General features: G+C 68.0%; 53 protein-coding genes and 2 tRNA genes (2 of these 55 cut by a window edge). 31 read left to right on the forward strand and 24 right to left on the reverse strand.

Features of this window, described 5'->3' with window-relative positions; genetic code table 11:
* A protein-coding gene (gene scpB, locus AC5P8R_RS04255) for an SMC-Scp complex subunit ScpB (protein WP_014647755.1) crosses the window boundary here: on the forward strand, positions 1-376 show its 3' end. 500 nt of this gene lie to the left of the window's left edge; the window shows 376 of its 876 coding nt (coding positions 501-876); the start codon falls outside the window, past its left edge; its stop codon occupies positions 374-376.
* Entirely contained in the window at positions 369-2,006 is a 1,638-nt protein-coding gene (locus AC5P8R_RS04260; RefSeq protein WP_053495348.1) for a pseudouridine synthase, read from the forward strand. Before scpB ends, AC5P8R_RS04260 begins: the two co-directional genes overlap by 8 nt.
* A 115-nt stretch (positions 2,007-2,121) precedes the next feature.
* Here AC5P8R_RS04260 and AC5P8R_RS04265 read toward each other — a convergent pair whose 3' ends face one another.
* Positions 2,122-2,910, reverse strand: coding sequence for an AraC family transcriptional regulator (locus AC5P8R_RS04265; RefSeq protein WP_495223025.1), 789 nt, complete (start codon positions 2,908-2,910; stop codon positions 2,122-2,124).
* A 90-nt stretch (positions 2,911-3,000) separates the two neighbouring features.
* Here AC5P8R_RS04265 and AC5P8R_RS04270 point away from each other — a divergent pair, with 90 nt between their 5' ends.
* Complete coding sequence (locus AC5P8R_RS04270; protein ID WP_495223026.1) at positions 3,001-4,131, forward strand: MFS transporter; 1,131 nt, start codon at positions 3,001-3,003, stop codon at positions 4,129-4,131.
* Here the strand turns inward: AC5P8R_RS04270 and AC5P8R_RS04275 are convergent.
* From AC5P8R_RS04275 to AC5P8R_RS04285, 3 genes are all read right to left on the reverse strand, one after another.
* Positions 4,118-4,552 (reverse strand): hypothetical protein, encoded by a 435-nt coding sequence (locus AC5P8R_RS04275; RefSeq protein WP_014037831.1) that lies wholly within the window; start codon positions 4,550-4,552, stop codon positions 4,118-4,120. The two genes, AC5P8R_RS04270 and AC5P8R_RS04275, sit on opposite strands and share 14 nt — an antisense overlap.
* Positions 4,553-4,663: 111 nt before the next feature.
* A complete protein-coding gene (locus tag AC5P8R_RS04280; RefSeq protein WP_495223027.1) occupies positions 4,664-5,470 on the reverse strand; it encodes an amidohydrolase in 807 nt (268 codons plus the stop codon).
* A gap of 14 nt (positions 5,471-5,484) precedes the next feature.
* Positions 5,485-6,633, reverse strand: coding sequence for a pyridoxal phosphate-dependent aminotransferase (locus AC5P8R_RS04285; protein ID WP_032960092.1), 1,149 nt, complete (start codon positions 6,631-6,633; stop codon positions 5,485-5,487).
* A 179-nt stretch (positions 6,634-6,812) separates the two neighbouring features.
* On the opposite strand from AC5P8R_RS04285, the gene ccmA reads away from it, so the two are divergent.
* The 11 genes from ccmA to AC5P8R_RS04340 all read left to right on the forward strand — a co-directional run bounded on the left by ccmA (position 6,813) and on the right by AC5P8R_RS04340 (position 15,212).
* Positions 6,813-7,442, forward strand: a complete 630-nt coding sequence (gene ccmA / locus AC5P8R_RS04290; RefSeq protein ID WP_014037834.1) for a heme ABC exporter ATP-binding protein CcmA — start codon at positions 6,813-6,815, stop codon at positions 7,440-7,442.
* Positions 7,439-8,134, forward strand: a complete 696-nt coding sequence (gene ccmB / locus AC5P8R_RS04295) for a heme exporter protein CcmB (protein WP_014647762.1) — start codon at positions 7,439-7,441, stop codon at positions 8,132-8,134. Before ccmA ends, ccmB begins: the two co-directional genes overlap by 4 nt.
* Positions 8,135-8,177: 43 nt before the next feature.
* Entirely contained in the window at positions 8,178-8,948 is a 771-nt protein-coding gene (ccmC, locus tag AC5P8R_RS04300; protein ID WP_032960090.1) for a heme ABC transporter permease CcmC, read from the forward strand.
* Complete coding sequence (gene ccmD / locus AC5P8R_RS04305) at positions 8,945-9,133, forward strand: heme exporter protein CcmD (RefSeq protein ID WP_005410342.1); 189 nt, start codon at positions 8,945-8,947, stop codon at positions 9,131-9,133. Before ccmC ends, ccmD begins: the two co-directional genes overlap by 4 nt.
* Positions 9,130-9,591 carry a cytochrome c maturation protein CcmE gene (gene ccmE / locus AC5P8R_RS04310; RefSeq protein ID WP_262087995.1) on the forward strand — a complete coding sequence of 154 codons (462 nt, stop codon included), beginning with the start codon at positions 9,130-9,132 and terminating at the stop codon, positions 9,589-9,591. Before ccmD ends, ccmE begins: the two co-directional genes overlap by 4 nt.
* Complete coding sequence (locus AC5P8R_RS04315) at positions 9,592-11,511, forward strand: heme lyase CcmF/NrfE family subunit (RefSeq protein WP_180834975.1); 1,920 nt, start codon at positions 9,592-9,594, stop codon at positions 11,509-11,511.
* Positions 11,512-11,519: 8 nt separating this feature from the next.
* The gene (locus tag AC5P8R_RS04320) at positions 11,520-12,137 is read left to right on the forward strand and encodes a DsbE family thiol:disulfide interchange protein (protein WP_014647766.1); all 618 of its coding nucleotides are present in this window, start codon (positions 11,520-11,522) and stop codon (positions 12,135-12,137) included.
* Between the two features lie 4 nt (positions 12,138-12,141).
* Positions 12,142-12,591, forward strand: coding sequence for a cytochrome c-type biogenesis protein (locus AC5P8R_RS04325; protein WP_495223028.1), 450 nt, complete (start codon positions 12,142-12,144; stop codon positions 12,589-12,591).
* The gene (locus tag AC5P8R_RS04330; protein WP_014647768.1) at positions 12,585-13,574 is read left to right on the forward strand and encodes a tetratricopeptide repeat protein; all 990 of its coding nucleotides are present in this window, start codon (positions 12,585-12,587) and stop codon (positions 13,572-13,574) included. Before AC5P8R_RS04325 ends, AC5P8R_RS04330 begins: the two co-directional genes overlap by 7 nt.
* A gap of 180 nt (positions 13,575-13,754) precedes the next feature.
* Positions 13,755-14,867 (forward strand): homoserine O-acetyltransferase MetX, encoded by a 1,113-nt coding sequence (metX, locus tag AC5P8R_RS04335; RefSeq protein WP_014647769.1) that lies wholly within the window; start codon positions 13,755-13,757, stop codon positions 14,865-14,867.
* The gene (locus AC5P8R_RS04340; protein WP_180834973.1) at positions 14,868-15,212 is read left to right on the forward strand and encodes a DUF1294 domain-containing protein; all 345 of its coding nucleotides are present in this window, start codon (positions 14,868-14,870) and stop codon (positions 15,210-15,212) included.
* 112 nt (positions 15,213-15,324) lie between these two features.
* Here the strand turns inward: AC5P8R_RS04340 and cydC are convergent, their stop codons facing one another.
* Together cydC and cydD are read right to left on the reverse strand one after the other, a co-directional pair.
* Positions 15,325-17,004 (reverse strand): thiol reductant ABC exporter subunit CydC, encoded by a 1,680-nt coding sequence (gene cydC / locus AC5P8R_RS04345; protein ID WP_014647771.1) that lies wholly within the window; start codon positions 17,002-17,004, stop codon positions 15,325-15,327.
* Entirely contained in the window at positions 17,001-18,746 is a 1,746-nt protein-coding gene (cydD, locus tag AC5P8R_RS04350) for a thiol reductant ABC exporter subunit CydD (RefSeq protein WP_014647772.1), read from the reverse strand. The genes cydC and cydD overlap by 4 nt, the downstream gene beginning before the upstream one ends.
* Before the next feature lie 228 nt (positions 18,747-18,974).
* Between cydD and AC5P8R_RS04355 the strand changes: the two genes are divergently transcribed.
* The 10 genes from AC5P8R_RS04355 to pgaD all read left to right on the forward strand — a co-directional run bounded on the left by AC5P8R_RS04355 (position 18,975) and on the right by pgaD (position 29,664).
* The gene (locus AC5P8R_RS04355) at positions 18,975-20,564 is read left to right on the forward strand and encodes a cytochrome ubiquinol oxidase subunit I (RefSeq protein WP_005410352.1); all 1,590 of its coding nucleotides are present in this window, start codon (positions 18,975-18,977) and stop codon (positions 20,562-20,564) included.
* A gap of 15 nt (positions 20,565-20,579) precedes the next feature.
* A complete protein-coding gene (gene cydB / locus AC5P8R_RS04360) occupies positions 20,580-21,731 on the forward strand; it encodes a cytochrome d ubiquinol oxidase subunit II (protein ID WP_014647773.1) in 1,152 nt (383 codons plus the stop codon).
* Between the two features lie 58 nt (positions 21,732-21,789).
* Positions 21,790-21,906: a cytochrome bd-I oxidase subunit CydX gene (gene cydX, locus AC5P8R_RS04365; RefSeq protein ID WP_005410354.1), complete on the forward strand. Its 117-nt coding sequence runs from the start codon at positions 21,790-21,792 to the stop codon at positions 21,904-21,906.
* 55 nt (positions 21,907-21,961) lie between these two features.
* Positions 21,962-22,038: transfer RNA gene (locus AC5P8R_RS04370), tRNA-Pro, on the forward strand.
* Between the two features lie 140 nt (positions 22,039-22,178).
* Positions 22,179-22,255: transfer RNA gene (locus AC5P8R_RS04375), tRNA-Pro, on the forward strand.
* 221 nt (positions 22,256-22,476) lie between these two features.
* On the forward strand, positions 22,477-23,682 hold the full coding sequence (locus AC5P8R_RS04380; protein WP_032956113.1) for a CynX/NimT family MFS transporter: 1,206 nt from the start codon (positions 22,477-22,479) through the stop codon (positions 23,680-23,682).
* Between the two features lie 341 nt (positions 23,683-24,023).
* On the forward strand, positions 24,024-26,051 hold the full coding sequence (pgaA, locus tag AC5P8R_RS04385) for a poly-beta-1,6 N-acetyl-D-glucosamine export porin PgaA (protein WP_032956114.1): 2,028 nt from the start codon (positions 24,024-24,026) through the stop codon (positions 26,049-26,051).
* A gap of 1 nt (position 26,052) precedes the next feature.
* Positions 26,053-27,939, forward strand: a complete 1,887-nt coding sequence (gene pgaB / locus AC5P8R_RS04390; RefSeq protein ID WP_014647776.1) for a poly-beta-1,6-N-acetyl-D-glucosamine N-deacetylase PgaB — start codon at positions 26,053-26,055, stop codon at positions 27,937-27,939.
* Between the two features lie 7 nt (positions 27,940-27,946).
* Positions 27,947-29,197 (forward strand): poly-beta-1,6-N-acetyl-D-glucosamine synthase, encoded by a 1,251-nt coding sequence (gene pgaC / locus AC5P8R_RS04395; protein ID WP_153643664.1) that lies wholly within the window; start codon positions 27,947-27,949, stop codon positions 29,195-29,197.
* Positions 29,194-29,664, forward strand: coding sequence for a poly-beta-1,6-N-acetyl-D-glucosamine biosynthesis protein PgaD (gene pgaD, locus AC5P8R_RS04400; RefSeq protein ID WP_495223029.1), 471 nt, complete (start codon positions 29,194-29,196; stop codon positions 29,662-29,664). Before pgaC ends, pgaD begins: the two co-directional genes overlap by 4 nt.
* A gap of 96 nt (positions 29,665-29,760) precedes the next feature.
* On the opposite strand, the gene AC5P8R_RS04405 is transcribed toward pgaD, so the two are convergent.
* From AC5P8R_RS04405 to AC5P8R_RS04455, 11 genes are all read right to left on the reverse strand, one after another.
* Positions 29,761-31,032, reverse strand: coding sequence for a glutamate-5-semialdehyde dehydrogenase (locus AC5P8R_RS04405; RefSeq protein WP_014647779.1), 1,272 nt, complete (start codon positions 31,030-31,032; stop codon positions 29,761-29,763).
* A complete protein-coding gene (gene proB, locus AC5P8R_RS04410) occupies positions 31,029-32,186 on the reverse strand; it encodes a glutamate 5-kinase (RefSeq protein WP_495223030.1) in 1,158 nt (385 codons plus the stop codon). The genes AC5P8R_RS04405 and proB overlap by 4 nt, the downstream gene beginning before the upstream one ends.
* 11 nt (positions 32,187-32,197) lie before the next feature.
* A complete protein-coding gene (locus AC5P8R_RS04415) occupies positions 32,198-32,461 on the reverse strand; it encodes a YciI family protein (RefSeq protein WP_014647781.1) in 264 nt (87 codons plus the stop codon).
* Entirely contained in the window at positions 32,461-33,756 is a 1,296-nt protein-coding gene (gene argH / locus AC5P8R_RS04420) for an argininosuccinate lyase (protein ID WP_014647782.1), read from the reverse strand. Before argH ends, AC5P8R_RS04415 begins: the two co-directional genes overlap by 1 nt.
* Before the next feature lie 20 nt (positions 33,757-33,776).
* Positions 33,777-34,730 carry an N-acetyl-gamma-glutamyl-phosphate reductase gene (gene argC / locus AC5P8R_RS04425; RefSeq protein WP_014647783.1) on the reverse strand — a complete coding sequence of 318 codons (954 nt, stop codon included), beginning with the start codon at positions 34,728-34,730 and terminating at the stop codon, positions 33,777-33,779.
* Positions 34,727-35,326 (reverse strand): GNAT family N-acetyltransferase, encoded by a 600-nt coding sequence (locus AC5P8R_RS04430; protein WP_014647784.1) that lies wholly within the window; start codon positions 35,324-35,326, stop codon positions 34,727-34,729. Before AC5P8R_RS04430 ends, argC begins: the two co-directional genes overlap by 4 nt.
* A 4-nt stretch (positions 35,327-35,330) precedes the next feature.
* Entirely contained in the window at positions 35,331-36,659 is a 1,329-nt protein-coding gene (locus AC5P8R_RS04435) for an acetylglutamate kinase (protein ID WP_049406136.1), read from the reverse strand.
* Between the two features lie 75 nt (positions 36,660-36,734).
* On the reverse strand, positions 36,735-37,823 hold the full coding sequence (locus AC5P8R_RS04440; protein ID WP_014647786.1) for an acetylornithine deacetylase: 1,089 nt from the start codon (positions 37,821-37,823) through the stop codon (positions 36,735-36,737).
* A gap of 151 nt (positions 37,824-37,974) precedes the next feature.
* Positions 37,975-39,171 (reverse strand): argininosuccinate synthase, encoded by a 1,197-nt coding sequence (locus AC5P8R_RS04445; RefSeq protein WP_014647787.1) that lies wholly within the window; start codon positions 39,169-39,171, stop codon positions 37,975-37,977.
* Positions 39,172-39,290: 119 nt separating this feature from the next.
* On the reverse strand, positions 39,291-40,301 hold the full coding sequence (locus AC5P8R_RS04450) for an N-acetylornithine carbamoyltransferase (RefSeq protein WP_014647788.1): 1,011 nt from the start codon (positions 40,299-40,301) through the stop codon (positions 39,291-39,293).
* Between the two features lie 331 nt (positions 40,302-40,632).
* Entirely contained in the window at positions 40,633-41,196 is a 564-nt protein-coding gene (locus AC5P8R_RS04455) for a glycine zipper 2TM domain-containing protein (RefSeq protein ID WP_014647790.1), read from the reverse strand.
* A 188-nt stretch (positions 41,197-41,384) separates the two neighbouring features.
* On the opposite strand from AC5P8R_RS04455, the gene cysS reads away from it, so the two are divergent.
* Genes cysS through AC5P8R_RS04470 form a run of 3 tightly spaced genes read left to right on the forward strand, consistent with a single transcriptional unit; the run spans position 41,385 to position 44,512 of the window.
* Positions 41,385-42,761 (forward strand): cysteine--tRNA ligase, encoded by a 1,377-nt coding sequence (cysS, locus tag AC5P8R_RS04460; RefSeq protein WP_014647791.1) that lies wholly within the window; start codon positions 41,385-41,387, stop codon positions 42,759-42,761.
* Positions 42,762-42,815: 54 nt separating this feature from the next.
* A complete protein-coding gene (locus AC5P8R_RS04465; RefSeq protein WP_014647792.1) occupies positions 42,816-43,268 on the forward strand; it encodes a SufE family protein in 453 nt (150 codons plus the stop codon).
* Positions 43,265-44,512, forward strand: a complete 1,248-nt coding sequence (locus tag AC5P8R_RS04470; protein ID WP_032956128.1) for an MFS transporter — start codon at positions 43,265-43,267, stop codon at positions 44,510-44,512. The genes AC5P8R_RS04465 and AC5P8R_RS04470 overlap by 4 nt, the downstream gene beginning before the upstream one ends.
* A gap of 551 nt (positions 44,513-45,063) precedes the next feature.
* Here AC5P8R_RS04470 and dksA read toward each other — a convergent pair.
* Complete coding sequence (dksA, locus tag AC5P8R_RS04475; RefSeq protein ID WP_075076325.1) at positions 45,064-46,290, reverse strand: RNA polymerase-binding protein DksA; 1,227 nt, start codon at positions 46,288-46,290, stop codon at positions 45,064-45,066.
* Between the two features lie 271 nt (positions 46,291-46,561).
* On the opposite strand from dksA, the gene yidD reads away from it, so the two are divergent.
* The 3 genes from yidD to AC5P8R_RS04490 are packed head-to-tail and all read left to right on the forward strand — an operon-like array spanning position 46,562 to position 49,015.
* Positions 46,562-46,816 carry a membrane protein insertion efficiency factor YidD gene (gene yidD, locus AC5P8R_RS04480; RefSeq protein WP_495223031.1) on the forward strand — a complete coding sequence of 85 codons (255 nt, stop codon included), beginning with the start codon at positions 46,562-46,564 and terminating at the stop codon, positions 46,814-46,816.
* Position 46,817: 1 nt separating this feature from the next.
* Complete coding sequence (locus AC5P8R_RS04485) at positions 46,818-48,164, forward strand: dihydroorotase (RefSeq protein WP_014647796.1); 1,347 nt, start codon at positions 46,818-46,820, stop codon at positions 48,162-48,164.
* Positions 48,164-49,015: a M23 family metallopeptidase gene (locus AC5P8R_RS04490; RefSeq protein WP_495223032.1), complete on the forward strand. Its 852-nt coding sequence runs from the start codon at positions 48,164-48,166 to the stop codon at positions 49,013-49,015. The genes AC5P8R_RS04485 and AC5P8R_RS04490 overlap by 1 nt, the downstream gene beginning before the upstream one ends.
* A gap of 89 nt (positions 49,016-49,104) precedes the next feature.
* Here AC5P8R_RS04490 and AC5P8R_RS04495 read toward each other — a convergent pair whose 3' ends face one another.
* From AC5P8R_RS04495 to efp, 5 genes are all read right to left on the reverse strand, one after another.
* Positions 49,105-49,809 (reverse strand): squalene/phytoene synthase family protein, encoded by a 705-nt coding sequence (locus AC5P8R_RS04495; protein ID WP_014647798.1) that lies wholly within the window; start codon positions 49,807-49,809, stop codon positions 49,105-49,107.
* 11 nt (positions 49,810-49,820) lie between these two features.
* Positions 49,821-50,516 (reverse strand): phosphoglycolate phosphatase, encoded by a 696-nt coding sequence (locus tag AC5P8R_RS04500; RefSeq protein ID WP_134966574.1) that lies wholly within the window; start codon positions 50,514-50,516, stop codon positions 49,821-49,823.
* Positions 50,513-51,229 carry a bifunctional 2-polyprenyl-6-hydroxyphenol methylase/3-demethylubiquinol 3-O-methyltransferase UbiG gene (ubiG, locus tag AC5P8R_RS04505; RefSeq protein ID WP_014647800.1) on the reverse strand — a complete coding sequence of 239 codons (717 nt, stop codon included), beginning with the start codon at positions 51,227-51,229 and terminating at the stop codon, positions 50,513-50,515. The genes AC5P8R_RS04500 and ubiG overlap by 4 nt, the downstream gene beginning before the upstream one ends.
* Positions 51,230-51,255: 26 nt before the next feature.
* Positions 51,256-52,599: a TRZ/ATZ family hydrolase gene (locus tag AC5P8R_RS04510; protein ID WP_495223033.1), complete on the reverse strand. Its 1,344-nt coding sequence runs from the start codon at positions 52,597-52,599 to the stop codon at positions 51,256-51,258.
* A 206-nt stretch (positions 52,600-52,805) separates the two neighbouring features.
* Positions 52,806-53,372, reverse strand: coding sequence for an elongation factor P (efp, locus tag AC5P8R_RS04515; RefSeq protein ID WP_005410381.1), 567 nt, complete (start codon positions 53,370-53,372; stop codon positions 52,806-52,808).
* Positions 53,373-53,468: 96 nt separating this feature from the next.
* On the opposite strand from efp, the gene epmB reads away from it, so the two are divergent.
* Complete coding sequence (epmB, locus tag AC5P8R_RS04520) at positions 53,469-54,509, forward strand: EF-P beta-lysylation protein EpmB (protein ID WP_495223034.1); 1,041 nt, start codon at positions 53,469-53,471, stop codon at positions 54,507-54,509.
* A gap of 67 nt (positions 54,510-54,576) precedes the next feature.
* On the opposite strand, the gene AC5P8R_RS04525 is transcribed toward epmB, so the two are convergent.
* Positions 54,577-56,073: the 3' portion of a putative bifunctional diguanylate cyclase/phosphodiesterase gene (locus AC5P8R_RS04525; protein WP_014647803.1), read on the reverse strand. It continues 630 nt past the right edge of the window; 1,497 of the gene's 2,127 nt are visible here — the last part of the coding sequence; the start codon falls outside the window, past its right edge — the gene reads right to left on this strand; the stop codon is at positions 54,577-54,579.

The raw sequence follows: 56,073 nt of genomic DNA on the forward strand, positions 1-56,073 counted from the left end.
GCCGCTGTCGGAGCTGAAGGACCTGGGCGAGCTGGAACCGCAGCTTGCCCTGGACCGCGATGCGCCGGCCGTCGCCGGTGCCGAGGGTCCGGACATCTCGGCCGGCGCCGATGGCGCTGCCGCGAACGATGATGCCAGCCTGGCCGGCAGTGACACCCCCGATTCCGCCGATGCAGCCCCTGCGTCGGCCACCGATGAGCAAGCACCTTCGCCCCTCGATGATGGGCACCCCGATTCCGCGCCGGGCGAGCGCGCGGTGCCCCTGAACGAACGCGAAGACAACGCCGTCGCGATGACGACCGTGGCTGTTGACCAAGCCGATTCCGAACCAGAGGCCGACCTCGAAACCGTCGGCCGGAGCAAAACTGATGAGTGACACCCCCCGTAACAAGCTCTCGCTGAAGCGCGAAGCCACCTCCGAACAGTTCAAGCTGGAAGAACGCCTGCACAAGGTGCTCGCACAGGCCGGCCTCGGCTCGCGCCGCGCGCTGGAACAGCGCATCGCCGAAGGCCTGGTCAAGGTCAACGGTGAAGTCGCGCAGACCGGCATGTCGGTCAAGAGCGGCGACAAGATCGAACTGGATGGCCGCGGCTTCGTCGCCACCGCCCTGGCCGAGCCGTCGCGCGTGCTGGTCTACAACAAGCCGGAAGGCGAAGTGACCACCCGCGATGATCCGGAAGGCCGCCCGACCGTGTTCGAGTCGCTGCCGCCGCTGAAGGGCGCGCGCTGGATCGCCATCGGCCGCCTGGACATCAACACCACCGGCCTGCTGCTGGCCACCACCGACGGTGAGCTGGCCAACGCCATGATGCACCCGTCGTTCGAGGTCGAGCGCGAGTACGTGGTGCGCGTGCGTGCGCCGGAAGGCGAGGAAAAGGTCTCTGACGCCATCGTCGACCGCCTCACCCGTGGCGTCGCGCTGGAAGACGGCCCGGCCAAGTTCGATGAGATCGAACGCATCGGCGGCACCGATTCGCACGACTGGTTCCGCGTCGTGGTAAAGGAAGGCCGCAACCGCGAAGTGCGCCGGCTGTGGGAGTCGCAGGGCTGCCAGGTCAGCCGCCTGAAGCGCACCCGCTATGGCAAGGTGAGCCTGCCGCGCGAACTGGCCCGTGGCCATTCGGTGGAACTGGGCACCACGCAGGTTGAAGCCCTGCGCGCCCAGCTGAAGCTGGAAGAAGGCGCACCGTCGGCACTGACGCTGCAGCCGGTGATCGGCCAGCGCCGCGCGGCCAAGACCACCGTGCGCGTGCGCGAAGGTGGCCGTGGCAACGCCTACGTCAACGGCCACAACACCGCCGACGAAGGCCGCGAGCTGCGTCGTTTCGACAACGTCCGCGAAGACCGCGGCCGTGGTCGCGGCGGCAAGGGTGGCGGCTTCAAGGGCGGCCTGACGGTCAGCGGTGAAGCGGCAGCCAAGCAGTCGCAGAAGCCGTTCAAGCAGCGCGCCCAGAAGAATGATCGTTCGCTGCCGGAAGGCAATCCGGCCGCGTTCCGCACCTGGTACGTGCCGGATGGCGTGAGCACCGGCCCGAGCGGCCATCGCAACGCCGGCCCGGGCGCACGCGGCCCCGGTGCCCGTGGTCCGGGTGCAGGCGGCCAGGGCCGTCCGTACGGCAAGCCGAAGGGCCCGGGCGCAGGCGCCGGTGGCGGCCAGGGCCGTGGCGGTTTCGGTGGTGAAGGCCGTGGCGGCGCAGGTGGCCAGGGTCGTCCGGCCGGTGCGGGCAACCGCTCGCAGGGCCAGGGCAACAAGCACCCGTACGGTCACCCGGGCAACGCGCCGAGCTTCCCATCCGACCACGCCACGCCGGGCTTCAACCCGTATGGCAGCCCGAAGCCGGCACACGGCGCCCGTCCGGGCGGTCGCGGTCCGGGCGGTGGCAACCACCGTGGCCCGGGTGGTAACCGTGGTCCCGGTGGTCCGGGTGGCAACCGAGGCCCGGGCGGCCCCGGTGGCAACCGCGGTCCCGGCGGCCCGCGCCGCAGCGGCCCGCGCGGCGGCTGATCGGCAGCCACGTTGAAATGCAGAACCCCGGCTCCGGCCGGGGTTTTTCTTTGAAAAGGGGACGGAGGGGATTAAGTCGCTTTCGCCACGCTGTGCGTCGAAGGGCGAAAGCGACTTAATCCCCTCCGCCCCCTTTTGCGTGGCGCTGGAAAGCGGCGGGCGTGGTACCGGTCATGCTGCGGAAAAAGGCGATGAACGGACTCTCGGCGGAAAAACCAGTGTCCTGCGCAACGTGCCCGATGCGATGGCCAAGCAGCAGCAGCTCCATGGCGCGCATCAGGCGCCATTGCTGGCGCCAGGCCTGGTAGCCCATGCCGGTGTCGCGTTGCATCAACCGGCCGACCATGCGCACGCTCAGGCCCGCACGCGCAGCGAGCTCACCCAGTTCAGGCGGCAACTGCTCGGCCAGCGGCAGGCAGCGCGCGATGCGTGGATCGCGTGGCAGCGGCAGGTCCATCGGCGCCACCGGTGCGGCGGCGATCTCCAGCACGCACAACGCCAATTGATGGTGCGCGCGCGGCGCCCGCCAGTCATGGTCGAACGGCGCCTGCGCGATCGGTTCCAGCAATGCCTGCAGCAGGGGGCCGACGCCGATGATCGCCGGCTGCTGCGGCAGCCGTGCCGACAACGTGGCATCGAAATACAGCGAGCGGTAGTCCACGGCCTGGCGCATCTGTGCGCGATGGCGCAGGCCGCCGGGAATCCATGCCGCGCGCGAGGGCGGCAGCAGGCTGATGCGGTCGCCGAAGGTCAGCCGCGTGCAGCCCCGCCGGGTGTACAGCAACTGCGCGCGCGCGTGCTGGTGCCAACCCGAATCATGATCGGCCAGCGACGACGCGATGCCCAGCACCGGTGCGCTCCAGGCATCCGCATCGAAGTGCGCATCCGGTTGCAGCCACGCCATGTCCGATTTCATCCATTTCCTGGCCGGACCGACAGAGTGCGCCACTCCGCCGGCCACCACAATACGCGGCCCTGTTTGCGGAGCACCCGCATGTCGCGTCGCCTGTTGTTGCTCACCATCGCGCTGCTGATGTTCCCCCAGTTGGCGCAGACTCTGTACAGCCCGGCCCTGGCCGACCTCGCCGGGCGCTTCGCACTGCCCCCCGGCGCCGCCAGCCAGGCCATGAGCCTGTACCTGTTCGGTTTTGCCGCCGGTGTCCTGCTATGGGGACGGCTGGCCGACCATGTCGGTCGTCGCCCTGCCCTGCTCTGCGGCCTGGCCGTGTTCGTACTGGCCGCCTGCGGCGGCCTGCTGGCCAGCACGTTCGGCCAGGTCCTGCTGGCGCAGGCACTGGCCGCACTGGGTGCGGCGGCGGCCTCGGTGGTAACCCAGACCGTACTGCGCGACCACCTGAAGGGTCCGGCGTTGGCGCAGGCGTTCTCGTGGATCGGCATGGCGCTGGCCTTGAGCCCGGCGATCGGGCTGGCACTGGGTGTGCTGCTGGTGGACAGCCATGGCTATGCCGGCGTGCAGGCCGGCCTGCTGCTGATGGTCAGCCTGCTGCTGCTCGGATGCGCAACGGGCCTGCGCGAGAGCCGCCCTGCGGAAGTCGCGCACACGCCCCTGCTGCCACTGTTGTGGCAACTGCTGCGTGATCGCTGGATGTGGTCACAGGCGCTGCTGGTGATGGCGTTCAACGTGGCGATGTACAGCTGGTACGCGCTGGGCCCGTTCGTGTTTGAACGCCTGCACTGGCCGCTGGGCTGGTTCGGTGCCAGCGGCGCGCTGCTGGCGCTCGGCTCGGCGCTGGGTGCATGGGGCAATGCTCGCCTGCTGCGCGCAGGCGTTGCCTCCGCCACGCGCATCCGGCTCGCCGCAGGGCTGGTGCTGGCCGGTGGGCTGTTGGCTGCCTTGCTGCACAATCAGCCGGCACTGGTCGCGGCGATGGTGCCGGTGGTGGCCGGGTTCGGCCTGGCCATTCCCAATGTGCTGGGCCAGGCCCTGCGCGGATACCCGCACTGCCTGGGCAGCGCCGGCGCCCTGTTCGGCCTGCTCTACTACCTGTTGATCGGCGTGGCGATGGCCGTGGTCGGTGCACTGCAACTGCTGGCACCGACACTCATCGTGTGCGGCCTGCTTGCATTGTGGCTGCAGCGGCCGGCACGGCTCAGCGCCGGCTGATGGTGAAGGCGGCGCCGTCCACGCCCAGATCCCAGCCCTTGCCGGTGCCGGACAGGGCCAGCGAGATGTCGCCCTTGGTCATCACCTGCGCGTTGCTGGACTTCACGGCACCCGCATGCGCGCCAACCGAGGCGTAGGTGCCCAGCAGCTCGTTGACGCTGACCGCGCCGGTGAAGCTGCCACGGCCATTGGTGATCTTCGACTTGCCCACGGTCAGGCCGCCGCCCTTCACTTCGATACGCACCGGCAGGCTGGTGCCGTTGCTGCAGCTGACCGTGCCGTTGCCGGAAGCGGTCTTGTAGATCAGTGACCAGCCGGACAGGTTGTAGCGCAGCTGGCAATCGAGGTTGCCGGCGGCGTGCGCGGCCGGGGCCAGCGTAGCAGCGGACAGGGCCAGCAGCAGGGCGAAGGGCTTGTTCATGGCAGGACTTCCAGTTCGGTCGGACTGCCGGCGAATCTAGCAGCGCGCGCGTGCACGCTGGATGCAGGCGCGCGCGCTGCGTGGCAGGCATTCAGCCGCCGTCGTGCTGTTTCAGGCCTGCTCGTCCAGGTGGAAGGCATCAGCATCGAGCATCGCCGGGAAACGCGCGCGATGTGCAGCCAGTGCTTCGGCCGAAATGGTGGTGGTCACCACCTGTTCGCGTTCGCGGATCTCCACCTGCGGCTGGCCGAGGAAGTCGATCACCGCGCTGTCGCCGGCGTAGTGCAGCTGGTTGCCGTCCACGCCGACGCGGTTCACCGCCGCCACGAAGCACAGGTTCTCGATCGCACGCGCACGCAGCAGGGTCTTCCATGCATAGGCGCGCGCCGACGGCCAGTTGGCGACGAAGATCTGCAGGTCGAAATCCAGCTGCTGCGGGCGTTCGACGTTGTAGCGGTTGCGGCAGAACACCGGGAAACGCAGGTCGTAGCAGACCTGCGGATTGATCCGCCAGCCCTTCCATTCCACGCTCAGGCGCTCACGGCCGGCGGCATAGCGCTCGTGCTCACCGCCGTAACGGAACAGGTGGCGCTTGTCGTAGTACTGCAGGCCGCCCTCTGGCGTTGCGAACAGCAGGCGGTTGTAGACGCCGTCGCCCGCGCGCAGCTGCACGCTGCCGATCACTGCCGCGTTCAAGACCCTGGCCTGTTCGCGCACCCAGGCCACGGTCGGCCCGTCCATGCCTTCGGCCTGGGCGATGGCGTCGTTGGAGAAGCCACTGGTGAAGGTCTCCGGCAGGATCACCAGGTCGGTACTGCCGGCCAGCGGTGCCAGCAACGCACCGTAGTAGGCGCGGTTGCCGGCCGGGTCATGCCAGCGGGTGTCGCCCTGGACGAGGGAAATGCGCAGGTCCTGCATGTCCGTGTCTCCGCTCACAGCAGGCGCAGGCGTTCGATCGCCGCGTCCATGGTCGCTTCGTTCTTGGCAAAGCACAGGCGCACCAGGCGCTGGCCGGCCGGCGGAGTCTCATAGAACGGCGACAGCGGAATGGCGGTGACGCCCTTCTCGATGGTCAGCCACTTCACGAACTCATGGTCCGGCAGGTCGCTGATCGCCGAATAGTCGACCAGCTGGAAGTAGCCGCCCGGCACCGGCAGCGCCTTCAGGCGGGTACCGGCCAGCTGCTCGCGGAAGCGGTCGCGCTTGGCCTGGTAGAACGCGCCCAGTTCCAGGTGGTGTTCGGGTTCGTCGCGGATCATCGCGGCGAAGCCATGCTGCGCCGGGCCGAAGCTGGTGAAGGTGTTGTACTGGTGCACCTTGCGGAACTCGGCGGTCAGCGCCGGCGGGGCGATCGCATAGCCGATCTTCCAGCCGGTGCAGTGGTAGGTCTTGCCGAAGCTGGAGATGACGAACGCGCGCTCGCGCAGTTCCGGGTAGCGCAGCGCCGATTCATGGCGACGGCCGTCGTAGATGATGTGTTCGTACACCTCATCGGAGATCAGGTAGATCTGCGTGCCGCGCAGCAGTTCGGCCAGCGCCTGCATGTCCTGCGCCGACAGCATCGCGCCGGACGGATTGTGCGGGGTGTTGACGATCAGCATGCGGGTGCGCGGGGTGATCGCTGCGCGCACGCGGTCCCAATCGACCGCGAACGTCTGCGGATCCAGCGACACATGTACGGCCCTGGCACCGGCCAGGTCGATCGCCGGTTCGTAGCAGTCATACGCCGGGTCCAGCACGATCACTTCCTCGCCGGCACGCACCACGGCGTGGATGGCGTTGAAGATGGCCTCGGTGCCACCGCTGGTGACGGTGATCTCGCTGTCCGCATCGACCTGCGCGCCGTAGCAGTCCAGCACCTTCTGTGCGATGGCCTGGCGCAGCGGCGCCACGCCGGTCATCGGCGGGTACTGGTTCAGCCCGGCGGCCATCGCCCTGGCGGTCTCGTCGATCAGGCGCTGCGGCGCCGAAAAGTCCGGGAAACCCTGGCCCAGGTTGACCGCGCCGTGTTCGGCGGCGAGCTGGGACATCACGGTGAAGATCGTGGTACCGACCTTGGGCAGCTTGGTGGTGGGTTGCATCGGCCTGGGCTGTGGGGGAACAAGGGATCCGAGTTTACGCAATCCGCGCGTCGGTAGCGCCGGCCGCCGGCCGGCAACCTCGGCTGGCAGGTGGCGAAATTGCCGGCCAGCGGCCGGCACTACCCTGTGAATTCACCGCTACAATTGCCGCCGCACTCCGGCATGAAGACCTTTGCCCCTTGAACACCCCTGCATTGCTGGCTGCCAGCGGCCTGAGCTTCTCCCGCAATGACGAGCCGGTGTTCGGCCCGCTGGACTTCCATGTGGACGCCGGCGAAGCCCTGCTGGTGCAGGGCGGCAATGGCGCCGGCAAGACCACCCTGCTGCGCGTGCTGGCCGGCCTGGCCCGGCCCGGTGCCGGCCAGGTGCGGATCGACGGCAAGCCGGCCAGCAATGCCGAGCGCGCGCGCTATGTCGCCTACCTCAGCCACCTGCCAGCGCTGAAACCGGACCTCGGCACGCTGGAAAACCTGCATTTCCTGTGCGGCCTGCACGGACGGCGTGCGCGGCAGATGCCCGGCAACGCGCTGGCCATCGTCGGCCTGGCCGGTTATGAGGACACCCTAGTACGGCATCTGTCGGCCGGACAGAAGCGGCGGCTGGCACTGGCGCGCATCTGGCTGTCGCCGGCGCCGTTGTGGCTGCTGGACGAACCCTATGCCAACCTCGACCTGGAGGGCATCACCCTGGTCAACCGGATGATCTCGGCGCACCTGCGCGCCGGTGGCGCTGCGCTGGTCACCACCCACGGTGCCTATGCCGCACCGCCGGTGCGCACCCGCCAGCTCGACCTCGGCGGTGCCGCGTGATCGCGCCGGGCACCGAACCGGGCCTGTGGCAGACCGCAGGCGCCCTGCTCAGGCGCGACCTGCGCCTGCTCTGGCGCCGCCGCGGCGATGCGCTGCAACCGCTGCTGTTCGCGGTGCTGGTGGTGGTGCTGTTCGCCCTGGCCCAGGGCCGCGAACCACAGCTGTTGGCCGCCACCGCCGGTGCAGTGCTGTGGCTGGCCGTGCTGCTGGCCGGACAGCTGTCGCTGGATTCGCTGTTCCGCTCCGACGCCGAGGATGGCTCGCTGGAACAATGGCTGCTGGCGCCGGTGCCGCTGGCCTGGCTGGTGCTGGTGCGCGTGCTGCTGCATTGGGCCACCACTGCGCTGCCGCTGATCGTGGTCAGCCCGCTGCTGGCCGAAATGCTGCATCTGCCGCATGACCAGCTGCCGATGTTGCTGGCATCGTTGCTGCTGGGCACGCCGTTGCTGAGCCTGATCGGTGGCGTGGTCGCCGCGCTGACCGTAGGCATCCGACGCTCTGGTATTCTCGTGGCGCTGCTGTCGTTGCCGCTGTACGTGCCGGTGCTGGTGTTCGGCGCAGGCAGCCTGGCGGCAGCCGGACGCGGACAGGATCCGGTCGGTGCGCTGCTGATGCTGGGCGCCGGCCTGCTGGTCGCGCTGGTGCTGGCGCCGCTGGCCACTGCCGCTGCAATACGTATTTCTCTGAGTTGACCGAGCTGAGAGCCAATCCACCCCTGCTGGATAGCCGCCACGCATGAATCCGATTGTCCGCTGGTTCCACCAACTCGGTTCGCCCCCCACGTTCGACCGTTTCGCTGCCCGCTGGTCGCGGGTGTTCTACCTCGCGGCGGTGCCGGTGCTGCTGGTCGGCATGTGGCAGGCGCTGCTGGTGGTGCCACCGGAAGCCAAGCAGCTGGATAGCTTCCGCATCCTCTACATCCACGTACCCAGTGCCTGGATGAGCCTGTTCGTCTTCGCGCTGATGGCGTTGTATGCGGCCATCGCACTGGTCTGGCGGATCAAGGTCTGCGAGATCCTGGCCATGGCCTGCGCGCCGATGGGTGCCGGCTTCACCCTGATCACCCTGTTGACCGGCAGCATCTGGGGCAAGGGCACCTGGGGCACCTGGTGGGACTGGGACCCGCGCATGACCAGCGAGCTGGTGCTGCTGTTCCTGTACCTGGGCGTGATCGGCCTGTACCACGCCATCGAGGACCGCCGCAGCGCCGCACGTGCGGCCGGCCTGCTGGCCATCGTCGGTGTCAGCCTGCTGCCGGTGATCCGCTACTCGGTGGACTGGTGGGGCGGCCTGCACCAGCGCCAGTCGATCAACGTATTCGGTGAATCGGCGATCAGCAGCGCGATGATCGCGCCGCTGTGGTGGATGGTGATCGGCACCAAGTTCTGGTTCGCCGGTTCGGTGCTGGCCAAGGCCCGCGCCGACAATCTCGACCGCGAGGCCGGCAAGGCCTGGGTCGGCGGCCGCGTCGATGCCGGACGCCCGGCCCGGGAGGCCCAGCCATGACCCACCTGCCCTATGTGATCGGTGCCTACGCGGTGTTCGTGCTGGTGCTCGGCGCCGATGCCATCGGTTCGTGGCTGCGCCTGCGCGTGGCGCGCCGGCTGGCACTGGCCCGCCAGCAGCGCCAGCAGACCCGCGCCGGCAGGCAGGACGCAGCGGCGCCGTTGTCGACGGAGCTGGAACGATGACCCCGGTACAGCGCCGCCGCCTGGTGTGGGTGCTGCTGGCCCTGCTCGCCTCCGGCCTGGCCACCGCACTGGTGGCGATGGCACTGGAGCGCAACATCGCCTACCTGTACACGCCGTCGGAAGTGCTGCGCGGCGATGTCGATGCACAGTCGCGCTTCCGCCTCGGTGGCATGGTGGTGAAAGGTTCCTTCAACCGACCGGTCGGCTCGCTGGAGGCGCGCTTCGAGGTGACCGACGGCGACGCGCAGCTGGCGGTGACCACGTCGCGGATCCTGCCGGACATGTTCGCCGAAGGCACGGCGGTGGTCGCCAGCGGCCGCCTGCAGGACGGCACCTTCGTCGCCGACGAGGTGCTGGCCAAGCACGATGAGAAGTACGTGCCGAAGGAAGTGGCCGACAAGATGGGCGACGCCCATCGCAAGCACGACGTGCCGGTGTCGGCACCCGAGGTGCGCTGAGTGCTGCCCGAACTGGGTCAGATCCTGCTGCTGTGCGCGTTGCTGGCCTCGCTGCTGCAGGCTGGCCTGCCGCTGGTGGGTGCGCAGCGCAACAATACGGCGTGGATGGCGGTGGCACGACCTGCCGCGTTCGCGCAGCTGCTGCTGGTCGCCGGCGCGTTCGCGGTACTGACCGCCGCGTTCGTGCAGCAGGACTTCTCGGTGCGCTACGTGGCCGAGAACTCCAATTCGCTGCTGCCGATGGTCTACCGCTACTCGGCGGTCTGGGGCGCGCACGAGGGCTCGCTGCTGATGTGGGCGCTGGTGCTGGCGCTGTGGACCGGCGCGGTGGCGCTGTTCTCGCGGCACTTGCCCGCACCGGTGCAGGCGCGCGTGCTGGCGGTGATGGGCGTGGTCAGCGTCGGCTTCCTCGCCTTCCTGATCTTCACCTCCAACCCGTTCCTGCGCCTGAACCCGGCACCGCTGGAAGGCCGCGACCTCAATCCGCTGCTGCAGGACCCGGGGCTGATCATCCATCCGCCCATGCTGTACCTGGGCTATGTCGGCTTTGCGGTGCCGTTCGCCTTCGCGGTTGCCGCACTGCTGGAAGGCCGCGTCGACGCACGCTGGCTGCGCTGGACGCGGCCATGGACCAACGTCGCCTGGGGCTTTTTGACCCTGGGCATCGCGCTGGGCAGCTGGTGGGCCTATTACGAGCTAGGCTGGGGCGGCTGGTGGTTCTGGGACCCGGTGGAGAACGCCAGCTTCATGCCATGGCTGGTCGGTGCGGCATTGATCCATTCGCAGGCCGTCACTGAAAAGCGCGGCACCTTCGGCAGCTGGACCCTGCTGTTGGCGATCGCCGCCTTCGCGCTGTCGCTGCTGGGCACGTTCCTGGTGCGCTCCGGCGTACTGACCAGCGTGCACTCCTTCGCTGCCGATCCTTCGCGCGGCCTGTTCATCCTGGTCTTCCTGTCGGTGCTGGTCGGTGGCAGCCTGTTGCTGTACGCGCTGCGTGCCAGCCAGCTGAGCGTGGATGCCGAGGACCCACGCCGTGGCTTCACCGCCACCTCGCGCGAGACCCTGCTGCTGGCCAACAACCTGCTGCTGGCCACCGCCTGTGCGATGGTACTGCTCGGCACGCTGTACCCGCTGCTGGCCGATGCGCTGTCGCTGGGCAAGATCTCGGTCGGCCCGCCCTACTTCGGCAGCCTGTTCCTGCTGCTGATGGCGCCGATGATCCTGCTGCTGCCGTTCGGCCCGCTGGTGAAATGGCAGCGTGACCAGCCCTCGCGCGCCTTCGCGCTGCTGGCACCGTGGCTGGGCCTGGCGCTGCTGCTGGGCGCGCTGGCCTGGTGGCAGGCGCCGCAGAACGGGTGGAAGGCCGGCATCGGCGTGGCCGCTGCGGCCTGGGTCGCGCTCGGCACCGCACGCTTCGTCTGGCAGCGCCTGCGCGGCAATGGCCGCTTCACCGCCGAAATGCTCGGCATGATCGTCGCCCACGCCGGCATTGCCGTGTTCCTGGCCGGCGCGCTGCTGGTGGAGGCGCTGAACGTGCAGCGCGAAGTGGCGCTGGCACCAGGCCAGCAGCTGGTGGTCGGTCGCCACGAAGTGCGCTTCGAAGGCGTGGACCATCGCGAAGGCCCCAACTTCATCGCCGACCGCGGCCACCTGCGCGTGTTCCGCGACGGCCGCGAGCTGGCCCTGCTGCACCCGGAGAAGCGCCAGTACGCCAGCGGCGGCCAGGTGATGACCGAGGCCGGCATCGATGCACGCTTCAATGGTGACGTCTACGTGGCATTGGGCGAGCCGCTGGGCAACAATGCATGGGCGGTCCGGGTGCACATCAAGCCGTACGTGCGCTGGATCTGGCTGGGCGCGCTGTTGATGGCCCTGGGCGGATTCATCACCGCCGCCGATCGCCGTTTCCGTCGTCCGTAGGAGTTCCCATGTCCGAGTCCCCCACCCCGCGTCCCTCCCGCCCGCTGCCGCCGGTAGCCATCGTGATCGGCGTGCTGTTCTTCTTCGGCCTGCTCGGGCTGATGATCTACGGGGTGATGAAATCAGGCGATCCGCAGCGCGACGTACTGCCGTCGGCACTGATCGACAAACCGGCGCCGGCATTCGCGCTGCCGGTGCTGCACGACCCGGAAATGATCGTGCACAGCGACGACCTGCGCGGCGCGCCCTACCTGCTGAACGTGTGGGGCAGCTGGTGCGCGGCCTGCCGCGAAGAACACCCGGTGCTGACCCGCTTCGCGGAAAGCAAGCGTGTGCGCGTGATCGGCTACAACTGGAAGGACGACCCGACCGACGCGTTGCACTGGCTGGAACAGCTGGGCAACCCGTTCATGGTCGTGCTCAGCGATGTCGAGGGCCGTACCGCGATCGACTGGGGCGTGACCGCCGCACCGGAAACCTTCCTTGTCGATGGCAGCGGCATCGTGCGCTGGAAGTACAGCGGTGCGATGACCCAGCGCGTGGTCGACGAGAAGCTGATCCCGGCGCTGCAGAAGATCGAGAAGGCCCAGGGCAGTGCCGGCAACACCCTGCATACGGCGCCCTGAACCCATGCGCTGGCTGCTGGCGTTGCTGCTTCTGACGCTGCCGCTGGCCGCGCTGGCCCAGCAGCCGCTGCACCATCCGCAGTCGCTGCAGTTCCGCGATGACGCCGAGGAACGCCGCTTCCATGACTTGGCCGCGCAGCTGCGCTGCGTGCAGTGCCAGAACCAGTCGCTGGCCGATTCCAACGCGCAGATCGCCCAGGACCTGCGCCGCGAGGTGCTGCAGCTGATGCAGCAGGGCCACGACGACGCACAGATCAAGCAGTTCCTGGTCGCCCGCTACGGTGAGTTCGTGCTCTATCAACCACCGTTGCAGCCGGGCACCTGGCTGCTGTGGGGTGGCCCCCTGCTGGTGCTCGGCGCCGGTGCACTGGTGGTGCTGGGCATCGTCCGCCGACGTGGACGCACCGTCGGCGCGGCGCCGGCCGGCAAGGCCGATGAAGGAGACGAATGGTGAACCATTGGCTGCCGGTGCTGGCCGGTCTGGTTGCTGCGCTGATGGCAGCACTGGTGCTGTGGCCGTTGCGCCACCACGGCCGTCGCGGTTTCGTGGTCGGCGTGTTCGCACTGGGCGTGGCCGGTGCCTGCCTGTACTTGCTGATCGGTGATCCGCGTGCAGCACAGGTACAGCCGACGCCGTCGGCAGCCTCCCTGCGCGATGGCGTGCAGGCCCTGCAGGACGCACTGGAGCGCGACCCGCAGCGGGCTGATGGCTGGGCGCTGCTGGGCCGGTCGCAGGCCGAACTGGGCAACGCCGCAGCCGCGGCGGATGCCTTCGCGAGGGCCGCCGCATTGGCACCGGATGATCCGGGCGTGCTGGTGGAAGCCGCGCAGGCGCGCGCGCAGGCTGATGCCGGCAAGCAGTTCGATGACACCGCAATGGCCTGGTTGCAGCAGGCGCGCGCACAGGCTCCCGATGCCGAGCGCGCCAGCTGGCTGCTGGGCATCGCCCTGCGCCAGCGCGGAAAGAACGCCGAGGCCGCGGATGTGTGGAGCGGCCTGCTGCCACGACTGGAGCCGGGTGCCGCGCAGGCGCTGCAGGCACAGATCGCCCTCGCGCGCGAGGCCGCTGGCCAGGCGCCCGATGCTGGCGCTGCGGCGCCACCGGCGCTGCTGCAGGTGCGCGTGCAGCTGCCGGCACTGAAGAACGCCGAGTGGCCAGCCAGCACCCAGGTGTTCGTGCTGGCCCGTGCCGTCGGCGGCCCGCCGATGCCGGTGGCCGCTCGCAAGCTGCCGCTGAGCGGATTCCCGGACACGGTCGGGCTGGGCGACGGTGACAGCCCGATGCCGACCGCACCGCTGTCGGCCCATCGCGAAGTGGAAGTGGTGGCACGCATCTCGCGCAGCGGCAGCGCCAACCGCAGCGAGGACGACCTGCAGAGCGTTCCGGTGAAGGTAAGCCTGCCCCACGACGGTGTTGTGGAGCTGCGCTTCCCTTGACCTGTAGAGCCGAGCCCATGCTCGGCTGCCCGGCGCCGGCAACTCAACCGCAGCCGAGCATGGGCTCGGCTCTACAGTAGATCCACGCCATGCGTGGATGCGACGGTCCGGTCCGCGTCCATCCATCCATGGAAACCAGCGTGTCGCCAGCTCCACATGCGGCCCCGCTAGAATGCGTGCATGACCGAATTCATCCCGCCCGGCACCCGCTTCCACGCCCTGCCCTCGCCGTTCCCGTTCAAGCGCGGTGGCGCCCTGCATGGCGCACGCGTGGCCTACGAGACCTGGGGAACGCTGGCCGCTGACGCCAGCAATGCGATCCTGATCGTGACCGGCCTGTCGCCGGATGCGCATGCGGCGGCCAACGAGGCCAATCCGGCGCCGGGCTGGTGGGAAGCGATGGTTGGCCCCGGCAAACCCATCGATACCCGCCGCTGGTTCGTGGTCTGCGTGAATTCGCTGGGCAGCTGCAAGGGATCGACCGGCCCCGCCTCGATCAACCCGGCCAGCGCTGAGCCCTACCGCCTGGACTTCCCCGAGCTGTCGATCGAAGACGGCGCTCGCGCCGCGATCGAAGTCGTGCGTGCGCTGGGCATCGCGCAGCTGGCCTGCGTGGTCGGCAATTCCATGGGCGGGATGACCGCGCTGGCCGTGCTGATGCTGCACCCGGGCATCGCGCGCAGCCACGTCAACATTTCCGGCAGTGCGCAGGCGCTGCCGTTCTCGATCGCGATCCGCTCGCTGCAGCGCGAGGCGATCCGTCTCGACCCGCGCTGGAATGGCGGCCACTACGACGATGCCGAGTACCCCGAGTCCGGCATGCGCATGGCGCGCAAGCTGGGCGTGATCACCTACCGCTCGGCACTGGAATGGGATGGCCGCTTCGGCCGCGTGCGGCTGGATTCGGACCAGGCCGACGACGATCCGTTCGGGCTGGAATTCCAGGTGGAAAGCTATCTGGAAGGCCACGCACGGCGCTTCGTGCGCTTCTTCGATCCCAACTGCTACCTGTACCTGAGCCGCTCGATGGACTGGTTCGACCTGGCCGAGTACGCCGACGGCGACGTGCTGGCCGGGCTGGCGAAGATCCGGGTGGAGAAGGCACTGGCCATCGGCGCCAACACCGACATCCTGTTCCCGGTGCAGCAGCAGCAACAGGTCGCCGACGGCCTGCGTGCCGGCGGTGCCGATGCGCGCTTCATCGGGCTGGAATCGCCACAGGGCCATGATGCCTTCCTCGTCGATTTCGAGCGTTTCGGCCCAGCCGTGCGCGGCTTCCTCGACGCGCTGTAAGTGGCGTGGCGGCGTAACCTCGCGCTGGCCGCCTTCGGCGCGCTGACCGCCTTGATGATCAGCGGTGTGCTGCCGTTGTGGCTGGGTGGCTGGTGCCTGCTGGCCAGTGCGGTGTCGTTCGGCCTCTATGGCCATGACAAGCGCGCGGCGCAGCGAAAGCGATGGCGCATTCCCGAGCGCACCCTGCAGCTGCTGGCCTTCGCCGGAGGCTGGCCCGGCGCGCTGCTGGGCCAGGCGCTGTTCCGCCACAAGCATCGCAAAGCCGCATTCCAGTGGATGTTCTGGCTGTGCGTGCTGGCCAACGTGGCCTCGATCGCGGTGATGCTGCGCGAGTTCTCCCATTGACCGGCCTGTAGAGCCGAGCCCATGCTCGGCTGGCTTGCTTCCGGAGCCGAGCATGGGCTCGGCTCTACAGTAGATCCACGCCATGCGTGGATGTGCCGACCAAGGTCGGCATCTACCGAAGCACTTCGCGCTCCAACACCCCATCGCGCAACCGGTACTGCGCATCGACCACGCCTTCGGGCAGGTCGTCGTGGGTGATCATCAGCAGGCTGCGCCCGTCCAGCAACCCGGAAAGGTCCTGCAACAGCGCACGTGCGGTATCCACGTCCAGGCCTTCGGTGGGTTCGTCCAGCAGCAGGATCGGCGCATTGCGCAGCAGCGCGCGCGCCAGTGCCAACCGCCGCGCCTGGCCGGCCGACATCGTCGCACCGTTCTCGCCGACCCAGGCCTGCAGGCCACCGTTGTGCTCGGCCCAGTCGCCCAGGCGCACGCGACGCAGGACCGCCCACAACGCGGCATCACGGGCGTCGGAATCCCCCAGCCGCAGGTTCTCGGCCACGGTACCGGCAAACACCGGTGCGTTCTGCGGAAGCCAGGCCAGCTGGCGGTGCCACTCGGCCTGGGCGACGTCGCGCAGGTCGCGTCCGCCATAGGTGATTCGCCCCTGTTGCGGATCCCACAACCGCAGCAGCAGGCTGGACAGCGTGGTCTTGCCGCTGCCGCTGTCGCCACGGATCGCGATGCGTTCTCCCGGCGCCAGGGTCAGCTGCAGGCCGGACAACACCGGCCGCGCGGCACCTGGCCACTGGAAGTGCACGTCATCCCAATGCACGCGCGCCGCCTGGGGTACCGGCTGCGGCGTCTGCGGATCCTCCACCGTCGGCGGTTGTTCGACGATGGCCTGCAGGCGGTCAGCAGCAATGCGCCCGGACTGCAGCGACTGCCAGGCCAGGCCCATGCCGGCCCAAAGTTCGATCAGCGCCACGGTCAGGAAGACGAGGCCCGCGGCCATTTCCGGCGCGATGTGCTGCTGTTCGGCGGCGTGCAGGGCCAACGCCAGCATCGCCACCAGGCCCAGCCCCGCCACCAGGCCGTGCAGGGTCGAGGCCGCGATCAGGCGCCAACGCCGACGACGATCACGCGAGGCCAGCTGCTTGGCGGCCACGCGTACCTTCAGCTGCCAAGCCGCATCGGCATGCAGCGCGGCCAGGTCACCGGCCCCCTCCAGACCTTCGAATGCAGCGGTGCGCAACGCCGCGCGGTGCGCGGCACGATCGGCCTCTTCGTCGTCATGGCCACGCACGCCCAGCCACGGCACGCCGAAGGCGATCAGCAGCGCCAGCACCGCCAGCAGTACCGCCGCCGAGGGCAGGATCAGCGCTGCCGAGGCAACCGCCACCAGCGACAGCGCGCCCAGCGCCACCAGCGGCCCGATCGCACGCACCAGCAGCCCATCCACTTCGCCGATGTCCCCCAGCAGCCGCGCCAGCAGCTCGCCGGTGCGCGTGGCGCCCAATCGTGCCGGCGCCAGTGGCAGCGCGCGGCGGAAGAACCACACGCGCAGGTCGCGGGCAATGCGCAGCGTGGCATCGTGGCCGACCAGCTTTTCGAAGTAGCGCGACACGATGCGCGCCATGGTCAGGCCACGGATGCCGGCCGAGGGTGAGAAGAAATTGAAGCCCTGGCCGAGGCCGGCCGCACCGGCCAGCGCGGCCGCCGTGAGGAAACCACCGGACAGGCCCAGCAGCGCCGTGCCGGCCAGCATCGTGGTCCACAGCAGCAGCAGGGTCAGCAACAGGCGCGGCCGGTGGCGCAGGAATATCGCGCGCAGCGAATCAGGCGAACGGCTCATGCGCGCACCGCCTGTGCCGGCTCGACCAGGCGGCCTTCCGGCAACAGCAGGCAACGATCGGCCCAGGCGATCACCGCCGGGCTGTGGGTGGCGACCACTACGCTGCGCCCGCGCGCATACGCGGCCAGGCTGCGCAGCAGCGCCGCCTCGGTATCGGCATCGAGGAACGCGGTGGGTTCGTCCAGCAGCAGCACCTGCGGGTCACGCAGCAGCAGGCGGGCCAGGCCAATGCGGCGGGCTTCACCACCGGACAGGCCGAAGCCGCGTTCGCCGATCACCGTGTCCAGCCCCTGCGGCAGGCGCTGGGCAAACTGCAGGACCTGCGAAGCCTCGGCCACCGCGCGCAGGCGCGCATCGCTGGCTGCGGGATCGGCCAGGCGCAGATTGTCGGCGATGCTGCCATGGAACAGGTACGGTCGCTGGCTGGCATAGGCCACCTGCACGCCGGGGCGCAGCTGCAGCTTGCCGGCACGCGGCGGCAACCAACCGGCCAGCGCCTCCAGCAGCGTGCTTTTGCCGGATCCGCTGGGACCGACCAGGGCCAGGCGCTGGCCCGGCTCCAGCAGCAGGTCCAGATCCCGCAGCACATCCTGCGGCGCCCCCAACGGGCGCAGTACCAGTCCTTGCGCCTGCAGTGGCGGCAAGGCGGCCTCGGCCGGCTCCACCGCCAGCGGCGCAACCTCGTTCTCGATCAGGCCCTGCTCGTCCGGCAGCGACTGCAGCAGGCGCTCCACTTCGGCGGCGGCGGCCAGTGCATTGGCGCGATCATGGTAGTGCGCAGCCAGCCGTCGCAGCGGCGCATAGAACTCCGGCGCCAGCAGCAGGCAGAACAGGCCCGCACCCAGCGTCGGCACCGCTGCATGCAGCGACATCATGCCCAGATAGCTCAGGCCCAGGTACAGCGCCACCATCGCCACGCTCACCGAGGCGAAGAATTCCAGCACGGTGGACGACAGGAAGGCGATGCGCAGCACCTTCAGGGTGCGCACGCGCACGCCTTCGGCGGCGGCCTCGATGCCGGCCAGTTCGGCTTCGCCGCGGCCATACAGGCGCAGCAGGCCCAGGCCCTTGATGCGGTCGGCGAAATGGCCGCTCATGCGCGCCAGCTCGCCCAGCTGCGCGCGCCCGGCGGCTTCAGCACCCCAGCCCACCAGCATCATGAAGAACGGCACCAGCGGCGCGGTGAACAGCAGGATCAGCGCCACCACCCAGTCCACCCAGGCGACAGCGGCCAGGATCAGCAGCGGCACCACCACCACTTCGGTGCGCACCGGCAGGAAGCCGCTGTAATAGCTCTCGATCGCATCACCGTGATGCAGCATCAGTTCGCCCAGTTCACCGGTGCGGCGCTGCCGCAGCCAGAGCGGGCCCTGGCCCAGCAGGCGCGCGAACACGCGTTCGCGCAGTGCCAGCCGGGCGGCGTCGGCCACGTCACCGGCGGCGGCCTGGGTGGCGCTGCCCAGCAGGGTGCGCAGCACCAGGATCACCGCCAATCCCGCCAGCACCGGCAGGCCAGAGGCCAGCGGCACGCGCTCCACCAGCACCTGCTGCACCAGCCAGGCGATGGCGGCAGCCTGCCCGATCAACAGCGCGCCGGACAGGCTGATGCACAGCGCGGCCAGGCGCTGGCGGCCCCGGGCGGAGCGTGCCAGGTCGGCCAGCCAGGCCGTGCGCACACGCCGCTGGCGGGCGGTTTCAGCTTCCGGGGACAGGCCGTCAGGGGTCGTTTCGGCAGCGCTCAAGAGGTCTTCACGGGCAGCGGGGGAGACACGGCATTGTAGGCGCAGGCAATAGCCCGCCCCTGCGGCCGGCGGTCGCAGTCTTCATCAGGTTGGCATACGATCAACCGGGGCACCTGTTCATACATTGATCTGGATCAAGGCTGTTTGAAGTAGTCGGTCACATCATTCACGTCGTAGACCACCCTTCCCGCCACCTGCAACGGCACTATCCAACGAGGTAGCCAGGCCATGATTGATCAGACAGTCGTAGAACTGTCGCGGCTGCAATTCGCGCTGACCGCGATGTACCACTTCCTATTCGTACCGCTCACCCTCGGCCTGTCCTTCATGGTGGCCATCATGGAGAGCGTGTACGTGATGACCGGCAAGGAGATCTGGCGCAGGATGACCCTGTTCTGGGGCGTCCTGTTCGGCATCAACTTCGCCATGGGCGTTGCCACCGGCATCGTCATGGAATTCCAGTTCGGCATGAACTGGTCCTACTACAGCCACTACGTGGGTGACATCTTCGGTGCGCCACTGGCGATCGAAGGCCTGATGGCGTTCTTCCTGGAAGCGACCTTCGTCGGCCTGTTCTTCTTCGGCTGGAACCGCCTGAGCAAGGTCAAGCACCTGATGGTGACCTGGCTGATGGCGCTGGGGACCAACCTGTCGGCGATCTGGATCCTGGTGGCCAATGGCTGGATGCAGAACCCGACCGGTGCGGTGTTCAACCCGGAAACCATGCGCATGGAAGTGGTCGACTTCATGGCGGTGGTGTTCAACCCGGTGGCGCAGGCCAAGTTCGTGCACACCGTCAGCGCCGGCTACGTGACCGGTGCGGTGTTCGTGATGGCGATCAGCGCCCTGTTCCTGCTGCGCAACAAGCATAAGGACCTGGCCCGTCGTTCGTTTGCGGTGGCCGCGGCGTTCGGCCTGCTGTCATCGCTGTCGGTGGTCGTGCTGGGTGACGAGAGCGGTTACGCCGCCAGCGAACACCAGAAGATGAAGCTGGCCGCGATCGAGGCGATGTGGGAGACCGAGCGTGCGCCGGCCGACTTCACCGCCTTCGGCATCCCCAACCAGGAGACTCACCAGAACGACTACGCGGTGAAGATCCCCTACCTGATGGGCCTGATCGCCACCCGCTCGTTGAACCAGCCGATTCCCGGCATCCTGGAACTGGTCGAGCGCGCCGAACACCGCGTGCGTGGCGGCCAGCTGGCCTACGGTGCATTGGAACGCCTGCGCGCCAACAAGAACGACGTTGAAGCGCGCGAGATGTTCGACCGCCACTGGCAGGACCTGGGCCACGGCCTGCTGCTCAAGCGCTATCGCGATGACATCCTCAACGCCACCCCGCAGGAGATCTCGCAGGCGGCGATGGACACGGTGCCGCGCGTGATGCCGTTGTTCTGGACCTTCCGCGTGATGGCCGGCCTGGGCTTCTACCTGATCGCCTTCTTCGCGCTGGCCTTCTACTACTCCTGCCGCAACAACTTCCAGGACAAGCGCTGGTTCCTCAAGCTGGCCCTGTGGACGCTGCCGGCACCGTGGATCGCGATCGAGTGCGGCTGGTTCGTGGCCGAGTATGGTCGCCAGCCGTGGGCGGTCGATGGCGTGCTGCCGACCTTCTATGCGGCGTCGGGCCTGGCCCTGCATGAAATCGTGCTGACCCTGGCCGGCTTCACTGCCATCTACACCGCGCTGATCGTGGTCGAGATCAAGCTGATGCTCAAGGCGATCCGCAAGGGTCCGGACGAGGTGCTGCCGTCGCTGCAGTCGCCCCAGCCGCATGCTTCCCACAATGCCTCGGCGCCGGCCGCCGGCCAGGCCTGAGGCAGGAGAACCAAGATGGATTTCATTCTTCTGGACTACACCACGCTGCGCGTGATCTGGTGGCTGCTGCTCGGCATCCTGCTGATCGGTTTCGCCGTGATGGATGGTTTCGACCTGGGCGTGGGCACCCTGCTGCCCTTCGTCGCCCGCAACGACGCCGAGCGCCGGCTGGTGATCAATACCATTGGTCCGGTCTGGGAAGGCAACCAGGTGTGGCTGATCCTGGGCGGCGGCGCGATCTTCGCCGCCTGGCCGCCGCTCTACGCGGTCAGCTTCTCCGGGTTCTACCTGGCGATGTTCGTGATCCTGTTCGCCCTGATCCTGCGTCCGGTCGGCTTCAAGTTCCGCAGCAAGATGCCCAGCGAGCGCTGGCGCAACACCTGGGACTGGGCGCTGTTCATCGGTGGCTTCATACCGGCGCTGATCATGGGCGTGGCGGTGGGCAACGTGGTGCTGGGCGTGCCGTTCCACTTCGATGACAGCATGCGCATCTTCTACACCGGCTCGTTCTTCGGCCTGCTGATGCCCTTCGCACTGCTGGCCGGCCTGCTCAGCGTGTCGATGCTGGTCGCCCACGGTGCCGCCATGCTGGTGCTGAAGACCGACGGCCCGGTGGCCGAGCGTGCGGCCCGCTTCGGCAGCATCGCCGCGATCATCGCTTTCGTGCTCTTTGCGGTCGGCGGCGCCTGGGTGGCCTTCGGCCTGCCGGGTTACCAGATCACTTCGCAGGTGGTCACCGACGGCGCCACCAATCCGCTGCTGAAGACCGCCGAACTCGGCGCCGCCGGTGGCTGGATGCGCAACTACAGCACGATGCCGGCCACGATCCTGGCCCCGCTGCTCGGCCTGGCCGGCCTGCTCGCCAGTGCGGTGCTGCTGCGTGCCCGCCGCGGCGGCCTGGCCTTCATTGCCTCCGGTGCGGCCATCGCCGGCATCATCCTGACCGTCGGCTTCGCCATCTTCCCGTTCCTGCTGCCGTCCTCGAGCCAGCCCACCTCCAGCCTGACCGTGTGGGATGCCTCGTCCAGCCACCTGACCCTGTGGATCATGCTGCTGGCCACGGCGGTGTTCCTGCCGATCATCCTCGCCTACACCACCTGGGTGTACCGCGTGCTGAAGGGCAAGACCACCACCGAAGAGATGGGCAACAACCCGAACGCGTATTGATTGCTTGCACGTGTGCCGACCAACGGTCGGCACCTACCCGGAATGAAGGAGACTGATCATGTGGTATTTCGCCTGGATTCTCGGTGCCGGCCTCGCCTCGACGGTGGCCATCCTCAACGGCATGTGGTTCGAAGCCCGCGAGCAGAACCGCATCGAGAAAGAAAATCGTCGCTGAGCTGTAAAAAAACCTTGCCGCCTTGGCCTTCACACGGTATCTTAGGCGGCTCCTTCGGGGTGTAGCTCAGTCTGGTAGAGCGCTACGTTCGGGACGTAGAGGTCGCAGGTTCGAATCCTGTCTCCCCGACCACTTCGGTGGTCGCATTGAAGCCTGGTGAAGTCGTCCAGGCTTTTTTGTTCCCTGAAGTGGCACTGCTTCGGCAGTGTGAAGAAAACAGCATTCACCCCTTGCCGCCATCGGGGTGAATCGCTAGAATAGGCGGCTCCCTTCGGGGTGTAGCTCAGTCTGGTAGAGCGCTACGTTCGGGACGTAGAGGTCGCAGGTTCGAATCCTGTCTCCCCGACCACTTCGGTGGTCACCAAGAAGCCTGGAAGACATCACTGTCCTCCGGGTTTTTTTGTATCAGGCACCTGCCCGCCCGCATGACGGGACCTTGCCGGAGCCCGCACGTACAATGGCCGCGCTGCCGGCCCGCCAGCAGCCCCTCCCCCACCTGCCGCTTCGGCGTAGACCGATGCCGGCGCTGCATGCCATTGCCCCGGCGTGCGACACCTGCAAGGACCACCGATGAGTTCCTCCCCTTCCGATTCGCCGTCGCTGCTGCACGGCCGCGTCCTCGCATTCGCCGCGATCCTGCTGGCAGCGATCAACCTGCGCACCGCGGTCACCTCGATCACTCCGCTGCTGGACGTGCTCGGCCAGCAGTTCGGTTTCGGTACCACCATGACCGGCGTGCTGGGCATGCTGCCGACCGCGTCGTTCGCACTGTTCGGCGTGGCCACGCCGGCACTGGCGCGGCGCCTCGGGCTGGAGCGCACCACGCTGCTGGCGATGGTGATGGCGATGGCCGGCCTGCTGCTGCGTTCCAGCGCCGGCAACGTCGGCACGCTGCTGTTGGGTTCGGTGGTGGCACTGGCCGGCATGGGCATCGGCAACGTGGTGGTGCCGCCGCTGGTGAAGCGCTATTTCGCCAACAAGGTCGGCACCATGAGCACACTCTACATCAGCGTGCTGCAGCTGGGCACGATGCTGCCGGCACTGCTGGCGGTGCCGGTGGCCAACGCCGCAGGCTGGCGCGTGTCGCTGGGCATGTGGGCGCTGCTGGCGCTGGCTGCCGCACTGCCGTGGCTGGTGCTGGCCACGCGCGCGCCGAAGCCGCAGTCCGACGTGTCCGATCCGACCGCGCAGCCGCACGGCAAGGTCTGGCGCACGTCACTGGGCTGGAGCATGACGCTGATGTTCGGCATGACCTCGCTGATGACCTACTCGATGTTCACCTGGCTGCCGCGCATCGTGGTCGAGGCCGGTGGCACGCCCGCGTTCGGTGGCGTGATGGTCGCCGTGTTCTCGGCGCTGGGCCTGCTGCCATCGCTGGTCATTCCGTCGATGGCGGTGCGCATGCAGAACCCGTTCCCGCTGGTGCTGATCGGCTTTTTCTCGTTCGTGATCGCCTTCACCGGCCTGCTGCTGGCACCGATGAAGGCCCCCCTGCTGTGGGCCTGCCTGCTCGGCGTCGGCCCATCCACCTTCCCGCTGGCACTGACCCTGATCAACCTGCGCACCCGCACCCCGACCGGCTCGGCGGCGCTGTCCGGCTTCATGCAGGGCGTGGGCTACAGCTTCAGCTGCCTGGGCCCGTTCCTGGTCGGCTGGCTGCACACGGTCAGCGACGGCTGGACCCTCCCGTTCAGCTTCCTGTTCGGCTGCGCCGCCCTGATGCTGTGCGCCTCGTGGGTGGCCTGCAAGCCGCGCAAGCTGGAAGATCTCTGGTAAGCCACGTGGGGCCCGCAACCGGGCCCACCTACCATTCGTCAGCCCGTCTGCGCATTTTGACGCCGGGCTGACAATTCCGGGCGGATAGTGCCCACGAATGCCCATCCTTGCCGCGTGCCGGCATCGGGCATGGGGGCGGCAGCGCCGCCCGGGCCACCACTCGGTGTGCGGGGGACTTCGTTTCAGACAAGACATCGCAGGTCGCTGTCCGGGTTGTATCCGTCTTCGCTGGGCGGGAATGCACGAAGGGAGTGACGCGGGCCACGGCCACGCCAAAAGCTGGCATGTGATGTGCGTCACATTTTTCAGGTTGTCTGGTTCGGAAGCCAAGGGGGTCCCCAATGGTTGTCCACCGCCGGCTGGCGCTCTGCGTCGGCCTCGCCTGCACCGCCCTGGCCTGGGCCAGCAGCGCTGCCCCGCCCGACCGCGAAGCAGCGTTGGCCGAGATCGGCCGCTATCGAGACCAGGCGCGTTGGCTGGACGCCCTGGGCGCGATCGAGCGCGCCAGCCAACAGCAACCCAACGACGACCTGCTGTTCAAGCTGCGCGTATTGACGCTGGGCGACATCGGCAACGCCTGGCGTGCGTGGGAGCTGTACCAGCAGCGCCCGCAACTGTTCGACGCTGCGCAGAAACAGCGCCTGGAGGGCGACTACCTGGCCAAGCTGGTGGTCTGGAGCCTGGCCTACAGCAGCAGCGAGGACAGCCGCCTGGAAGAAGCCGAATCGACCCTGGCCCGCATGCAGCGCTACCTCGGCGGCGAAGGCACCCCGCCCTCGCAGGCACCACTGCGGATCCGCATGGACCGTCTGATCCTGCTCAACCGGCTGGGCCGCCATGCACAGGTCCGCGAGGAAGCGCGGGCACTGCAGGCCGAAGGCCACACCCTGCCCGACTACGTGCTGCCCGCAGTGGGCGATTCGTTGATGGGCACCCTGCACCCTGAAGAAGCCATCCCGGTGCTGCAGGCGGCCGTCGCTGGCGACCCGACGCGCGACGCCTCGCATTCGGAACTGGCTTACGCCTACCTGGAAAGCGAGCAGCAGGAAAAAGCCATCGACCTGCTGCAGGCATGGCGCGACAAGGAGCCGGCGTGGCGCTGGAGCAACGGCAAGTCGCCGTACGCGAACTGGTCGCGCTACGAGGCCGATCTCAACCTGGCGATGGTGCGCGCCTACAGCGGCGACCTGCACACCGCGCAGCACGACCTGGAGTCGATGGTCGAGATCGCACCCGGCAACGGCGGGCTGCAGAGTGCGCTGGGCAGCGTCTACATGATGCGCGGCTGGCCACGCCGGGCGCTGCAGCGCCAGCAGATGGCACACGCGCTCGATCCGCGGGACATCGAACCGCGGCTGGGCATGGAAGAGGCCTATGTCGCCCTGCAGCGCGACGACCTGGCGCGACCGCTGCACGATGACCTGGTCGCACGCTACCCCACCCAGCCGGCAGTCGAACGCATGGACCAGGCCTGGCGCGCGCATCGCGGCTGGCAGCTGAAGGCATGGACCGACATCGGCCGCAGCTCCGGGGGCGGTGGTACTTCGCCCCTGGGCAACAACGACCGCCACTACGGCGTGGACGTGGAGACGCCGGTCCTTGATGACCGCTGGCGGTTGTTCGCCCTCGCCGACCGTCGCGTGACCGACTTCCAGGACCAGCGCATCGATCCCCTGTGGCTGGGTGCGGGCGTGCGTTACCGCTTCGGGCAGCTGGATGCGGAAGCGGCGGTCCTGCGCGCCAACGATCACATCGGCGACACCGGCCTGCGCGTCGGCGTCGGCTGGCAGTTCAACGATTCCTGGCACGCCGGCGTGGTGGTCGCACGCAATGACCCGGAGGCCTCGATGCAGGCGCGCGCGGCCGGCATCACCGCCGACAGCGTGAGCGCACAGGTGGACTACCGGCGCAGCGAGCTCACCCACTGGACGTTCGGCGCGAGCCGCTTCCGCTATGACGACGGCAACCACCGCGAGCTGTTCGGCACCAGCGTCCAACAGCGCCTGCTGACCCGCCCACGCTGGCTGGTCGATGGCCTGGCCAGTGCCTACACCAGTCGCGGCAGCCGCGATGATGCGCCCTACTTCAACCCGAAGCGCGACCGCATGGTCGAGATCGGCCTGCGCATCGACCAGCAGCTGTGGCGGCACTACGAGCGCCACTTCCGGCACCGGCTGACCGTCTCGCTCGGCGACTACTGGCAGGACGGCTTCGGCAGCGCGTTGGTGCCGTCGGTGTCCTACATGCACGAGTGGCAGCTGGGCCCTGGCCGCGTGTTCGAGTATGGCGTGCGGTGGTCACGACCGGTCTACGACGGCCATCGCGAGCGCCATATCGGCTTCGAAGCCGCATTGCGCTGGGGAGACTGACATGGCCCGCTTCCTGCGACTGATCGTGCTCCTGCTGCTGGCCTGCGTGCCACCGGCGTTCGCGCAGCAGCCCCTGCATCTTGATGCGATCGACAACGGCCTGCTGATCCTCAGCTACCACGACATCCGCGACAAGGTGGCCGCCAAGGGTGATGCCGATTCCTATGCGGTGAGCACGCAGAACTTCGCCGCGCACCTGGACTGGCTGGGCGCGCACGGCTACCACCCGGTTTCGCTGTCGCAGCTGATCGAGGCCTCGCAGGGCCGCGCCACGCTGCCTCCCAAGCCGGTGCTGCTGACCTTCGACGATGGCCTGCGCAGCGTCTACGACAAGGCGTTCCCGCTGCTGCAGGCCTACCACTACCCGGCCCTGGTGGCGGTGATCACCGATTACGTGGACATGGCACCGGGCCGCACCATCGACTACGGCTACCGCCCGTTCGGCCACGATGACTTCGTGACCTGGGCGCAGCTGAAGCAGATGCACGACAGTGGCCTGATCGAAGTGGCCAGCCATACCGACGACCTGCACCACGGCGTGCTTGCCAATCCGCAGGGAAACTCCACGCCCGCCGTGGTCACCCGCATCTACACCCCGGCCACGCGCAGCTACGAGAGCGGGACACAGTATGAGCAGCGCCTGCGCACTGATCTTTCGCGCAGCGTGCAGCGCATCCAGCAGCACCTGGGCGTGCGCCCGCGCGCCATCGTCTGGCCATATGCCGCGTACAACCAGTTGAGCAACGACATCGCCGAGCAGCTGGGCATGCCGGTTTCGTTCGACCTGGAAGGCCGTAGCACGCCAGTGGCCCGCGACCTGCACGGGCTGGCACGATTGCTGGTGAGCAACAACCCGACCGTGGAAGGCCTGGCCTACGAACTGCGCCGAGACGTGGCGCTCGATGGCATCCGCGCCCTGCAGATCGATCTGGATGATATGTATGACCCGGATCCAGCCCAGCAGGCACGCAATCTCGATGCATTGATCGAGCGGGTCAAGCGCATCGCGCCGACCCATGTCTATCTGCAGGCCTTTGCCGACCCGGACGGCAACAACACCGCCGATGCGCTGTATTTCCCGAACCGGCACATGCCGATGCGGGCGGACCTGTTCAGCCGCGTCGCCTGGCAGCTGAAATCCCGCGCGGGCGTGAAGGTCTACGCGTGGTTGCCAGTGCTCGGCTTCGAACTGCCCGACCCGGAGCAGCGCAAGGTGCTGGCGATCCGCAATGGGGATGCCGACGGCATGTACCGGTTGGATTTCACCAACCCGAAGGCCAGGCAGATCATGCTCGACATCTACGAGGACCTGGCGGTCAATTCCTACTTCGAAGGCCTGCTGTTCCATGACGACGGCTACCTGCGCGACACCGAGCTGCCCGCCCTGGCGGCCGGCGAAGATGGCAGCGCACGTACCCAGGCACTGATCGACTTCACCCTGGCCCTGCGCAACAGCGCGCAGCGCTGGCGGCCGAAACTGGCAACGGTGCGCAACCTGTATGCCGAGCCGGTACTCCGCCCGCAGAGCGAAGCCTGGTTCGCGCAGCGCCTGGACCTGTTCAACAAGGCCTACGACCAGACGGCGCTGATGGCGATGCCGTGGATGGAAGGCAGCAGGCACCCCGAGCGCTGGCTCGACCAGTTGCTGGCCGCGGTACGCGCGCACGACCCGCAGCTTCAGCACACGCTGTTCGAGCTGCAGACCGTCGATTGGCGCAGCGGGCAGCCGATTCCCGCCGGGCGCCTGCGTGCGCAGATCCGCCAGTTGCAGGCGCAGGGCGTGCACCACTTCGCCTGGTACCCCGATGACTTCATCGCCGACCAGCCCTCCACCCGCGATGCCCGCGCGGCAATGTCCGCCGGCAACTTCCCGTACCCGGAGAAGTGACGTGGACATGCATCCGCTGCTGCAGGTCCTGTTCCAGTTCGCCTTCTACTACCCGATGGTGATGGCGTTCTTCTGGATGTCCGGTGGCCTGTACTACTACTTCCGGCGCGAGCGTCACTCACGTCCGCGCAACGATCCGCCCTTGATGATCGCCCCTCCCTTCGCGACCTTGCTGGTGCCCTGCCACAACGAAGCAGAAAACCTGGACGACACGCTCACTGCGGCGCTGGCCCAGCGCTACCCCGCCGATTACGAAGTGATCGCCATCGACGATGGCAGCAGCGATGACACCGGCGCACGGCTGGATGCGCTGGCGGCAAGGCATCCACGGCTTCGCGTGCTGCACCTGGACCGCAACCTGGGCAAGGCCAATGCGCTGCGCATGGGCGCACTGGCCGCACGCTCGGAGTACCTGGTGTGCATCGATGGCGATGCGATGCTGGAAGAGCATGCACTGCACTGGATGGTCTGGCACCTGGTCAGTGGCAACCGGGTCGGGGCGGTCACCGGCAACCCGCGCATCCGCAACCGCTCCACCCTGCTCGGACGCCTGCAGGTGGCGGAATTCTCCTCGATCATCGGCATGATCAAGCGGGCACAGCGCGTGTATGGCCGCATCTTCACCATCTCCGGCGTGATCGCCGGCTTCCGCCGCACTGCCCTGCACCAGGTCGGCTGGTGGTCGGATGACATGGTGACCGAGGACATCGACATCAGCTGGCGCCTGCAGCGCGCGCACTGGGACATCCGCTACGAACCCAATGCGCTGTGCTTCATCCTGATGCCGGAGACGCTCAAGGGCCTCTGGCGGCAGCGCCTGCGCTGGGCCCAGGGCGGCGTGGAAGTGATGCTGCGCCACGCGCGCTCGCTGCTGCACTGGAAAGAGCGGCGCATGTGGGGCGTGCTGCTGGAGTACGTGTTGAGCGTGGTCTGGGCCTACACGATGCTGTTCATCGTGCTGCTGTGGGCACTGGGCAAGTTCATCGAGCTGCCGCCGCAGCTGCATATCGCCAGCCTGCTGCCGGAGTGGCATGGCGTGATCCTGGCGCTGGTCTGCCTGCTGCAGTTCGCCAGCAGCCTGATCATCGACCGGCGTTACGAAACACAGATTGGACGCAATTACTTCTGGGTCATCTGGTACCCGATGGCGTACTGGCTGATCAGCCTTTCCACCACCCTGGTGGCGCTGCCCAAGACGCTGCTGCGCCGTGGCAGCAAGCGCGCCACCTGGACCAGCCCTGACCGGGGGATCCGATGAACGCGCAACGCCCGTCCAACCGCTTCGACTCGCGGATGATCCGCAAGCCGCATCGCCAGCCACACTTCCAGCGCACGGCCTGGGGCTTCGTCACCCTGGCGTTCTGGGGCTTATACTTCTATCTGTGGGCCCCCCTGGTGACCCTGCTCTCGTGGCTGATCGGTGGCCAGCTGGCCTGGCGGCAGCTCTACGAACGGCAGAACCAGTTCGACCCGTACGTGCTGGTCGCGCTGCCATTGATGCTGCTATGCGCCAGCGTGCTGCTGATCGCCTGGGCCGAGTACAACCGCGCCCGCTTCCGTGGCCGCGAACGCCGCCTGCCGCGGCCCCTGGCCAGCCTCAACGAAGTGGCCGCCGATCTGGGCGCCAGCACCGGGCTGGCCGAACGCCTGATGGGCTGCAAGGCCGCCACGCTGCACATGGATGATCACGCACGGCCGGTCGGCATCCGCCGCGAGGTGGTGTAGCTGCCGACCTGGGTCGGCGCTTGGGCCTGGTGGGTGCCGACCTTGGTCGGCACCGGGGTTTGCCGCGAAGAGCATCCACGCGAGGCGTGGATCCACTTATGTACGCGTCTGCCCTTCACCGCGCACGACAAATCGTTCAACGGTGAGGGCTTCCAAGCCCATCGGGCCGTAGGCGTGCAGGCGCGTGGTGGAAATACCGATCTCACTGCCCAGGCCCAGCTGGCCACCATCGGAGAAGCGCGACGAAGCGTTGACCATCACCACCGCCGAGCGCAGCGCGTTGACGAAGCGCTCGGCGTGGCCGGTGTCCTCGGTGGCGATCACTTCGGTGTGGTCGGAGGTATAGGTGCGGATGTGCGCGATGGCTGCATCAAGATCATCGACCACGCGCACCGCCAGCACCAGATCGAGGAACTCGGCGGCGTAATCCTCCTCGGTCGCCGCCGTGCTGCCCGGCAGCAACGGCTGCGCCTGCGCATCGGCGCGCAGCTGCACCCCACGCTCACCCAGCGCCTGCGCCACGCGCGGCAGGAACGCGTCAGCCACGGCGCGGTGCACCAGCAGCGTCTCCAGCGAATTGCACGCCGCCGGCCGGCTGCACTTGCCGTCCACCAGCAGGTCGATGGCCTTGCCGAGGTCGGCGCTGGCGTCCACGAACAGGTGGCACACCCCCTTGTAATGCTTGATCACCGGCACGCGCGCGTGCTCGGCCACGAAACGGATCAGGCCTTCGCCGCCACGCGGAATGGCCAGGTCGATCAGCTCATGCAGTTGCAGCAGTTCCAGCATCGCCTCGCGGCGCAGGTCGGTGAGCACGGTCACCGCCGCCGGCGGTACGCCGTTGGCCTTCAATGCACCGGCCAGCGCCTGGGCGATGGCGGTATTGGAGTGGATCGCTTCGGAACCACCGCGCAGGATCACGCCATTGCCGGCCTTCAGGCACAGCGCGGCGGCTTCGGCCGTCACGTTCGGGCGCGCCTCGTAGATCATCGCGATCACGCCCAGCGGCACGCGCACCTTCTGCACGCGGATGCCGTTGGGACGCACGTCGTCGCGGGTGACCTGGCCGACCGGGTCAGGCAGCGCGGCCACCTCGCGTACCGCCTCGGCCATCGCGAACAGCCGCGGCGGGTCCAGTGCGAGGCGGTCGAGCATGGCACTGCCAACGCCCTTGTCGCGCGCGGCGGCGAGGTCGCGTGCGTTGCCGGCCAGGATCAGTCCGGCATTTACTTCCAGGGCCTGCGCCATCGCCAGCAGCAGCGTGCGTCGCGCCGCACTGTCCAGGCCGGCAACGATCTGCGCTGCATCACGGCAGGCGCGCGCCTGGGCTTCGATTTCGCTCATCGGGGTGTCCTTCAAACCGGTCATGGCAGCACCAGGTCGTCACGATGGACGACGCTGCCGCCGTAGTTGTAGCCCAGCACGGCCTGGATGTCGCGCGAATGATGGCCGGCGATCCGGCGCACGTCGTCGGCCGCGTACTGGCTGACGCCGCGGGCGACACAGACACGCCCCTGCGGTGCGATCCAGCACACCTGCACCATGTCGCCGCGGCGGAATGCCCCCTCGGCAGCGGTGATGCCGCCGGGCAGCAGCGAGGCGCCCTTCTCCCGCATCGCCTGTGCCGCACCGGCATCGACGACGATCGCGCCCTCGGCCAGCGGCGCGTGCCGCAGCCAGTGCTTGCGGGCAGCCTCGCGGCTGCGTGCGGCGTGGATGCGGGTGCCGAACAGGCGGTCCTGCGCCAGCGCGCGCACCACATCGCTGCTGCGGCCGTTGAACAGGTAGGTCTCGATGCCGAGGCGGCCCGCCTTGGCCGCCGCCTCCAGCTTGGTACGCATGCCGCCGGTGCCGGCGCGCGAGCCGGCGCCGCCGGCCATCGCCAGCACATCGTCACTCAGTTCCGGCACGTCGTGCAGTGGCCGCGCGTCGGCCACGGTGCGCGGATCTGCGCTGTACAGGCCGTCGATGTCGGTGGCGATGAACAGTGCATCGGCATCGACCAGCGCGGCCACGGTCGCGGCCAGGTTGTCGTTGTCACCGAGCTTGAGCTCGTCCACCGATACGGTGTCGTTCTCGTTGACCACCGGCAGCGCACCCAGCCGCAGCAGTTCGCTCAGCGTGGCGCGTGCATTGAGGTAGCGGCGGCGGTTGCGCAGGTCGTCGCGGGTCAGCAGCACCTGCGCCACCGGGCGCTCGAAGAAGCGCTGCCAGAGCCCGATCAGCTGCGCCTGGCCGAGCGCGGCCAGGGCCTGCCGCGCCGCCATCGCCGCACCGGGTTCATCGGCCCGCGGCAGGATCGCGCGCCCCGCCGCAACCGCGCCGGAGGAGACGATCACCACCTCGCGCCCAGCCAGTACGTTGGCGGATACAAACTGGGCCAGGCCCAGCGCGTGGCGTGGCGACAGGCCGCCACCATCGGCCGCCAGCAGGCTGCTGCCAACCTTCAGCACCGCACGCCGCCATGGCGGCAGCGCCTGTTGCGGGAACGGCGAAGCGACGGTGGCGGCGTGCAGGGTCATCGGTCAGGGCCTCAGCGGGTATTCCATTCGTGCACGGTCAGCTCGGAAGCGTGCATCGTCACCAGGGGATCGGTGGCGACGATGGCCCGCGCCTGTTCCAGGCTCTCGACATTGCACAGCACATAGGCGCCACCGCTGCCATCGGCGAAACCACCGGTCAGCTGCAGCTTTCCCTGTGCCTGCAACGCCTCGAGGAAATCGCGGTGCGGCTGCACCGCCGCATCGTTGAAGTCCGGCCGGCGCATCGCCATCACCAGATAGACAGTGCCCGCCATCAGGACAGCGCCTGCCAGCGTGCGCGCAGTTCGTCCAGGCGCAGATCGGCAGCCGAGCCCGGCGATACACGCGCAGCCAGGCTGCCTTCCGGGGTACGTCCCTGCCCTGCGCTGTCGGCACCGGCTGCAGCGGCCTTGTAGGCCTCGCGGAACGGCACACCGGCCACCGCCGCTTCCACGGCGACGTCGGTGGCATACATGCCCGAATCGATCGCTGCGCGCAGCCTGTCGTCACGCCACTCCAGATTGGCCAGCAGCGCCGGCAGCAGTTCCAGCGCGGCCAGGCCACGGCCGAAGCCGTGGAAGATGGCGCCCTTGGACGACTGCAGGTCACGGTGATAACCCGAAGGCAGCGACAGCAGCTGCTCGATCTCGGTGCGCGCGGCGGCGACGCTGGCGTGGGTCGCACGCATCAGCTCGATCACGTCCGGGTTGCGCTTGTTGGGCATGATCGAACTGCCGGTGGTGTACTGCGCCGGCAGCGCGACGAAGCCGAACTCGGCGCTGGTGAACAGCGACAGGTCCCAGGCGATGCGGCGCAGGTCCAGCGTAGCGCCACCGAGTGCTTCCAGCGCGGCCAGCTCGAACTTGCCGCGCGACAGCTGTGCGTAGATCGGCGAGATCTGCATGCGCGCGAAACCGAGCGCGGCCGTGGTGTGCTCGCGGTCCAGCGGCAGGTTCACCCCGTAGCCGGCGGCGGTGCCGAGCGGATTGGCGTCGACCAGCGCATGGGTGTCACGGGCGCGGATGGCGTTGTCGATGAAGGCCTCGGCCCATCCGGCCCACCACATGCCGGCCGAAGAGACCACGGCGCGCTGGATATGGGTATAGCCGGGAATCGGCAGGTCCTTCTCGGCCTGCGCACGGTCCAGCGCGATCTTGGCCACGTCGGTGCTGAGCCCGGCCACGCGCAGCAGCTTCTCCTTCAGCCACAGGCGGGTGGCGACCAGGATCTGGTCATTGCGGCTGCGGCCGGTGTGGATCTTGCGGCCAGCGTCGCCGAGGCGTTCGGTCAAACGCGCTTCGATTGCTGAGTGACCGTCTTCGTACTGCGTATCCAGCACGAAGCGGCCTTCACGGAAATCCTGCGCCAGCACGTCGAGCTCGCGCAGCAGGCCTGCCAGCTCGTCGGCGCTGAGGATGCCGATGTGCTGCAGGCCCTGCGCATGCGCGGCGCTGGCAGCGATGTCATGCAGGAAGAACTCGCGGTCGAGGATCACATCGTCGCCGGCGAGGAAGGTCTGGATCTGGGCGTCGACAGCGACGCCGGGCTTCTGCCAAAGAAGGTCTGCCATGGGGGCTCCGGAAGGCGTGTTCAGTGCGGGATCGACGTCAGTTCGTCGATGCCCAGCGCAAGGTTGAGGTTCTGCATGGCCTGGGTGGCCGCGCCCTTGAGCAGGTTGTCCAGGGTCGCCACCACCACCACCCGCTTGCCGCCCGGGGCCAGGGTGAAGCCACCGACCTGGGCACCGTGGCGGCCGGCGATGCGGCTGACCCACGGCGCTTCATCCACCACTTCGATCAGGGGTTCGCCGGCATAGGCCTGCTGGAAGCGCTCGACGATCTGTTCGCGGGTCTGCACGCGGTTCAGCCACAGGTTGGCGGTCAGCGTGATGCCGCGGAAATGCGGCGCGACGTGCGGCATGAACTCGACGGCCACGCCCAGCTGCACCGACACCTCGCGCTCGTGCACGTGGTTGGTCAGCGCATACGGCATCAGGTTGTCGGCCAGCAGTTCGACGTTGTTCTTGTCCGACGGCGTGGTACCGGCACCGGAGTAGCCGGAGACACCGAAGCACTGCGGCGGGCCGGCCAGCAGGTCCAGCAGCGGATGCACCGCCAGCTGCATCGCCGTGGCATAGCAGCCCGGGTTGCTGATGTGCTTCTGGCCGTTGTAGCGGCCGCGGGTCAGCTCCGGCAGGCCGTAATACCAGCTGTTGTCGAAGCGGTAGTCGGCCGAGAGATCGACGATGACGGTGTCCGGCTTGGCGGCTTCAAGCGCGGCCACGAACGGTGCGGCCAGGCCGTTGGGCAGGGCCAGGATCACCGCGTCCACGCCTTTGGCGGCCACCGCGTCGGCATCCAGGTTCTCGTACTGCAGCTCGCCCTGGAATTCCGGGTGGTGGTCGGACAGGCGCTGCCCGGCGCGCTCGCGCGAGGAGACGAAGGCCAGTTCCAGGCGCGGATGGGCGGCCACCAGCTTGATCAGCTCGGCGCCGGTATGGCCGCGGGCCCCGACGATGCCCAGGGTGAAAGTCGAATCGTTCATGCGTGGCTGTCCAGGCGGTACTGCAGGTGGCGCTTCACGCCCTGCCATTCCGCATCGATGATGGAGAAGATGACGGTGTCGCGCGGCGTGCCGTCGGCGTGCCGCTTGTGGTTGCGCAGCACGCCATCCTGCTTGGCGCCGAGGCGTGCGATGGCGGTGCGCGAAGTGAAGTTGAACCAGCTGGTCTCGAACACGACGCTCAGGCACTGCAACCGCTCGAACGCGTGGCTGAGCAGCATCAGCTTGGTCTCGGTGTTGACCCCGGTGCGTTGCGCAGACTCGCCATACCAGGTGTAACCGATACTCAGGCGCGGCACGTCCGCTTGCAGATCGTAGTAGCGGGTGGTGCCGACAATCTGGTCGTTGGCATCAAACACCACGAACGGCAGCACCCTGCCTTCGGCCTGCGCCTGCAGCGCTGCCTGCACGTAGCCGGCCATGGTCTTCGCATCGGGCACCTGGGTGTACCAGAGCCTGGACAACGCGCCATCGCCAAGCGCGCCGCGCAGGCCATCGATATGCCCCATCTGCAGCGGCTCCAGCCGCGCATGGGTGCCCGCCAGCGTAGGGACCTTGGTCCAGTCGGCATGGTTCATGTGTTCAGCCCTGCAGGCTCGGCGCGCGCCGGGCGCAATGGTCGACATAGGTCTTGATCCGGTCGATGCCGTCGGCGCCGAACCAGAACACCTTCCAGTGGTCCTGCTTGTAGCAGCCGTCGGATTCAGCGTAATAGAAGTGGTTGATCGGATTGCCATGGCGCGAACGCCAGAACAGCTGCGGGGTTTCCTCCAGCATCACGTTCCAGACCGCGCGGCCCAGGCCCTCGCCCTGCGCATCGTCGAGCACGGCGAACTTGTCCAGGTACACGCCCTCGGCCTCGTCGGTGAGGATCACCGCGGTGCGGTAGTTCTCGCTGACGTAGGCGCGCAGCAGCTTCGTCTTTTCGAAGTACTCCGGCACCAGGGTGCGGCCGAAGCTGGATTCGATCAGGCCCTTCAGGCGCGGCAGGTCCAGCGCGTTCCAGGCGGTGGCGCGCAGCACCTTCTCGCCCTTGCGCACCAGCGTGCCCGACCCCTTGTGGGTGAACAGTTCCTTGGCCAGATCGGCCGGGCGCGTGATCGACACCGACGATTCCAGCGGCAGGCGATCGAGCAGATCCTTGATCTGTTCGATCTTCACCTTCATGCCGCCGTGGATCCACGGCTGCGCGATCAGGTGGTCGTACTCGGTGGACAGGTTGATCGAATCGATCACGTTGCCCTGCTCGTCCAGCAGGCCGCCAGTGCCGGTCAGGAAGATGATCTTGTATGGCTGCAGTTCCTGCACCAGCTCATTGGCGGCGAAGTCGGCGTTGACGTTGAGGATCTGGCCGCCAGCGGTCTCGCCCAGGCTGGTGATGACCGGGATCGACCCGGCACGCAGGCTGGCCTCGATCGGTGCCAGGTTGACCTTCTTCACCTCGCCGACCAGGCCGTAGGTGTCCACGTCCAGGTACTCGGCCTCGAACACGCCGCCGGTGATCGAGGTGGCGCGCGCGCCGTTCTGCTGCAGCGCCTCGACCAGGCGCAGGTTGGACTGCTGGAACACCCGGCGCACGATCGCCAGCGCTTCCGGCGACGTCACGCGCAGGCCGTTGACGGTCTGCTTCTCGATGCCGGCGGCCGACAGTTCGGCATCCAGCTGCGGGCCGGCGCCGTGCAGCACGATCGGGGTCAGCCCGACTTCCTGCAGGAACGACAGCGAAGAGGTCAGCGCGTCGAGGTCGTCGCGCAGCACCGCGCCGCCGACCTTGACCACGGCGAAGCGCTTGGCGTCCAGCTGCGAGAAGCGCTTGAGGTACTGGCTGATCTCCTTCGCGCTGGCCATGCTGGAAAGCAGGCGCACGATGGTCTGGCGGGTCTGGCGGTGGGGCTGGAGGGCAGGAGACATTTCGGTTTCGTCACAGGCGGCGGTCGCCGCGTTGCAGTTCCACCCGGCCAGGGCCGGGCGGCGTTGTAGGGTCGATCAGGCGCCGGCGGCGATGATGCGATGCACGGCGTCGGTGTAGCGCTGCAGCTGCTCCAGCGTCACGAACTCATCGGCGGTGTGGGCCTGGGCGATGTCGCCCGGGCCGAACACCAGCGTGGTGTAGCCACCGGCGGAGAACAGCGAGGCCTCGGTCCAGAAGTCCACCGCGTTGCCGATCGGCAGCTCCAGCGCATCGGCCACATCGCGCGCCAGCAGGCGGCGGTTCTCGGCCTCGGCGATGTCACCGGCCGGCAGGCTGGGGCCACGGAACGTTTCGGTGAACACGGCGGCTTCCGGTTCGGCGAAACCGGCGAAGGTCGCCAGCAGGCCATCAATGTCCATCGACGGCAGCGGGCGGAACCCGAAGCGCACCTCAGCAGCCGGTGCGATCATGTTGGCCTTGATCCCGCCTTCGACGCGACCGATGTTGAAGCGCAGCCCGGTCAGCCCGCCGAAGCGGGCCGAGGCCAGCGATTCCACATGGTCCAGTGCACGGTTGCCCCAGCGCATGGCCTGGTGCAGCGCGCTGGCGGCCGCGTCCTGCTTGCCGGACGCATGGCCGGCACGGCCGGCGAACTGCATCAGCACCGAGCTGATGCCACGATGCGCCAGCACCGCTTCACTCATGGTCGGCTCGGCCACCAGCACCGCTTCATACGGCAGGCCACGGGCCAGGAACGCGGCGATACAGCGCGGATCGTTGGCTTCCTCGTCGCTGGAGAACAGGAAGGCGGCATCGCCATCGCTGGCATTGGCCGCCGCCACCAGCGCAGCGGCGGCGCCCTTGATGTCACACACGCCCAGGCCGACCACCCGGTCGTCCAGGCGGCGCATCACATGCGGGTCGGCACTCCAGTGCGGCGAGTCCGGCACGGTGTCCAGGTGCACGTTGAACAGGTACTTCGGCGTCCCGCGCACGGCGTACAGGCTGACTGCGCCCGCGCCATGGTCGATCACCTCGACGTTGAAGCCGGGCAGGTTGTCGCGCAGGTAATCGAAGATGCCACCGGTGGTGATCGCACGCGGCGGGTTGCGGGTGTCGAAGGACACCAGGGCCTGCAGGTGATCGAGCGTCTGTTCAAGCATGTGTCTGAATATCCGTAGGGTTCGAAATCGGTAGTGCCGGCCGCTGGCCGGCTCCGCAATGATCCAGCCGTGCCACGAGCCGGCCAGCGGCCGGCACTACCCTCCATCGACGTTGCGAGGCGCCGGCCAGCGGCCGGCACCCCGTCACAGGTCAACCGCGGTTGACCTGCGCGTAAACGGTGGAGCTCATGCCGAACAGCTTGATGAAGCCTTCAGCCTCCTCCACGCCCCAGTCGGCCGACTGCGCGTAGGTGGCGCCCTTGGTGTTGAGCAGGTGCGGCGACTTCACGGCCACCGCATCGACGCGGCCACCGCGGGTTTCCAGCACCACTTCGCCGTTGACCTTGGCCTGCGAGGACTTCAGGAAGGCTTCGATGTCGGTCTTCAGCGGGTCGTGGTAGAAGCCTTCGTACACCAGCTCCACCCACTTGCGCGCCACGTCCGGCTTGAAGCGGTTCTGCTGCTTGGTCAGCACCGCATCTTCCAGCGCACGGTGTGCGGCCAGCAGCGAAACCAGGCCCGGGGCCTCGAACACGATGCGGCCCTTCAGGCCGATCACGGTGTCGCCGGTGTAGACGCCGCGGCCCACGCCGTACGGGGCGAACAGCTTGTTGAGCTGGGCCAGGATCTGGTCGCCCGGCAGCGCCTTGCCGTCCAGTTCGACGGCTTCGCCTTCAACGAACTTCAGGGTCACGGTCAGGGCCTGCTCCGGCCACTCGCTGCGCGGTGCGCACCAGCCACGCGCGCCCTCGCCCGGAGCTTCCCACCGGTCGATCTCGCCGCCGGACATGGTCAGGCCCAGCAGGTTCTCGTTGATGGTGTAGGCCTGCTGCTTGGCGCGCACGCCGAAGCCACGCTCTTCCAGGTACTTCTGCTCGTAGGCGCGGGTCTGGGTGTGTTCCTTCTGGATCTCGCGGATCGGCGCGATGATCTGGTAGTCGCCCAGCGCCTTCACGGCCAGGTCGAAGCGGACCTGGTCGTTGCCCATGCCGGTGCAACCGTGGGCGATGATGTTGGTGCCCAGCTCGGCAGCACGCTTCAGCGCGGCATCGACGATCAGGTAGCGGTCCGAGACCAGCAGCGGGTACTGGCCCTGGTAGCCTTCGCCGGCCCACACAAACGGCTTGACGAAGCCTTCCCAGATGGCCGGGCCACCGTTGACGGTAAGGTGGCTCGCCACGCCCAGTTCGGCGGCGCGCTTCTCGATGAAGTCACGCTCTTCATCATCGACGCCGCCGGTGTCGGCGAACACGGTGTGCACGTTGTAGCCGCGCTCCTGCAGGTACGGCACGCAGAAGCTGGTATCCAGGCCGCCGGAGAAGGCGAGAACGACGTCTTTGTTGCTCATGGGGGTCAGGTCCACTTGGGGGATGGGAATTCGGTAGAGCCGACCGTTGGTCGGCTGGAATATTGGATGCGCCGCTGCGGGAGCAGCCGACCAACGGTCGGCTCTACCCCTTGTTCGATCTAGCGCCCGGCAACCGCCGCCATGATCGCCTTCTGCACGTGCAGGCGGTTCTCGGCTTCGTTGATGGCGATGCACTGCGGCGAATCCATCACCGCGTCGGTGGCCTTCACGTTGCGGCGCAGCGGCAGGCAGTGGCTGAACACACCATTGTTGGTCAGCGCCATCTTCCGCTCGTCCACGATGAAGTGCTTGAACTGGTCGCGGATCGGCTTCTCCGGTTCCCAGTTGCCGAAGAACGGCAGCGCGCCCCAGCTCTTGGCGTAGACCACGTCGGCGCCGGCGTAGGCGCTGTCGATGTCATGGCTGATCTTCAGCGAGCCGCCGCTCTCGGCCACGTTCTGCTCGGCCCAGCCCATGTAACGCTCGTCGAGGATGTAGTCGGCGGTCGGGCACAGCAGGGTCACGTCCATGCCCATGCGGGTGGCGATGGTCAGCGCCGAATTGGCAACGGCGGTGTTCAGCGGCTTGGGGTGGTAGGTCCAGGTCAGCACGTACTTCTTGCCACGCAGGTCCTGGGTGCCGAAGTGCTCCTGCAGGGCCATGATGTGGGCCAGCTCCTGGCACGGGTGGGTGATGGTCTCCATGTTGATGACCGGCACCGGCGAGTACCTGGCGAAGCTGTTGAGGACGATGTCCTGGCGGTCGTAGGCCCAGTCGATGAACTTGGGGAACGCACGCACGGCGATGATGTCGCAGTAACGACCCAGCACCTTGGCCACTTCAGCGATGTGCTCTTCGGTATCGCCGTCCATCACCGTGCCGAGGTTGAACTCGATCGGCCACGCATCCTTGCCCGGCTGCAGCACCACCGCGTGGGCACCGAGCTGGAACGCGCCCAGTTCGAAGCTGGTGCGGGTGCGCATGGACGGGTTGAAGAACACCAGCGCGATCGACTTGCCCTTGAGCTGGTCGCCGAGCTTGTTGCGCTTGAACAGCGCCGCCTGGGTCAACAGCGCGTCGAGATCGCTGCGGCTCCAGTCCTGGGTGTTCAGGAAGTGCTTGGGGGACATCATCTTTCCTTGCGTGGCGGCGCCGGTTTCGACGCGGTGGAAGGGAAAACAGGAATCAAAGGTGGAGCGGGAAGATTGCAGTTGCAGCTTTCAGAAGATGCATTTTCGAAGCGCGGAAACGAAAAAACCCAGCCGGCGGGCTGGGTTTTTTCGGACGAACAGCAAAAAGCTCCGGTTACCCAGCGAGGATGTGGGGTTCCGGTCGACGCGCACGCGAGGTCATGCCCGACGCCTGTCGGGCTGCGCTGCTGTCGTGCTGGAAGTCGGTGAGCTTCATGGTCAACTATCTTTGCATGCGGCCGAGGCCGGCGCAAGGGCCGGGGTCCCAGAATCAGGGATTGCTGGCCGTGCCCTGCTCCGGGCCGACCCAGGGCGTGATCGACACCCGGATCTTGAGCCGGTTGCCGGGGTCTTCCGGCAGCCGCGAACGGTACTTGGTGCCCTTGTAGACGTAATCCACGTCGTAGGCGATGGGCCGGCGGAATTCACGCCCCACCGGCACGATGCGGCAGTCGCGGGTCAGCATCGGGCCAGTGTTGGCCGGTGCCGGGGCCGGCGTCTCGGCTCCGGGCTCCTCAACGGCCTCTTCGTCGCTGCGCTTGAACATCGAGCGCACCGAGTCCCAGAAGCGGCTGATCCGGCCCTTGTCCTCGACCGGCTCCTCGCCGGTCACGTTCACCGGGGCCAGGGTCCGGGTCGACACCGGCTCGCAGTGCTCCTCGGTGCGGGTCGCGCGCAGGGTCTGGAACACCGGCTCCACGTTCAGCACCTGGGCGTAGTCGAACTTCACGTTCTCAACGATCACCACCCGGTTGCGGGGCTCGGCCTCCTGCGCCAGCACCACGGCGGGCAGCGCCGACAGGCAGGCCAGGGTCAGCAACGCGGTGGATTTCATTGGCGACGGGAGCAAGGACACGGCAATAGTGTAGGCAGTGGCGAGCGCAAGGGGCTGAACATTACCCGTCCACGCCGCTCCTGCCCACCCCACCCCGGGTGGCCCCGGCGTCCACCGGTGGCAACGGGTGCCCCCAAAGGGGGCCGACACGTTCTAAAATCACAGGCTTGTCCCCCAGCCACAGCCCCATGACCCTGCGCCTGCACAACAACCTGACTCGCCAGCTCGAACCGTTCACTCCGCTCGATCCGGCCTGTCCGACCCTGTATGTGTGCGGCCCGACGGTCTACAACTACGTGCACATCGGCAACGCCCGTGGCCCGGTGGTGTTCGGGGTGCTGGCCGACCTGCTGCGGCGCCGTTTCGGTGGCCTGCGCTACGCGCGCAACATCACCGACGTGGACGACAAGATCAACACCGCCGCGCGCGAGCAGGGCGTACCGATCAGCACCATCACCGACAGGTTCGCCGCCGCCTACCGTGAGGACATGGCCGCGCTGGGCGTGGTGCCGCCGGACATCGAGCCGGAGGTGACCGCGCACATTCCGCAGATCATCACCATGATCGAGCAGCTGATCGCCAACGGGCATGCCTACGCTGCCGAAGGCCACGTGCTGTTCGCGGTGGCCAGCTTCGATGGCTACGGCAAGCTCTCGCGCCGCGATCCGGACGAAATGCTGGCCGGCGCCCGTGTCGACGTGGCCCCGTACAAGCGTGATCCGGGTGATTTCGTGCTGTGGAAGCCGTCCAGCGACGACCTGCCCGGCTGGGCGTCGCCCTGGGGCCGTGGCCGCCCGGGCTGGCACATCGAGTGCTCGGCAATGGCCGCCGCCCACCTGGGCGAGACCATCGACATCCATGCCGGCGGCGTCGACCTGCAGTTCCCGCACCACGAGAACGAGCTTGCGCAGAGCGAGTGCGCCCACGGCGGCAAGATCTTCGCCCGCTTCTGGCTGCACAACGGCATGCTCAACTTCGGCGGCGCCAAGATGAGCAAGTCGCTGGGCAACATCGAGCGCGTGCACGACCTGGTGCGCCAGCACCCGCCGGAAGCACTGCGCCTGGCCCTGCTGTCGGCCCACTACCGGCAACCGCTGGACTGGTCCGATGGCCTGATCGAACAGTCGGTGCGCACCCTGGACCGCCTGTACGGCACCTTGCGCGAACTGGCTTCAGTCGAGGCGGTCGTTGCGATCCCGGCCACGGTCGAAGCGACTCTGGATGACGATCTGAACACCCCGCAGGCACTGGCCGAAGTGGCCCGCATCGCCGCCGATGCGCGTCGTGCCACCGATCCGGCCGAGCAGGCGCGCCTGAAGGGTGAACTGCTCGGCGCCGGACTGGCACTGGGCCTGCTGCAGGCCGATCCAGCGCAGTGGTTCGGCACTGCGGCCAGCGACGGCGGCGACGATGCCCGCATCCAGGGCCTGATCGACGAGCGCGCTGCGGCCAAGAAGGCGCGCGACTTCGCCCGTTCCGATGCCATCCGCGACCAGCTGGCCGCCGAAGGCATCGTGCTGGAAGACACCCCGCAGGGCGTGCGCTGGTCGCGCAAGCGCGGCTGACCCGCCCTGCCCCGTGGCCGGTACGCCGGCCACGCCCCCACCGTAGAGACTGTTGTGACCGACTCCCCGTTCCCGCTTGAACCCACCGCCGCCGAGGCACAGGCCGCCATCGCCGAGGAATTCGGCTTCTTCGGCGACTGGTCCGAGCGCTACCAGTACCTGATCGACCTCGGCCGCAAGCTGCCGGCCTTCCCGGAAGAATGGAAGACCGAAGAGCATCGCCTGCTCGGCTGCCAGTCGATGGTCTGGATCGTGCCCGAAGGCAACGCGCAGTCGCTGCGCTTCCATGCCATCAGTGATTCGGCGATTGTCTCCGGCCTGATCTTCCTGGCCCTGCGTGTGTACTCCGGGCGCTCGGCGCAGGAGATCCTGGCCACCGAGCCGAGCTACATCCAGGACATCGGCCTGGCCCGCCACCTCTCGCCGACCCGCAGCAACGGCGTGGCGGCGATGCTGGCCTTCATCCGCGAGACCGCGCAGGCCCAGCTGCAGCGCGACCCGTCGTGAGCGAGCCTGCCACAGCCGAAGACAGCGCGCTGGGCCTGCTGTCCCGGCCCGGTTTCGCCAGGCTGCTGGCGTACCGCATCTTCGCGATGCTGTCCTACCAGGTGGTCGCGGTCACCGTCGGCTGGCACATCTACGAAGTCACCCGCAATCCGTTCTCGCTGGGCCTGATCGGCTTGGCCGAGGTGCTGCCGTTCTTCTGCGTGGCGCCGTTCGCCGGTTACCTGGTGGATCACCTGCCGCGCCGCCGCCTGGGCATGGTCGCCTGTTGCGGACTGATCGCCACCGCACTGGTATTGACCAGCGTGGCCATGGGCTGGCTGCCGATCGACGGCGTGTGGCCGATCTACGCAGCCATTGCGCTGACCGGCATGGTCCGCGCCTTCCTGTCGCCGATCTACAACGCCCTGTTCGCCCGCGTACTGGCCCGTGACCAGTTCGCGCGTGGCGCCGGCCTGGGCGCGGTGGTATTCCAGGCCGGCATGATCGCCGGCCCGGCACTGGGCGGCGTGCTGGTCGGCTTCGGTGGCAAGGGCCTGTCCTACGCGGTGGCCACCGCCTTCGCGCTGGTGGCGATGGCCTGTCTGGCCACGCTGAAAGTGGAGGAGCCGGTGCACACCGGCCCTGCCGCGCCGATCTTCAAGAGCATCGCCGAAGGCGCGCGCTTCGTGGTCGGCAACCGGATCATGGTCGGCGCGATGGCGCTGGACATGTTCTCGGTGCTGCTGGGCGGCGTGGTGGCGATGCTGCCGGCGTTCCTGCACGAAATCCTGCACCACGGCCCGGAAGGCCTGGGCATCCTGCGCGCGATGCCGGCGCTGGGCTCGGTGTGCGTGGGCCTGTGGCTGGCCCGCCACCCGCTGCACCGCAATGCCGGCCGCGTGCTGCTGTTCGCGGTGGCCGGCTTCGGCCTGTGCGTGATCAGCTTCGGGCTGTCGCAGCACTTCTGGCTGTCGGCGCTGATCCTGCTGTTCTACGGCGCCTTCGATGGCGTCTCGGTGGTGATCCGCTCGACCATCCTGCAGCTGGCCACGCCGGAAGAAATGCGCGGTCGCGTATCGTCGATCAACGGCATCTTCATCAGTTCGTCCAACGAGCTGGGCGCGTTCTATGCCGGCACGATGGCGAAGCTGCTCGGCCTGGTACCGGCCGTGGTGCTGGGCGGGTTCGCGGTGCTGAGCGTGGCCGGGATCACCGCGTGGAAGAACCCGACGCTGCGGAAGTTGAATCTTCGCGACCTGCAGTGAGCCTGTAGAGCCGAGCCCATGCTCGGCTGCGTATTTCCGTGCGCCCACGCGCCGATAGCGGGCCATGCCCGGCGGGCTCTTTCCGCGACCGCGGTGGGGTGTCACGTTTCTTTTCGCGCGAAAAGAAACGTAACCAAAGAAACGCGCCGCCATCCGCGAGCCGGCGCTGCGCGCCGGTGCCCTGTGCTCCTCGGTGAATCAGGGGACGACGCGGAGAGCCAGCCGACCAGCAGCGGCTCTACAGGATAGAGCCGCCTCTTCGCCCCTGATTCCCCTGCGGTGCTCGGCTCGCTACAAGGCGGACTCAACAGCCGCGAGCGCACGCATGACCGCTCCTGATAGAGCCAAGCCATGCTTGGCTGCCTTTGCTTTTGCTTTTGCTCTTCCTTGCCCTCCGGCTTCGGCCTGAGCCGAGCGTGGGCTCGGCTCTACATCGGACCCACCCGCAGGCTCCACCCGATACCCGGAAGGCGCTCTACACAGCCAACTCGAACCCAACAAAAAACCCGGCCGAAGCCGGGTTTTCTGCATGACCAGACAACGATCAGGAATCAGTCGCCCTGCTGCTTCTGCAGATGCTCCCAACGCTCCTGGGCATCGATGGTGCGCTCGGCGGTCAGGCGCGCCTCCAGGCGCTCCAGGCCGATTTCTTCGCCGGTGTCGACGCAGTAACCGTAGTCGCCCGCTTCCAGGCGCTTCAGGGTGCTGTCGATCTTGCCGATCAGCTTGCGGTAGCGGTCGCGGGTACGCAGTTCCAGCGAGTTCTCGGTTTCGCGGGTCGCGCGCTCGGCTTCGTCGCCGATGTCACGCACTTCCTCGCGCAGGTTCTCGATGGTCTGCTTGGACTCTTCCACCAGGTCCGCGCGCCAGTTCTGCAGGCGCTGGCGGAAATACTCCTGCTGCAGCGGGCTCATGTATTCCTCTTCCGAGGACGGCTTGTAGCCAGCCGGCAGGATCGGGCGGCCGGTGGCCTCGTCGGTCTTGTATTCGACCACCTTGTACTTGCTGCGCGGGGCCGGTGCTGCCGAGCGGGCGGCGACGGCCACGGCAACCTTGCCGACAGGGCGCGACACGGTCTTCGGGGCGGAATCGGATTTCACGGCGGTTTTGGCAGGCGATTTCGAAACGGGCACGGGATTCTTGGATTGCGGGGCCTTCGAAGCGGCAGGAGCGGCGGCCGGGGCCGGCTTGGAGGCCGGTTGGGCTGCTGCCACTGCCACGGTCTTGGCCGGGACAGGCTTGGCCGGAGCCGGCTTGGCAGCAGGCTTCGGTGCGGACTTCACTACTGGGGCCGGGGCCGGCTTTACGGCCGGTGCGGCAACATTCTTGGCAACCTTCTTTGCAGCGGCAGGCGTGGCGACCGGCTTGGCCGCAGCGACCTTCTTTGCCGCCGGCTTGGCGACCGGCTTGGCTGCAGCCTTCTTCACCACCGCCTTCGGCGCCGGCTTGGCTGCTGCCTTCTTGACCACCGGCTTGGCGACGGTCTTCTTCACCGGCGCAGCCTTGCTGACGGCCTTTTTCACCGGCGCCTTCTTGCTGGCAGCGGCTGGCTTGGCCTTGGCGGGCGCAGCGGCTTTCTTCGCCACCGGCTTGGTTGCCTTGACCGGCGTTTTCTTTGCGGTGGCCTTCCTGGCCGCCGGTTGCGAGGACGCTGCCTTGGTCGCCGGCTTGCTCGCCGGCTTCTTGGCAACGGGCTTTGCCGCCAACTTCTTCACAACAGGCTTGGCGGTTTTCTTGGCGGCCGTTGCGGCCTTCTTTGCAGTTTTTTTAGCAGCCACGAAACGCTCTTCCTTGGATTCCCCGGGGCCCGGGAAAGCGGGCCTTTATAGCCTACCCGACCCGCAGCAGCAACCTCGGCACCCTGCTCCATTCAGTCCTGGAGCCAAGGCGCCCAATGGGCAGTCCGACGAACACGGACCGCCTTGCGCGGTACGGAACCTGGCCAGCACCCGACGGTGCTGGTACCGGTCGCAGGCCATCGGCGACATGCGACCAACGGCCCATCCTGCACAAATGCGGCCTTCATGCCAACTGGCATAAGATGACTGGGTGATCTCGCGCCTGCTCATCGCCCTGCTGCGCTCCTACAAGCGCTTCATCAGCCCCTTGCTGGGGCCCCGCTGCCGTTTCGTGCCGAGCTGTTCTGAATACGCGATGGACGCGATCTCGCGGCACGGCCCGCTGCGCGGCAGCTGGCTGGCTGCGCGCAGGCTGGGCCGCTGCCACCCGTTCCATCCCGGCGGCTTCGACCCCGTGCCCGAGTCCCCCAACGCCTCCTCTTGCCGTTGCACAGGAAAACATTGACATGTCCTCCACCCTCATCACCAATGCCCGCATGGTCAACGAAGGCCGCACCTTCGACGGCGACCTGCGCATCGAGAACGGCCGCATCGCGCAGATCGGCAACGGGCTGGCGCCGCGCGACGGCGAGCAGGTGGTGGACGCGGCCGGGCGCTGGCTGCTCCCGGGCATGATCGATGACCAGGTGCACTTCCGCGAACCGGGCCTGACCCACAAGGGCGACATCGCCAGCGAATCGGCGGCGGCCGTGGCCGGTGGCCTGACCAGCTTCATGGACATGCCCAACACCAACCCGCCGACGCTGGATTCGACCATCCTGGAAGCCAAGTACGAGCTCGCGCGCGGCCGCGCCTGGGCCAACTACGGCTTCTACCACGGCGCCAGCAATGACAACCTGGACGCCATCCGTGCGCTGGACCCGAAGAAGGCGCCGGGCGTGAAGGTGTTCATGGGTGCTTCGACCGGCAACATGCTGGTCGACAACCCCGAAACGCTGGACGCGATCTTCCGCGAATGCCCGACCCCGATCATCACGCACTGCGAAGACACGCCGATGATCGATGCCAACCTGAAGGCCTTCCAGGAAAAGTACGGCGATGCGCTGACCCCGGACATGCACCCGGACATCCGCTCGCGCGAAGCCTGCATCAAGTCGACCCGCCTGGCGATGTCGCTGGCGCGCAAACACGGCACCCGCCTGCACGTGCTGCACATCTCCACCGCCGATGAACTGGCGCTGTTCGAGAAGGGCCCGCTGATCCGCGCCGATGGCAGCCGCAAGCAGATCACCGCTGAAACCTGCGTGCACTTCCTGCACTTCGCGCGCCCGGACTATGCGACCAAGGGCAACCTGATCAAGTGCAACCCGGCCATCAAGGAAGTGTCCGACCGCGAGGCGATCACCGCTGCGCTGGCCGACGACGTGCTGGACGTGCTGGCTACCGACCACGCGCCGCACACCTGGGAAGAGAAGCAGAAGCCCTACGCGCAGGCCCCCTCCGGCCTGCCACTGGTGCAGTACGCGCTGGTGGCCGCGCTGGAGCGCGTGCACGAAGGCAAGCTGACCCGCGAGCAGGTGGTGCAGAAGTTCGCCCACGCCCCGGCGCAGCTGTTCGACGTGGAAGAACGTGGTTTCCTGCGCGAAGGCTACTTCGCCGATCTGGTCCTGGTCGAAGACGTGCCGTTCACGGTCAAGCGCGAGGACGTGCTGTCCAAGTGCGGCTGGTCGCCGTTTGAGGGCACCACCTTCCGTTCGCGCGTCGCCTCCACCTGGGTCAACGGCCAGCTGGTGTGGGACGGCAGCAACCTGGTGGGCGAACCCGCCGGCCAGCGCATGACCTACGACCGCTGATGCGCTCGGCACTTCTGATCGGGTCGCTGCTGGCCGCGCCCCTGTTTTCCGTACCCGCGGCGCAGGCGCAGGCGCAGGATGGCATTGGCAGCCTGATCGACAGCCGCGTGGTGTTCCCGACCAGTGCGTCGCAGGGCGCACTGGTGATCGGCAAGGTTCCCGCCGGCAGCCGCGTGCAGTACGCCGGTCGCCAGCTGCGGGTGAGCGGCTACGGCAGCGTGGTGTTCGGCATCGGCCGTGACGAGAAGGGCCCGCTGCGCGTGCAGGTGCAGCGCCCCGATGGTGGCAGCGAGACCGCGACCATTGCGGTGACGCCGCGCGACTGGCCCACAGAGCGGGTCAATGGCGTGCCGCCGAAGACGGTCAACCCGCCGCCGGCGATTGCCGAGCGGATCAAGCGCGAACAGGCGCAGGTGACCGCCGCACGCGCCCGCGATGACGACCGCACCGACTTCACCCAGACCTTCATCTGGCCGGTGCAGGGCCGCATCAGCGGCCGCTTCGGCAATGCCCGCGTGTACAACGGCCAGCCCGGTGCCGGTCATTCCGGCATGGACATCGCGGTGCCGACCGGCACGCCGGTGAAAGCACCGGCCGCCGGCATCGTCACCTTCGCCGGCCCGGACCTGTACCTGACCGGCGGCACGTTGCTGCTCGACCACGGCTTCGGGGTCAGCTCCAACTTCCTGCACCTCTCGCGCATCGACGTAAAGGTCGGCGACCGGGTTGAACAGGGCCAGGTGATCGCTGCGGTCGGCGCCACCGGCCGTGCCACCGGCCCGCACCTGCACTGGGGCATGAACTGGTTCGAGACCCGTATCGACCCGCTGCTGGTGCTGGAGCGCAAGTAACGGTAGTGCCGGCCGCTGGCCGGCAACCTCATCCTCTTCCGCGCCCTGCTGGATGCCGGCCAGCGGCCGGCACTACCAGGTACGTTGGATCAACCGCGCGCGGCCCACCACACGCGCAGCAGGGTGCGCACCGGGGTGGCCTCGATCGGCTTGCCTGCGGCCTGTGCCGCCACCCGCGCACGCGCCAGGCTGGACCACACACGGCGCGGGCGAGGGCCGGGCACGCGGGTGCCCCACCCCTTCAACAGATGCTGCGCCCAGCGCTGTGCGGCATTGCTGGCGTCCTCGTCCAGCAGGCTGCGCGGCACACCCGCCACGCCAGCGTCCTGCAGGCGCTGCGCCAAGGTCTGCAGCTGCACCGCACGACCGGCGCCGGTGCGCGGCTTGTCAGCGAACAAGGCCGCCTCCACCGCGGCTACGGCCTCGGCGTAGTTCGCCAGCGCGCGCCCGGCGCCGGCCGCATCCAGCGCGACCGTGCGCGCTTCAACCAGATCCGGAAGTGCTTCGGCCAACTGGGCCCACGGTGCACGCACCGGCTCCAGCAGCCTGCCCAGCGGATGGCGCGAGCGATGTCCCGCCCAGCTGCGCAGCTCCTCGCCCCACCACGCCAGCTTGGCGTCGGCCGGCAGCGGATCGCCGCTGGTGTTGAGCATGTCGTCGAACTCCTGCAGCAGCGCGAACCACGCCACTGCAAGCTCGCGTTGCGATTCGGCCACGAACGGGGCGGCCACCGACCATTCCGGCCAACGGCTGCGCCACTTGTCGAGGAAACTGTCCAGCGCGGTACTGCTCACTACACCATTCCTTACGGCTGGGCCGGGGCTGCCGGCCGGGTCGGCCAGAGACTGGCCAGTTGCAGAAGTTCAGCGCTCTCGACCAGCACGTCGGCCTGCCAGGCCAGCGGATCGTCGCTGTGCAGGCGGTAGCCCCACAGGGCTGCCACCGACGGCATGGCCGCGGCCCGCGCGGCGATGATGTCGCGCTCGTCGTCACCCACGTACACACAGTCTTCGGCGGCAACGCCAATGGCCTGCGCAGCGTGCAGCAGCGGCAGCGGGTGAGGTTTGCGCTCGGCCAGGCTGTCACCGCCGACCAGCACTGCACAGCGCTGCTGCCAGCCGTGCTGCGGCAGGATCAGCCGCGCCAGGTACTCGGGCTTGTTGGTGACGATGCCCCACACGGTGCCGGCGTCATCCAGCGCGGCAAGCATGCCGGCCACGCCATCGAACAGCACCGCGTGCTGGCCGATCAGCGCTTCGTAGCGCTGCAGGAATTCCGGAATCAGTGCATCTCGCGCAGCGGCATCCAGGTCCGGGAAAGCGGCCCCGACCATCGCGCGCGAGCCCTTGGAGACCACCGGGCGCAGCACCGCCGGATCGATCGGCGCACGACCACGCTCGGCCAGCATCGCGTTGCAGGTGGCGACGAAGTCCGGCGCGCTGTCCAGCAGGGTGCCGTCCAGGTCGAACAGCACCGCACGCGGGAAGCGGGCGGCGGTCATGCCGGCTTGACCGCGTAGGCCAGGTAGTTGATGTCGGTGCGGCTGCTCAGGCGGGCATGGTTGCGCCACGGCTCGTAGGCCATGCCGCTGACATCCACCAGCTGCAGGTCGGCCTCGCGCAGCCAGCGCGCCAGCTCGGCCGGCTTGATGAATTCCTGGTAGTGGTGCGTGCCCTTGGGCAGCAGGCGCGCCACGTACTCGGCGCCGACGATCGCCACCGCGAACGCGGCGGCGGTGCGGTTGATGGTCGACAGGAACAGGTGGCCGCCCGGCTTCAGCAGGCGCTTGCAGGCCTCGATGATCGCGCCCGGGTCCGGCACGTGCTCCAGCATTTCCATGCAGGTGACCACGTCGAAGCTGCCCGGCTGCTCGGCGGCCAGATCCTCGGCCGCCTGCACCCGGTAATCGACCTGGGCGCCGCTTTCCAGCGCATGCAGGCGCGCGACCTTGACCAGCTCCGGGGCCAGGTCGATGGCGGTGACGTCAGCACCGGCCTGGGCCAGCGCTTCGCTCAACAGGCCGCCACCGCAGCCGATGTCGAGCACGCGGGCGCCGCGCAGCGGCACGCGGTCAGCCACGTACTGCAGGCGCACCGGATTCAGCGCATGCAGCGGCTTCTGCGGGCCGTCAGCGTCCCACCAGCGGTTGGCCAGCGCAGCGAACTTGTCCAGCTCGGCCTGATCGAAATTTGAGGAAGCGTGGGGGGCAGTCATGGGGGATGTCCTTGCGGCGCCAGGGTTCAGGCGCGGATATGGCGGATGCGCTCGCGCCACTGGCGCGCGTTGGCGATGATGCCCGGCAGGTCCATGCCGACCAGCTCGCGCTGCACCAGCTTCGGCTTGCCGGCGATCCAGACATCGCTGACCTGCTGGCGGCCGGTGGCGTACACCAGCTGCGACAGCACGTTGTGCAGCGGCTGTGTTTCCAGCGCGGACAGATCAACGCAGACCAGGTCGGCCTGCTTGCCGACTTCGATCGAGCCGATGCGGTCGCCGAAGCCCAGCGCGCGTGCGCCACCCAGCGTGGACGCGCGCAGCGTGGTTGCCGCGTCCAGTGCAGTGGCGTCGTCGGCCACGGCCTTGGCCAGGATCGCCGCGGTGCGGTTCTCGCTGAACATGTCCAGGTCGTTGTTGCTGGCGCAGCCATCGGTACCGATCGCCAGGTTCACGCCTGCGCGCTGCAGGGAGCAGGCCGGGCAGAAACCGGAGGCCAGCTTCAGGTTGGATTCCGGGCAATGCACCACGCTGACGCCACGTTCGGCGCACAGGTGGATTTCCGCATCGGTCAGCTGGGTCATGTGCACCGCGATCAGGCGGTCGTTGACCAGGCCGAGCCGATCCAGCCGCGCCAGCGGGCGCTGGCCGTGCAGCCTGATCGAATCGTTGATTTCCTGCGCGGTCTCGTGGGTGTGCAGGTGCACCTGCATGTCGAGCTGGTCGGACAGCATCCGTACCCGCTCGAAGTTGGCATCATTGACCGTGTAAGGCGCATGCGGCGCGAACGCGGTGCCGATCAGCGGATCGGTGCGCCACTGGTCGTGCAGTTCACCGGCCTTGGCGAAGTACTCGTCGTCGGTCTTGGCCCAGGCGGTGGGGAAATCGATGATGACCGCGCCCACCAGCGCGCGGAAACCGTGTTTCTTGTAGACCGCGGCCTGCACGTCGCCGAAGAAGTAGTTCTCGTTGGCGCAGGTGGTGCCGCCGCGCAGCATCTCGGCGATGGCCAGGGTGGTACCGTCGGCAACGAATTCGGGGCCGATCACCGCCGCTTCCACCGGCCAGATGTGCTGCTGCAGCCAGGTCATCAGCGGCAGGTCGTCGGCAACGCCGCGCAGCAGGGTCATCGGGTTGTGCGTGTGCGCGTTGACCAGGCCCGGCATCAGCGCAGCCTCGGGTCGGCTCACCACCTGGGTGGCGCGGAAGCGTGCGCGCGCCTCGGCACGCGGCAGGATGGCCACGATCTCGCTGCCACGCACGGCAACGGCATGGTCTTCCAGCACCACCGCATGCGGCTCGATCGGAACGACGTAACCGGCTTCTATGAGCAGGTCGCAGGCTTCGGGGAGGTGCGGGCTATCGCTCATACGGGCTCACTGGCTGTGGGGGCGGCGAGATACTTCTGGGGACACGCCCCTGAGTCAGGGGCTGCCGCGAAGCGGCGGGGTCTGGAGACCCGTGAAGCGGGGCCCATGATCTGCCGAAGCAGATCATGGGAGCGCCAGCGCGAATGTGCTGGCGCGTACCCGGCCAGCGGCCGGCACTACCGCAAGGTCGGCCTATGGCCGGAACCTTACTTGACGCGTGCGGAGTATTCGCCCGAACGGGTGTCGACGCGGATCACTTCGTCCTGGTTGACGAACAGCGGCACGCGGACCACGGCGCCGGTTTCCAGGGTGGCCGGCTTGCCGCCGCCGCCCGAGGTGTCGCCACGGACGCCCGGATCGGTTTCGGTGATCTTCAGTTCGACGAAATTCGGCGGCTGCACGAAGATCGGCTCACCGTTCCACAGGGTGACCACGCAGGACTCTTCGCCCTTCAGCCACTTTTCGGCGCCGCCCATGCCGGCCTTGGTGGCCTGGACCTGCTCGAAGGATTCCGGGTCCATGAAGTGCCAGTACTCACCGTCGCTGTACATGAAGTTCATGTCGGTATCGACGACGTCGGCTGCATCCAGCGAGTCGGTCGACTTCATGGTCACTTCCTGGGTACGGCCGTCCTTGATCAGGCGGTACTTCACGCGGGTGAAGGCCTGGCCCTTGCCCGGCTTGACGTATTCGGTGTCGATGATGACGGCCGGTTGGTTGTTGACCAGGATCTTCATCCCGTTCTTGACGTCGTTCATGCCGTAGCTGGCCATGCGTAAACTCCTGAGTGGCAAAAACGCCGCGGGTGCGGCGAGCCGTTAGAATGGAAAGCCCACCGGGTGCCGGTGGGCGACTGTTTTTCTGCCCCCATGATAACCGCAGGCCCCCTCTCCATGCAGCTTTCCGCCTTCCCCCGGCCCCAGTCGCCAGGCGCGCCCGCGCGCTGGCAGCAGCTCTGGCGCCAGGCGCTGCGCGACCCGCACGCCCTGCTGGCCCGGCTGCAGCTGGACCCGGCCGCGCTGGGTGTCTCGGAGGCGGCCATTGCCCAGTTCGCGCTGCGCGTGCCGGAGGGCTTCGTGGCGCGCATGCGCGTGGGCGACGCGGCCGACCCGCTGCTGCGCCAGGTGCTGCCCGTCGACGAGGAAATGCGCCCGGCACCCGGGTTCAGTTTCGATGCGGTGGGTGATGGTGCCGCCAGGAAGGCCATCGGCGTCATCCAGAAGTACCGTGGACGCGCCCTGCTGGTCGCCACCGGCAGTTGCGCGATCAACTGCCGCTACTGCTTCCGCCGCCACTTCGACTATGCCGCGGAAAACGCCGCCAAGGGCGGCTGGCAGGAGGCCGTAGCGGCCATCGCGGCCGACCCGGACATCGACGAGGTCATCCTGTCCGGCGGCGACCCGCTGTCACTGGCCACGCACAAGCTGGCCGAGCTGACCGATGCGCTGCGCGCGATCCCGCACATCCGCCGCCTGCGCATCCACACCCGGCTGCCGATCGTGCTGCCGGAGCGCGTGGACGAGGAGCTGCTGGCCTGGCTGGGCAGCCTGCCGTGGCCGCTGGCGATCGTGGTCCACGCCAACCATGCCAATGAGTTCGACGCCAGCGTGGACGCTGCGATGAGCCGCCTGCGCGGCGTCGGCGCCCAGTTGCTGAACCAGGCCGTCCTGCTGCGCGGGGTCAACGACAGCGTGCAGGCCCTGCAGGACCTGAGCGAGCGCAGCTTCGCCGCCGGCGTGCTGCCCTATTACCTGCACCAGCTGGACCGGGTCGAGGGCGTGGCCCACTTCGAAGTGGACGACAGCCAGGCCAAGGCGCTGATTGCCGGCCTGACCGCACGCCTGTCCGGCTACCTGATCCCCAAGCTGGTGCGCGAACTGCCCGGCGACCCGAGCAAGCGCCCGCTGTAATTCCGCAGGGGGTCAGATCCCTTTTTCCTGCGGAAAAGGGATCTGACCCCGACACAACAACCGTCGGTCAGAGACCCGATTCGATCATCCGCACCACTTCGGTGGCGGTCACCGGGTGGCTCAGCCAGTAGCCCTGGCCAAGATCGCAGCCGCGCTGCACCAGCAGTTCGAACTGCGCCTGCTGCTCGATGCCCTCGGCCACCACCGTGATGCCCAGTGCGTGGGCCATGGCGATGATGGCCGTGGTCAGTGCCAGATCGTCGGGATCGCGCTGCATGTCGGCCACGAAACTCTTGTCGATCTTCACGCCGTCCACCGGCACCTGGCGCAGGTGACTGAGACCGGAGAAGCCCGTTCCGAAATCATCCAGCCAGACCTTCACGCCGGTGCGGTGCAGCTTGTCCAGCAGCTGCGCGGCAACCATCTCGTCGCCGATCACTGCGGTTTCGGTCAGCTCCAGGTGCAGGCGCGAGGCCGGTAGCCCGGACTCATGCAGGCACTGTGCAACCAGCGCCGGCAGCTCGCCGCCGCGCAGCTGCCGCGGTGATACGTTCACCGACACGAACAGATCGTCGCCGCCCGCACCCCGTGGCCACTGCGAGGCTTCCATGCAGGCCGCACGCAGCACCTTCGGGCCGATGATCTCGATCAGTCCACTCTGCTCGGCCACTTCGATGAACACCGACGGCGGAATCGTGCCCAGGGTCGGATGCTGCCAGCGCAGCAGCACTTCGACGCCCACCATGCGCCGGTCGCGCATGCGGAAGATCGGCTGGTAGGCCAGGCGCAGCTCGCCGCGCTCCCAGGCCCCGCGCAGCTCCTGCTCCATGTGCACGCGGCGCTCGACCGCATGGTCCATCGCCCGGCTGTAATGGCGGTAGCAGTTCTTGCCGGCCATCTTCGCCTGGTACATGGCGATGTCGCCGTTCTTCAGCAGCGTGGTCGCATCGGCGGCATCGTCCGGGAACAGGGTCACGCCGATCGAGGTCCCCAGGAACAGCTCCCTGCCCTGTACCACCAGCGGCTTGCCCAGTTCGCGCACCAGCACCTCGGCCAGCAGCCGGGCGTTCGCGGCCACGTCGCCATCGCCGACCAGGATCACGAACTCGTCGCCGCCGAAGCGGGCCAGCAGCGCCTCATCGCCTCCCGCTTCGGCGACCGCGCGCCCGATGCGCTGTGCGAACTGCAACAGCGCTTCGTCACCGGCCTCGTGGCCGAGGGTATCGTTGACGCGCTTGAAGTCGTCGATATCGGCGAACAGCAGGCCCAGCCGATGATTGGATGCGCGCGCCGCCATCAGGCGATGGTCCAGTGCTTCCCGGAACGCCAGCCGGTTGGTCAACCCGGTCAGCGCATCGGTATAGGCCATGCGCCGCACCTCGCGGTCATGGCGGGCGATGGAATCGCGCATCCGGGCAAAGCCGCGCACCAGCTCGCCGACCTCGTCATTGCGGGTGTTCTCGGCCAGCGGCGCCTGGTAGTCGCCAGCCTCGATGCGGCGTGCCGCAGCGGCCAGGTCCCGGATCGGCGCCACCAGGGTGCGCTGCACGTACAGGATCACCGC

This window comes from Stenotrophomonas sp. YJH_SMC_73 (assembly GCF_059370155.1).

Bases quoted from the DNA above. Each gene is read 5' to 3' on its own strand.
- AC5P8R_RS04260 (WP_053495348.1), top strand. From the start codon at position 369: ATGAGTGACACCCCCCGTAACAAGCTCTCGCTGAAGCGCGAAGCCACC.
- AC5P8R_RS04265 (WP_495223025.1), bottom strand. From the start codon at position 2,910: ATGGCGTGGCTGCAACCGGATGCGCACTTCGATGCGGATGCCTGGAGC.
- AC5P8R_RS04270 (WP_495223026.1), top strand. From the start codon at position 3,001: ATGTCGCGTCGCCTGTTGTTGCTCACCATCGCGCTGCTGATGTTCCCC.
- AC5P8R_RS04275 (WP_014037831.1), bottom strand. From the start codon at position 4,552: ATGAACAAGCCCTTCGCCCTGCTGCTGGCCCTGTCCGCTGCTACGCTG.
- AC5P8R_RS04280 (WP_495223027.1), bottom strand. From the start codon at position 5,470: ATGCAGGACCTGCGCATTTCCCTCGTCCAGGGCGACACCCGCTGGCAT.
- AC5P8R_RS04285 (WP_032960092.1), bottom strand. From the start codon at position 6,633: ATGCAACCCACCACCAAGCTGCCCAAGGTCGGTACCACGATCTTCACC.
- ccmC (WP_032960090.1), top strand. From the start codon at position 8,178: ATGAATCCGATTGTCCGCTGGTTCCACCAACTCGGTTCGCCCCCCACG.
- ccmD (WP_005410342.1), top strand. From the start codon at position 8,945: ATGACCCACCTGCCCTATGTGATCGGTGCCTACGCGGTGTTCGTGCTG.
- ccmE (WP_262087995.1), top strand. From the start codon at position 9,130: ATGACCCCGGTACAGCGCCGCCGCCTGGTGTGGGTGCTGCTGGCCCTG.
- AC5P8R_RS04320 (WP_014647766.1), top strand. From the start codon at position 11,520: ATGTCCGAGTCCCCCACCCCGCGTCCCTCCCGCCCGCTGCCGCCGGTA.
- AC5P8R_RS04325 (WP_495223028.1), top strand. From the start codon at position 12,142: ATGCGCTGGCTGCTGGCGTTGCTGCTTCTGACGCTGCCGCTGGCCGCG.
- AC5P8R_RS04330 (WP_014647768.1), top strand. From the start codon at position 12,585: ATGGTGAACCATTGGCTGCCGGTGCTGGCCGGTCTGGTTGCTGCGCTG.
- metX (WP_014647769.1), top strand. From the start codon at position 13,755: ATGACCGAATTCATCCCGCCCGGCACCCGCTTCCACGCCCTGCCCTCG.
- cydC (WP_014647771.1), bottom strand. From the start codon at position 17,004: ATGAGCCGTTCGCCTGATTCGCTGCGCGCGATATTCCTGCGCCACCGG.
- AC5P8R_RS04355 (WP_005410352.1), top strand. From the start codon at position 18,975: ATGATTGATCAGACAGTCGTAGAACTGTCGCGGCTGCAATTCGCGCTG.
- cydB (WP_014647773.1), top strand. From the start codon at position 20,580: ATGGATTTCATTCTTCTGGACTACACCACGCTGCGCGTGATCTGGTGG.
- cydX (WP_005410354.1), top strand. From the start codon at position 21,790: ATGTGGTATTTCGCCTGGATTCTCGGTGCCGGCCTCGCCTCGACGGTG.
- AC5P8R_RS04380 (WP_032956113.1), top strand. From the start codon at position 22,477: ATGAGTTCCTCCCCTTCCGATTCGCCGTCGCTGCTGCACGGCCGCGTC.
- pgaA (WP_032956114.1), top strand. From the start codon at position 24,024: ATGGTTGTCCACCGCCGGCTGGCGCTCTGCGTCGGCCTCGCCTGCACC.
- pgaB (WP_014647776.1), top strand. From the start codon at position 26,053: ATGGCCCGCTTCCTGCGACTGATCGTGCTCCTGCTGCTGGCCTGCGTG.
- pgaC (WP_153643664.1), top strand. From the start codon at position 27,947: ATGCATCCGCTGCTGCAGGTCCTGTTCCAGTTCGCCTTCTACTACCCG.
- pgaD (WP_495223029.1), top strand. From the start codon at position 29,194: ATGAACGCGCAACGCCCGTCCAACCGCTTCGACTCGCGGATGATCCGC.
- AC5P8R_RS04405 (WP_014647779.1), bottom strand. From the start codon at position 31,032: ATGACCGGTTTGAAGGACACCCCGATGAGCGAAATCGAAGCCCAGGCG.
- proB (WP_495223030.1), bottom strand. From the start codon at position 32,186: ATGACCCTGCACGCCGCCACCGTCGCTTCGCCGTTCCCGCAACAGGCG.
- AC5P8R_RS04415 (WP_014647781.1), bottom strand. From the start codon at position 32,461: ATGGCGGGCACTGTCTATCTGGTGATGGCGATGCGCCGGCCGGACTTC.
- argH (WP_014647782.1), bottom strand. From the start codon at position 33,756: ATGGCAGACCTTCTTTGGCAGAAGCCCGGCGTCGCTGTCGACGCCCAG.
- argC (WP_014647783.1), bottom strand. From the start codon at position 34,730: ATGAACGATTCGACTTTCACCCTGGGCATCGTCGGGGCCCGCGGCCAT.
- AC5P8R_RS04430 (WP_014647784.1), bottom strand. From the start codon at position 35,326: ATGAACCATGCCGACTGGACCAAGGTCCCTACGCTGGCGGGCACCCAT.
- AC5P8R_RS04435 (WP_049406136.1), bottom strand. From the start codon at position 36,659: ATGTCTCCTGCCCTCCAGCCCCACCGCCAGACCCGCCAGACCATCGTG.
- AC5P8R_RS04440 (WP_014647786.1), bottom strand. From the start codon at position 37,823: ATGCTTGAACAGACGCTCGATCACCTGCAGGCCCTGGTGTCCTTCGAC.
- AC5P8R_RS04445 (WP_014647787.1), bottom strand. From the start codon at position 39,171: ATGAGCAACAAAGACGTCGTTCTCGCCTTCTCCGGCGGCCTGGATACC.
- AC5P8R_RS04450 (WP_014647788.1), bottom strand. From the start codon at position 40,301: ATGTCCCCCAAGCACTTCCTGAACACCCAGGACTGGAGCCGCAGCGAT.
- AC5P8R_RS04455 (WP_014647790.1), bottom strand. From the start codon at position 41,196: ATGAAATCCACCGCGTTGCTGACCCTGGCCTGCCTGTCGGCGCTGCCC.
- cysS (WP_014647791.1), top strand. From the start codon at position 41,385: ATGACCCTGCGCCTGCACAACAACCTGACTCGCCAGCTCGAACCGTTC.
- AC5P8R_RS04485 (WP_014647796.1), top strand. From the start codon at position 46,818: ATGTCCTCCACCCTCATCACCAATGCCCGCATGGTCAACGAAGGCCGC.
- AC5P8R_RS04490 (WP_495223032.1), top strand. From the start codon at position 48,164: ATGCGCTCGGCACTTCTGATCGGGTCGCTGCTGGCCGCGCCCCTGTTT.
- AC5P8R_RS04500 (WP_134966574.1), bottom strand. From the start codon at position 50,516: ATGACCGCCGCCCGCTTCCCGCGTGCGGTGCTGTTCGACCTGGACGGC.
- ubiG (WP_014647800.1), bottom strand. From the start codon at position 51,229: ATGACTGCCCCCCACGCTTCCTCAAATTTCGATCAGGCCGAGCTGGAC.
- AC5P8R_RS04510 (WP_495223033.1), bottom strand. From the start codon at position 52,599: ATGAGCGATAGCCCGCACCTCCCCGAAGCCTGCGACCTGCTCATAGAA.
- efp (WP_005410381.1), bottom strand. From the start codon at position 53,372: ATGGCCAGCTACGGCATGAACGACGTCAAGAACGGGATGAAGATCCTG.
- epmB (WP_495223034.1), top strand. From the start codon at position 53,469: ATGATAACCGCAGGCCCCCTCTCCATGCAGCTTTCCGCCTTCCCCCGG.